Here is a 57,671-nt window from a genome sequence, read left to right as displayed (position 1 = left end):
CGATTACTTTTCCGTAACCTTCACACGTTGGGCAAGCTCCAAAAGGATTATTAAAACTGAAAAAATGAACATTAGGCTCAAGAAATTCTATTCCGTCGAGCTCAAATTTATTTGAAAAGTTTTTTACAGCTCCGGTTTCTGTATTTTTTAAAGCACAATAACCGTGACCTTCATAAAACGCCATCTGAATAGAATCTGCCAAACGCTGAAGGAAACTTTCATCTTCTTCATATGAAAAACGGTCGATCACCAAATTGATTTCCATGCCCTTTTCGGGAGTAAAACCAAAGCTTTCCAAATCTTCTATACCGGCAAGATTCCCGCTAACTTCTAATCTTGTGAAACCAGCCAGTTTTAAAACGTTTAAAGTATCTGTAAAGCTTTCAACATCAAAATTCAACGGCGCTGTCAATAAAAACGGAACATTATTTTCAGAATTCTTAATGTAGTCTATAACATCGGTCACCGAATCTTTTTTCACTTCTTCACCTGAAACCGGAGAATATGTTTTTCCGATTCTTGCAAAAAGAAGCTTCATGTAATCGTAAATCTCAGTAGAAGTTCCTACCGTAGATCGTGGATTTGAAGAAATTACTTTTTGCTGAATAGCGATTGAAGGAGCCAAACCTTTGATGTCATCAACTTTTGGTTTCTCTAATTTTCCTAAAAACTGACGTGCATAAGAACTCAGACTCTCTACATATCTCCTCTGTCCTTCAGCATAAATTGTATCAAAAGCCAAGGAAGATTTTCCGCTTCCTGAAACTCCTGTTATGACAATGAGTTTATTCTTAGGGATTAAAACATCAATGTGTTTCAGGTTGTTAAGGTGTGCGTTTTTAACGAAAACCTGTTTTTTAATATCTATTTCTGTTGTTGAAGCCATAGTAAAATTAAGACTAACAAAAATACAAATTTTTACCGGATTTTATGATAAGAATTCTCGACTAAAACTTTATCAATTTAAATAAGAATAATTTAAATTATCATAAATTAATCTCTACAATTCCACTTGATAAATTAACATCCAAAACATTATATTTCTAACAATATTACTTGTTTTGTAAACGTTTTTCGTGTAAAATTGCATCACCAAAATAAGTAATAAAAAATGAGAACACTTTTCTACCATTTTATTACACATCTAATGAAAAAAAGATAAATAAGTTTCCAAAGCCTAAAAAGATGCATATTACATGTATCTTTTTTTTATGATATCTATCATTTTTTGGTCTTGCGAAAGTCTCCTAATTTTGGAAACTTCAAAATAAACTAAGAAGTGTTATGAATAAGAAGCTCGGAACTGTATTTTTTCTCGCTGCGTTTTGCGTATTAAATGCACAGGTAAAAACATCGGAAATCGACTCTGTTAACATCCAGGGAAAATTTATTGCAACTACCTACAAAAATGCCAATCAGAATATTTCTATCATCACACGAGCTGATATTTTGAGTTCTCCGGCTACAAGCATTGATGAAATTCTGCAGCAAATCCCCGGTATGGATATCAGAAGGAGAGGAGCTAACGGCGTGCAGAGCGATGTAGGTTTCAGAGGAAGTTCATTTGAGCAGGTTTTAATTCTTATCAATGGAATCAGGATGAATGACTCACAAACCGGTCACAATTCTTTAAACGTTCCTGTTGATTTGGATAATGTGGAAAGGATAGAAATTATTAAAGGTCCTTCAGCCAGAAGATTCGGACAAAACGCTTATGCTGGAGCAATCAATATTATCACCAAAAGTCACGTTGGTAAAAGTGTGAAAATCAGCGCCAATGCAGGAGATTATGAAACATACGGTTTCGGATTTAATGCTAATATTGGGAATGAAAAATTTTCAAATTCATTACAGGCAAATTCAAATTCATCACAAGGCTACAGGCATAATACCGATTTTGAAATCAGAAATATTTTCTATCAAAATCAGTTAAAAATAAAAAATGGGGACATCAGATTACAAGCTGGTTTTTCTGAAAAGAAATTTGGTGCCAACGGATTTTATTCTTCGCCACAAGCAACTGAACAATACGAAGAACTTCAGGCTTCTATTTTAAGTGTTGCCCATCAGCAAACTTTCGGAAAATTAAAACTTAATTCTAATGTTTATTGGAGAAGAGGACAGGATATGTATCTGTTTAACAGAGAAAAATCCGAAATCTACAGAAATATGCACATCGGAAATAACGTAGGCGGAGAAGTTAATTCAAGCTACCAATCAAGCTTAGGAACTACAGGTTTAGGGGTAGAATTAAGAAAAGAATTCTTAGCAAGCAATAATCTAGGTGACAGAGAACGTTTTGTAACGCAGGTTTTCTTTGAGCATCATTTTTCGTTTTTTGATAAAAAATTAAACATTAGTCCGGGAGCTTCCTGGGCAAATTACTCTACAGACGGCAACTTCTTTTATCCTGGCTTAGACATTGGTTATACCTTCTATCAGAACAATAAAGTATTTGGAAATATCTCAAAAGTTCACCGAGTTCCTACCTTTACCGACTTGTTTTACACAAGCAAAACAGAGCAGGGAAACCCAAATCTTTTACCTGAAAATGCTGTGTATGCAGAAATTGGATACCAATACCAGAACAAAGGTATTTTAGCAAAATTCAGTGGTTTCTACAGAGATTCCAATGATGCTATTGACTGGATTAAAAATTCTCTGCAAGACCCTGTTTGGTATTCACGAAATATAGGAAATAAAGAAACGAAAGGGATTGAAGTAGAAATCGATCATAAAGTTTTCGATTGGATGAAATATACTTTAGGGTACACCTATATCGATAATCAATTGAAAGATTTAAATGACTTAAACTCCCGTTATGCATTAGATAATCTGAAACATCAGTTTGTAGCAAAACTTCAGACAAAATTCCTTAAACATTTCACCAACGAATTGGTTTACAGATATAATGATAGAGTTAATTTGGGAAGCTATCATTTGTTGGACGAAAAATTAAGCTTTAATAAAAAAGACTTTTCAGTATATGCATTAATCAATAATGTGACCGATACAGAATACACCGAAACTTTTGGAATACCAATGCCTCAAAGGTGGTTTCACATTGGTTTTTCTTACAATATTAATATTAAGTAAACTTAATATTACCCCATTGTTAAATAATATAAATTTGCAAAAATTTTTTGGATGAAACTTATTTTAAGCATAAGCCTACTTTTTAGTTTAAGTATTTTTAAAGCACAGGAACACATTTCTTCTTTTAATGCTTTGACATTGACCTATAAGTTCCATCCAAAATTTTTCCTTTATGCTGAAGGACAGTTGAGAGGCATTGAAGACTACACTTATCCTGATTATTACGAAATAAAAGGAGGTTTAGGATATAATCTTACCAAAAACCATAAACCTTTCATTGGTTTAGGACGATATGCAACTTACAAAGATCATGCAATTAACAAAGAAGAATTCCGTGTTTGGTTGCAGGATGTGATAGATTTCAAAAGTGGAGTTGTAAAATTTGAAAACAGATTTCGTGCAGAAAAATCATGGTTTTACGAGCCGCAAACGGATAAAAATTCTGAAAGAATGCGCTACCGTTATCGTTTGAATGTCTCAGTCCCTCTAAATGCTAAAAAAATTGCTCCAGGGACAGTCTTCGCAAATGTTTACGACGAAGTTTTTGTAGTTACACCAATGAAACCTTCATTTGCAAGAAACCGACTATATGGCGGTTTTGGATATCAGATCGATGAAAATTTCGGTATTCTAGGCGGTTATTTATGGCAGAGAGAATTTGAAGCAAAAGGAAATAAAAACGTTCATTTTATTTATTTAGCTTTAAACATCAATATCGACGATACTGATAATGATAACAAAACGTATCATTTCCCGGGAGCAGATTAATCTAATATTTCTCTGATAAATATCGGTACGCTTTCAAATATTTATTGAAACGGTGAATGTCTTTTGAAGTTAATTCCCGGTTTACCCTTCTCAAATCCATATTATCACGAAGATCATTAAGCTTTACCGCAACAGCAAGAGGTGATCTTTCGGTTCTTTTTACGAAATCATCATAAACTTCTTCGGGATCAAATTTTGTAAGACAGCTTACCGCAAAAAGTATGTATTCAGGAAAACCTTCAGATCTTAAATATTCGAAACTGAATTCTTCGGGATGATCTTCTACCACATCATGTAAAACGCCTACAATTTTCTCATCCATTGTTTTACCGTATTCCATCACACGCATAACGTGAGCAATGTAGGGTGCATGATATTTGTCTTTTTGCCCTTTATGTGCCTTGTCGGCAATTTTTATAGCTTTATTTAAAAGTTCTTCTTTTGTCATTCTCTTTTGAAAATAGAATACAAAAATATAAAACGTCTGAGATAAACTCAACGATTTTAAAGAAAATTTATCAACAAATTTATTTTTATGACCTTTATTTAACCGCTAATTTCGCAGGTTTTGCTACATCCAAAAGATTTGGAATTTTATATAATGTAGTATCTTTTTGAGGGGCTTTTAAACTGGAATAGAGTGTAGGATTTTTCGGCTTTGCTACCGGCATTCTGTACAATTTTGCAATAGAACTGTCAAATTTTGTACTCTCCGATAATGGTGTTACAATGAACGGTTTTTCTATTTTTGGAAACTTTATAGAATCAATTTTCAACGGTATTCTGGAAGAAACCTGTGCTGAAAATGGTATCGAACTTAATATGGTAATTATCAATACTAGTTTCATTGTCCTGAATTTTTATTAGATTAAACAATTAAAATTATAGAGGTTTAAAACTCCACGTATTATTATAAGACAACTGATAACACTTATTTATTACTTCTCAAGGAAAATTAATTCCATATTTACATCTTACGGTTTGTCCTCTAACTTTAGCAGGAATCCAGATTTCTTTTATCGGCAAAATTGCTCTTTTTAATTTTTCATTTTTTTCTTCATCTGTTCCAGAAATTTTCAAATCAGAACATTGCCCGTCTCTTTCTACCACAAACGTCATTGTAAACGGATAAGAATCTGCAAGATCTCCAATTTTTGATCTTATATTATTTTTAAAATCACCTTTTGTATACACGGGTTTCTGTTCTACTGCAGTGAATATTTCAAGGGTACTTATTTTTTTATCTCCAAAAAACCTGTATGTATCACTGTTGCCTTTACCCATTTTATTTTTAGTATAAGTAACAGGAACACTTACATGATACCGAACCGCCCAGTTTGTGGTTCTTGCAGCTATCCATTCGGTTTTCATTTTTTTAAATGCGTTAATTACTTCAGCATTAAATTCTTTCTCGTCACCCTCTGCTTTTATAGAACTTACAGATCCATTTTTTTCAATTATGAAACTAAGTTCAGAAAAGCAAATTTCATTGCTATCAGTAAATTTTTTAATATCTAATTTTTCAAAAAGTATTTTTTTAAACTGAGTAATTTCTCCTTTAAATTGAGGAAATGTTTCGGCTTGCTCGTAGGGTTCTTTGTTGCCATAAATTTTTTCTTCAATTGAAGAATCTTTTCCAGCCGGTGTATGAGACGTAGCTTGACTTTTGGCAAAAACAGAAGAAGCGATTGCAATTATTATTAAAGACGTTTTCATTGTTTTGAACTTTTATCAAATTAAATATTTTAAATTGGCTTAAAACTCCAAATATTATTATAAGATAACTCATAACACTTAATTATTAATTCTTTGGGAAAAGTAATTTCTAGTTGGACATATTCATTGTGATCATCTATCTCATTTGAAATAATTACAACAGAGAAATAGGAATGATTCTTTTCAGATTTCCATTGTTGAATTTTGGTTTCTTCAGCTTCATTGAATTTAAAATTTAAATCATCATTGTCTTTTCTTTTTTTATTAATCCAAAATATATTTAAATCTGAATAACCAGGATAATCTTTTGTCATTTTTTTTATTTCATCTAAAATAAACGGATATTTTTTCTCTATCAATTTAGCATTTGTACAAGCTAAATTTCGAGCCTGTTGTCCTATTTCTGTTCCACACCAACCTAAATTAATTTTAGGTTTAATTATATTAGATTTATCTTCTTTTTCATACTTATTGCTGTATGCATATTCAAGCCTACTCATGATGCTATCATCAAGTCTTCCATTACATTCTAAAGTATCATTCGCATTCGGATGTGTCTGTGAAAATAAAAAACTAAACGAGATAATTGAAATAAACATGTAAATTTTAAATATCATTATTAAGAATTTAATATTATTCTAAAGGTAAGTAAAATAAAAAACGTCTCAAAAAATTGAGACGTTTTGAAATCAAATTTATTTATAAGACTAATAATGTCCTTTTTCAATATAATGAGCCGCTACCTTTTCAGTTAAAGCAACTACATTCGGACTGTTTGTATATTTTGTAAATCTTCTCAATCCTGAAAGCATCATTCTCTGTTCGTCACCTTCAGCAAAAGAAACAATTCCTTCTTTAGCAGCAGCAATGATTTTATCAATCGCTTTGTAAAGGTTTAACTGAGCCATTGCAGCTTCTACAGAATCAGCTGAGAAGTGTTTTTCAGCTCTTAAAATTGCAGATTCTGCCATATAGATCTGGTTAAGAATTTCAGAAGCATTCAATAATAAATGTTGTTGTTTCTCAATATCCATCATGTATTTTTGAAGCGCAGCTCCAGAAACCATTAAGAAAACTTTCTTAAGATTGGCAATAATTGCTTTTTCTTCGCTCATAAATGCAGAATAATCAGGAACTTCGAACGACGGAATTCCCATCAATTCTTTGCTGATCGCCATTGCAGGAGAAAGAAGATCTAATTCGCCTTTCATTGCTTTTTTGATCAACATCCCAACTGCCAAAAGACGGTTGATTTCGTTGGTTCCTTCATAAATCCTACCGATTCTTGCGTCTCTCCATGCAGATTCCATTGGAGTATCTTCTGAGAATCCCATTCCTCCATAGATTTGAATTCCTTCATCGGCAGTTACCTGAGTAAGATCAGATACAAAAACTTTAAGAATAGAAGCTTCAACGGCAAATTCTTCAACACCTTTTAATTCGGCCTGTTGATGATTCATTCCACCGCCAACTAATTCTTCGATTTTATCTTCAACATTTTTTGCTAAACGGTAAGAACCTGCTTCACTTACGAAAACTCCGGTTGACATTTCAGCAATTTTCTTTCTGATTGCTCCGAAAGTTGAGATAGAAACACCAAACTGTTTTCTTTCATTTGAATATTGAATAGAGTGGTTCAAAATTCGTCTTTGTCCGTCAAGGTTTGCTGCAGCTAATTTAATTCTACCAACATTCAATGCATTCAAAGCGATTTTGAAACCGTTGTTTCTTTCACCCAGCATATTTTCTACAGGAATCTTCATATCATTGAAGAAAACCTGACGAGTTGAAGACGAACGAATACCTAATTTATGCTCTTCCTCACCAAAAGTTAAGCTTTCAGGGTTCTCCAATTCTGAACGGTTGATTACAAAACCTGTGATATTTTTATCATCATCAATTTTCGCAAATAAAGTGAAAGTATCTGCAAAACCTGCATTGGAAATCCACATTTTTTGTCCGTTGATGATGTAATGTTTTCCATCTTCAGATAATTTCGCTCTTGTTTTTCCTGAATTTGCATCAGAACCAGCATCCGGCTCTGTCAAACAATAGGCTCCGAATTTTGTCCCGGTAGCTAAATCCGGTAGGTATTTCTTTTTCAACTCCTCACTTCCATAAAGAAGAGTTGGTAGCGTTCCGATTCCGGTATGAGCTCCATAAGCAGTTGCTAATGAACCATTTCCACCTGAAACGTAATCGCAAGCCAACATGGTACTTACGAATCCCATTCCAAGACCGCCGTATTCTTCAGGAACGGTAATTCCTAAAAGTCCCATTTCACCTAATTTACGCATTGTTTCTTCAGTCAATGCATAATCTTTTTTCTCAAAACGATCATGATGCGGGATCACCTCTCTATCGATAAATTCTTTGGCAGAATCACGAAGCATTTTTTGTTCTTCGCTTAGTTCTTCAAGACTGAAAATTTCGTTTGCAGGAATTTCTTTGATTAGGAACTCACCGCCTTTTACTATATTGCTCATTATGTTTATTTTAAATTTTAGATTATTTGAGACTTTTATATAATAGACAAATAGATGATAGATTTTTTGTGCAATGAAAGTTGTATTTAAATTGTCTATTATCTTTTTAGTCTTTGTTTAAAGTATTCTGAAATACCATTGTTGCTTTTTGAAATTCTTCAATTTTAACTTCAAAAAATTCACTCCTTTCGTCAGATAAATATTTTCTGTGATTTGCCAACAATATTTGGGTTTGCAATTCAAATGAAGAACCTAAAGAAATATCTAAAAAATGACTGAAAGACTTATTTGTTCTGCTTGACCCTTCGGCTATATTTGAAGGAATTGATATTGAACATCTGTCTATTTGACTTTTCAAGCCATATTTTTCGTAAGCTGGAAAAGTATCAGTTAGGTCTAAAGTGAATTTTGTTAATTCCATACCCATCTGCCAAATTTTAAGCTTTTTAAAATTATGCCTTTTAAAATCATTCATCGTTTCTTGTGTGTTTATAACCTCTATTATCTATCCGTCTATTATCTTTTAGTCCTTTTTAAAGAAGCTCAAAAATACTCGCTGCTCCTTGTCCCGTTCCAACACACATAGAAACCATTCCGTATTTGTTTCCGCGCTTTCTCATCTCGTCAAGAAGTTGAACAGTTAATTTTGTTCCTGTGCATCCAAGAGGGTGACCCAAAGCGATGGCGCCTCCGTTTACATTCAGAATATCAGGATTTAAGCCTAATTCTTTTTTGATGGCAACAGATTGAGATGCAAAAGCTTCGTTTAATTCGATTAATTCAATATCTTTTAATTCTAAACCTGCTTGTTTCAAAGCTTTTGGTATCGCATAAATCGGTCCCATTCCCATGATTCTTGGCTCAAGTCCAGCTGCTGCATAAGCTACCAATCTTGCTTCTGGTTCAAGACCTAATTCTTTTACCATTTCTTCACTCATTACCATTACGAAAGCGGCTCCGTCACTCATTTGAGAAGAGTTTCCTGCAGTTACACTTCCTCCGTTGGCGAAAACAGGTCTTAATTTAGATAAACCAGCAAGAGAAGTATCCGCTCTTGGACCTTCATCTACTGAAAAATCAAACTTTTTAGTCTGCATTTTTTGGTTTTCATCCAGGAAATTATATTCAACAGGAATCGAAACAATCTGGTTGGCAAATCTTCCTTCCTCATTCGCTTTTAAAGCTTTCATATGAGATTCAAAAGCGAACTGGTCTTGTTCTTCTCTTGTGATATTATATTGTTTTGCAACTTCTTCGGCAGTATAACCCATTCCCCAATAATAATCAGGGTTTGTTTTTGCAATTTCCGTTTCTGGAACTGGTTTATACCCACCCATCGGAATGTAAGACATTGATTCTGTACCTCCTGCAATGATACAATCGGCCATTCCCGCCTGAATTTTTGCAGAAGCAATTGCAATCGCCTCACTTCCTGATGCACAATATCTGTTTACGGTAACTCCGGGAACTTTATCTGTTTGCAATCCCATTAAAGAAATTAAACGCGCTACGTTTAAGCCTTGTTCAGCTTCCGGCATTGCGTTTCCTACGATAAGGTCATCAATTCTGTTTTTGTCTAATTGCGGAAGTTCAGCCATTAATTTTTCAATTACGGTTGCCGCCATTACATCGGGTCTTGTGAATCGTAAACTTCCTTTTGGAGCTTTTCCAACGGCGGTTCTGAAACCCTTTACTATATATGCTTGTTTCATTTTATTGTTAATTAAAATTAGTTTAAAAGTTTTTGCCTCGTAGAGGTAAACTGTTCATAGCTTTTGTTTCTGTTTTGCAAATCGAGGAGCTCCGTAGGAGCGACCTGTTAATCTTCAATCCATTCAAATAAATATTTTGAATCGTATTCAATTTCAAATTTTGACATAAATTCTAAATATTCTTCTCTAAATGTTTTCGTTTTATGATGTACTTCTTGGTTTAAAATATATTTCACAACCGTATCAACACTACTTTTAGAGTAAGAAAATGCACCATAACCTTCCTGCCAATTGAATTTTCCATTCATCCATCCTTTTTCGTTAATGAATTTTGAAGAACCTGCTTTAATATCTCTTACCAAATCAGAAATTGTAACTATCGGACTCATACTTACAAGAATATGAACATGATCCGGCATTGCAAAAACTGCGAATAATTTTTGATTTCTATGGGAAACAATACCTGTGATAAATTTATGTAATTCTTCTCTGTTTTCTTTTGGAATCAGGTTTTGTCTTCCTTTAACAGCGAAAACAATTTGGATATAAATTTGTGTGTATGTGTTTGCCATAAAATTATTATCAGGTCGCCTCTACGAGGCTTCATGTTTTCTAAAATTATTCTGCTATTAACAGTTCGCTCCTACGGAGCTCCCTATTAATTTCTCAACGGTTTTCCTTTCTGTAACATAAACTGAATTCTCTCCAAAGTTTTTCTTTCACCGCAAAGCTGTAAGAATGTTTCTCTTTCAAGATTCAATAGGTACTGTTCAGTTACAACAGTTGGTTCAGAAAGATTTCCACCTACCAAAACGTTGGCTAATTTATCTGCAATTTTCTTGTCATGTTCAGAGATAAAGTTTCCGGTTAACATTTGGTCGGTTCCCACGTAGAACATTCCCAAAGCATCTTTACCCAATACTTTTACGGTTTGCTCGATAGGTTGAGTATAACCTTGTTCAGCCAATAATTTTGCCACTTTTTTAGCTTCTGCAATCTGACGTTTTTTGTCAACCACTACGATATCTTTTCCTTTTTCAAGAATACCCATATCGTAAGCTTCATAAGCAGAAGTTGCCACTTTTCCCATTGCAATATTCATGAAAGCTTCACGAAGTCTATTATTTTTCACATCATCAGTGTGGAATTCTCTTGAAGTTCTCAAAGCAAATTCTTTAGTTCCACCACCACCAGGAATTACACCGACTCCGGTTTCTACCAATCCTATGTAAGTTTCTGCTGCTGCAACTACTCTGTCTGCGTGCATTGTCATTTCGCAACCACCACCAAGCGTCATTCCATGAGGAGCGACAACTACAGGAATAGAAGAGTAACGAACTCTCATCATCGATTTTTGGAAATACGCAATGGCCATATTCAAATCATCCCAATCCTGTTCGATAGCCATCATTAAAATCATTGCTAAATTTGCTCCTACAGAGAAATTTGTTCCTTGATTTCCGATCACTAACCCGTCATATTCTTTTTCAGCTAAATCAATCGCTCTGTTTAATCCATCCAAAACTTCACCTCCAAGAGAGTTCATTTTAGAACGGATTTCAAAGTTGATAATTCCGTCGCCTAAATCTTCAATCGAAGCTCCTGAATTACTCCAAAGCGTTTTATTTTTTCTGATATTATCTAAAATAATGAAAGCATCCTGACCCGGAATTTTGTTGTATTCTCCTGAATTCTTATCAACGAAAATACTTTGTCCTTCATCATTTACTTTATAGAAAGATTCTACATTTTTAACCCAGTCTGAAACTTCATAACCGGCTTCTTTAGCTAATTCAATACCTTTTTGAACACCAACGGCATCCCAGATTTCAAAAGGACCGTTTTCCCAACCGAAACCTGCTCTCATCGCATCGTCGATTTTGTACACTTCATCAGAAATTTCAGGAACTTTATGCGAAACATAAGCGAATAATGCTCCCAAAGATTTTCTGTAAAGCTCTCCGGCTTTATCTTTTCCACCAATTAAAACTTTAAATCTGTCAATTGGTTTATCAATATTTTTAGTTAATTCTAAAGTCGGGAAAGAAGATTTTCCTTGAAGTTCGTATTCTAAAGTATCAAGATTTAATCCGTGAATTTCAGATTTTCCGTCAGCTCCTTTCACTTTTTTGTAGAAACCTTGTTCAGTTTTTGAACCCAACCATTTATTATCAACCATTTTCTGGATGTAATCAGGCAGTGCAAAAACATTATTAAAATCATTAGCTTCAACACCGCTGTTACGAACGCCATTCGCAACCATTACCAAAGTATCTAAACCTACAACATCGGCAGTTCTGAACGTCGCAGATTTTGGTCGGCCAATAACCGGACCGGTTAATTTATCTACATCAGAAACATTTAAACCTAATTTCTGAACATTATGAAGCAAATCCATCATTGAGAAAACTCCAATTCTGTTGGCAATAAACGCAGGGGTATCTTTCGCTAAAACAGTTGTCTTTCCTAAGAATTTTGCGCCATAGCTCATGTAGAAGTCAATAATTTCCGGTGCAGTATCTTTTGTAGGGATAATTTCCAACAATGGAAGATATCTTACCGGATTAAAGAAGTGCGTTCCTGCAAAATAATGTTTGAAATCATCGCTTCTTCCTTCTACCAACATATTAATTGGAATTCCTGAAGTATTTGAAGAAACTAAAGTTCCGGGTTTTCTGAACTGTTCGATTTTTTCGTAAACTGATTTTTTAATGTCTAGTTTTTCAACGACAACTTCAATAATCCAGTCAGTGTCTTTTATTTTAGCTAAATCATCATCAAAATTCCCAACCTTAATTCTATCTGCAAATTTCGGAGAATAGAGTAGAGCCGGACTTGATTTTTTCAGTTTTTCAAAGTTTTCTGAAGCAATTCTGTTACGAACAGCTTTGTCATCTTTGGTCAAACCTTTTTTCTGCTCGGCTTCATTCAATTCAAACGGAATAATATCGAGCAGTGAAACCTGCACGCCAATATTGGCAAAGTGTGCAGCAATACCGCTTCCCATAATTCCTGAACCTAATACCGTCACGTGTTTGATTCTTCTTTTCATTAATATTTATTTTAGTTATTATCGTTTAATTAAATTGGCTTTTAATCACCCTTCAAAAGAAGTTTTTTTTATTTTCTATTATTCAAGTCGGCAGCAATTTTCATGATTTCACTCATTACTTCTTTGAAGGTATCCAACTTATCGGGAGCAATTTTTTCCATTACTTTTTTGTTGAAATTCACCACCACTTCTTTAGACATATTTCTTGAGCTCAATCCTTTATCGGTAAGCTTAATGATAACTTCTCTTTTATCGGTAGTCGTCTTTTCTTTGTAGATGTATCCGTTGTCTTCAAGGAGTTTAATAATCCTTGTGAGGGAAGTTGGCTCAATGGCCATTTTAGGTCCTAAATTGGTACTTCTTGTACCTTCTTTTGGGTCAATTTTTAATAAAGTTAAGGCTTGTACTGCGGTAGAATCGTGTTCCTGTGCAAGCTCAGTATACATTTTAGAAACAGCCAACCAGGTCTGTTTCAGAATGAGGTCTACATTTTCTGTTTTCTCTTTATTGTTATCCATCATATTTTTTGCTTATCGGTTTTATCAAATGTAGCAAATATTATGCATGCATAGTATTAATTAATAGTAAAATTTATTAATTAACTGAATTTCAGTACGTTAAATTGTATGATAAGCATAATACTATGCATGCATAGTATGTGGAATAAATAATTAAATTAGCGTATTAGTAAAGCTTTGAGATTAAATTAACTATTTCTTCAAAGGATTCGCATTTGTGTATTTCATTTTTGTATGAAATCTCCCAAAATGTATTGTTATATTTAAATTGAAATAAAGAAAGGTCTTTTTGAAAGTTTTTTTGCAGTAAAGAATACAGCATCTCTTTTTGAATTTCGGGCGAAATAATAGAAGGAGCCACAAAATTTTCATTCACCTGGAATAGTGATGCATTGGTTAATTCATTATGATTCAGTAAAACATCTTCTACAATTCCAGAAAACAGTTCTTGGTTCTTAACATACCAAATCTTGTCGGCAAATTCTTTTGCCAAACGCCAGTCGTGTGAAGAAAACAAAATCAGTTTATTTTGTTCTTTGGCAAGTTTTCGAAGTGTTTTTAGAATGATGATTTTATTTTTTTCATCCAAATGAGTTGTGGGTTCATCGAGAATAATAATAGGAGAGTTCTGCGTTAATGCACGTCCAATAAATGCTTTTTGCAGATTTCCATCAGATAGATTTTTTAAAGGAGTATTTTTGTATTGCTCTAAATCTAACTCTAAAATAATATTTGAAACTTCTTCCCGGTCTTCTTTTTTAAGCTCAAAATAAAAAGGATAATAAATGTATTTTCCCAAAGAAATTAAATCTTCAACCGTATAATTTTGTGGAATGATTGCTTTAGAAAAGACAATGGCAATATTTTCAGCAATTTCTTTTACCGATAAATACTTTATATTTTTATTATTAATTAAAATTTCTCCGTTTAATAAAGAATTTTGATGGAGAATAGATTTAATTAAAGTAGTTTTTCCTACACCGTTATTTCCAATCAGCAAGCAAACGTCTCCTAAATTCAAAGATGCGTTGGCATTTGAAATTAAGGTTTTATCGTAACCGATATTGGCTTTTTTTATTTGTAGGTGCATTTGTTGGTTTATCGCAAAAGACTCGAAGTTTCTTTTACAAAAATAGTGTTTTAAGGCGCAAAGAATTTGACTTTGTCAAATTTTTGTTAGCTTTATTTATAAAAAGTTTACAATTCTTGTTACTCCATTTTTGAAAACATCAGATTGAAAATTTAATAATAGTCCTAATTTGCAATTTGTCATTTTTAAATACGTTAGAAGTTGAGCTTTATGAATTGAATTAATATACTCAACAGTTTTTATTTCTAAAATTAATTTATTTTCAATAATCATATCTAATCTGAAAGCGTTTTCAATTTTTAATTCTTCATAAATAATTGGAAGTAGTTTTTGTTTTTCAACAGCCAATCCTGCTTTTGTTAATTCATAAAAAAGACATTCTTCATATACATGTTCAAACAGTCCTGCTCCAAGTTTTTTATGGATTTTTAATCCTGTTTCAAAAACAATTTTTGATAATTCATTTTCTGTCATTGTATTGTGCTTTTTATTTTATCGTTTGTGTTTAATGTTGGTATTTCGCAAAGGCGCAATTTTCTTAATTTTTATGCTGTTTCTAAGGCGCAAGAAAATCAAAGATTTTCAACCAGTATTGAAATTATTTTTTTACTTATATTTTACAATCTTAAATTTTATCAAAGATAAAATCCTTGCGCCTTAAAACATTATTTTTATGAAAAACTTTGCGCCTTTGCGAAATACCAACAATTACACTTTATTTTGTTTCAAAAGCATCATTAAAATCACAGGAATACCAAAAACTGAACTGATAACATTCAAAGGAATCTGCGTTTTTTCTGCAACAATAGAGAAAAATAACATCATAACCATTCCCAGAAACATATTCAAAATCCATTGCTGCCAAAGTTTTGCAGGATTATAAATCAATCTGCAAAAGTGAGGAACAATAATCCCGATGAATAAAATAGGCCCTAAAAATGCCGTAACCGAAGCCGAAAGTAGAGAAGAAGCAATGATTATCATCAATTTCAGATGATTCAAATTAACTCCTAAACTCTGAGCATATGAACTTCCCAAAGAATTTCCGATTAAGGGTTTTATTGTTTTAAAACAAATTAATAATCCTATAAAAACTAAAATAGACAGCACGATAATCTGATTTCTCGACACCATATTATTGGCTCCGAAAGACCATAAAATATAATTTTTTAAGCTTTGATTTTCTGCATAAAACTGAAGAAGAGAGACAATAGCTCCAGCCAAAGCCGATACCAAAAATCCGAAAATAATAAGATAAGATTTATCCTGAAATTTATTTGACATCGACAGCAGAACAAGCATCAATACTAAGCTTCCGATAATTGCAGATAAACTTAGAAAGCTGTTTTGAAGAAATTCAGGCAGTAAAATATCATGCGAAAAGAAAATATAAAATGCAACAGATAAGCTTGCAACAGAAGTTATTCCTAAAATATCTGGTCCCGCAAGAGGATTTTGAAAATATTCCTGCATCAGAAAACCTGAAGTTGGAATTGAAATTCCTGCCAAAAGCATTACTAAAACACGGTTTACGCGAATTTCTGCAATCTGGCTATTGGTAGAATCTTGGAAAAAATCCTGAAGATTTAAAGTCAAAAATCCTGTATTCAGATTAATGATCGCTGTCAAAATAACTGCAACCAATAAAAATAAACACAGGATCTTAAATTTTTTAGACATTTCGAATTACTGCTTAACTTTTATTTCAAAAGAGAAGAAATTTTTTCGTTGAGCTGCTCTTCACTGATCATTCCCAATGTTTCGTCAGTTTTGTCGCCTCTTCTCATAAATGTAAACGGAATTGCGTTTCCAGTCCATTGTTTAAAATTACTTGTGAAAAAGTTTCCATCCAAAAGCTGCCCGTCTAAAAGAACAGTATAATTCTGAATGCCTTGCTGCATTGTAAAACGTGGGACTTCAGTATTCCAAATCTCTTTTTGATCTAAACTTACAAAAGTAATTTTTACAGGCTGATCTTTCAGCTCTTCAATTTTCTTTTTAAAATGGGGAATTTCCTTTACACATGGTCCACACCATGTTGCAAAAAAATTGGTAACATATAAAGTATCATTTTTCTTTTGCAAAAAATCAGCAGTTTGCTGTGTAGAAACAGATTTTAAAGAAACATTTGCCGCTTCTGGTTGTGCAGTATCCTGAATATCTGTAGAATCTGTTGTGCTTATATCTTCGTTCGTTTTTTCTGCTTCTTTTTTACAACCGATAAGAACAGTTGCTAAAAGTACAGTTAAAATTATTTTTTTCATATGCAGATAATTTTATTTTTAAAGGTCATATGGAATCGTTGCCATCTTCATTGGTTTTTGTTCAGCGAGCATGGCGATTTCATAAAACATTCTTTTGTTAAAATGAAATATACGAAAGGTATTTTTCATTGGTTTTGTTTGTAAGAAAGTTGGGCGAAGGTCAGTTTCATAATTATTTTTTATTTATTTTTGAAATGAAGTATGGAACAACAAATCTATAAAGGAAAACTGACGAAGTTTCACCGCCTAAAAATAGCTAAAAAGGAAGACCTGACCAAAAATACTTTTTCGCTGGAGCTTGAAATCCCCGAGGATTTAAAAGAAAATTTTAAGTTTGAAGCAGGTCAATTTGTAAGTGTAAAATTTTATGCTGAAGGAAAAGAAGTGATTAATGATTATTCAATGACTTCAGCGCCTTATGAAGAAAAAATAGCTTTAGGAATTAAAATAAATTCTCCAAACGGTGTAACTGCACAGCTTTATAAAAATTATCAAGCTGGCGATGAATTGCTTGTGAGCGAACCTAATGGAAGGTTTACTTTAGTTTCTAAACCAAGCGAATTCAGAACGATTGTTGGTTTTGCTGCAGGAATCGGGATTACCCCTATTTTAAGCCATTTTAAAAATATTCTTCATAATGAACCGCGAACGAGACTATTTCTTTTTCTTGGAAATAAACGTTCTGAAGAACTTGTTTATCGTGATCTTTTAGATAACCTTGCAAGGCAATATCACAACAGACTGCAGATTTTTTATTTTTATTCGCAAGAGAAAACCGCAGATCAGTTTTTCTACGGAAGATTGGATGCTAAAAAATTAAATTTAATTATCAATCAAATCCTGCATCTGGATGATACCGATGAAGAATCTACGATTTGGGACGCCGTTGACGAAGTATTAATTTGCGGAAAAGGGGAGATGATAAAAACTTTGGCGAATGCGTGTTATCATCATGGAATTCCGAAAAAGAACATTCATTTTGAATTATTTGAAGAGTTTAATGATGACATTTATCCTGTAGAAAAAGAATTTCCGTTGATTGAAAATGTAGAGGTAGATTTCCAACTTTTAGGTAAAAATTATCAAACGGTGCTTTCAAATAACCGGGAGAAAATTCTTCAACAGCTTTTGATTCAAAAATTTCCGGTTCCTTATTCTTGCAAATCAGGAATTTGTGGAAGCTGCGAATGTACTGTAGAAGAAGGCGAAGTAGAGCTTTTGGAAAACGAATATCTTACCGAAAAAGAAGAAGCTCAAGGCAAAATATTAGCATGTATGTCAATTGCAAAAACTAAGAAAATAAAGCTTAACTTTGATTTCAATTGAGATTCATCCGAAACATATTCAAATTACTTTTTGTGTCAGTAGAAATTGTTTTTCTTCTGATATGTTTATCTAATGCCTGGGTTTTCGGATTGACCAATGGTAGAACTTATACCAAAATTTCAAAAATTCCGCCTAGAGAAGTTGCTTTGGTTTTAGGAACTTCTCCGAGAATGCGTTCCGGCCTTTCTAATCCGTATTTTACCAAAAGAATGGATGCAACTGCATTGTTGTATCATCACGGAAAAATTAAAAAAATCATCGTAAGCGGAGAAAAAAGTAGGGGATATAACGAACCTGCCGCTATGAAAAATTATCTGATTTATCAAGAAGGTGTGCCCGAAGAAATCATTATAGAAGATCCTGAAGGTTTTAATACGTACAAAAGTATTTTGCGCTGTAAAGATGTTTACAATAAGAAAAATGTAATCATCGTTTCTCAGGGTTTTCATAATCTAAGAGCATTGTTTTTTGCAAGAAACAATAACATGAATGCTTTAGGTTTTGATGCACAAGATGTAACAAAACCAGAGAGTTACTACAGAAACCAATCCCGCGAAATCCTTGCAAGAGTGGCTGCTGTAGTTTATTTTATTTTTGGAATTTCTTCTGATTAGAAAGGATATCCGAAAGCAATATTTAAGGTTGGTTTTAAAGGCTTAATATCATGGAATCTCCATCGGTCACCATCGGGTTTGTTCGGGTCATAAATTTTGTAGGCTAAATCTACTCTCAGTGTAATGTAGGCAACATTTACTCTTAAACCAAAACCACTACCGATACCCATTTCTCTGATGAATTTATTGAATTTAAACTGATCATCAAAACCGTTATTTTCAGTATTCCAAACGTTTCCGATATCGGTAAAAATAGCACCTTCATACATCTCGGTAAATGGAATTCTGTATTCTATATTTGTTGTCAGTTTAATATTCCCCATCAAATAAGTACGCACTTTCTCGTCAATCTGAGAACCTCCCGGTCCTAAACCGCCAAATGCGACCCAAGCTCTGATATCATTAGAACCTCCATTAAAGTATGATCTTACAAATGGCATTGCTGAAGAATTTCCATAAGGAATTCCTACACCAATAAACTGTCGTAATGCTAACGTTTGATTTCCATTAAATTTAAAATATTTTCTTACATCAAAATCAAATTTTACAAACTGTGCATATGGAATTCCGAAAATTGTTCTTTCAGGGCTTCTTAAAATTCCACCGTCATCTTGTCTTTTCTGATTAAAAACACTTGGAATATTCCCTGCCAATTCTACTTTTCCGTTAAAATAAAAAGCATTAGGGTAATCTTTTTTACCAATTTCATTATAAATGAAATTATAAATCATCGATGAAATAAGTACATCCTGGGTTTGTCTGTCTTTGTTGACAATTGTGCCTAGAAAAGAAAGTAAATCATCAGCTTTTTTAGGATCAGGCGCAACGGATGCTGCATATCCTAGATCTGTAATAATCTTTTCTGAAACCTGATCTCTTGATAAAATTCCGGATTCAAAATCCTGCTTAATCTGAGGATTAGAAAGAAAATAGTCATTAAAGACGGTCTGTCTTACAACATCATCATTTACGAAGAAATCGTAATAGCTGTCTTTATTTTTCGTTAAACTGAAAAGAGTATTAAACAACGTTAATCTGTGTGAAACCTGATCATTTACATTGGCAAAATAATTTAAACCTGTATTAAAGTTGGTTCTTCCCAAACCGATATTGTTCTGTACCGAAGCTCCCAAAACAATTGAAGATGTTGGGGTATATCTTTTAGGAATCAGTTTATAATAATTAAATGGAAGTAAAAGCCTAGGAAAACTTAGAGAACCCTGCGCAGAATATTCATACGCTAAAATTCTTGTATCTAAGTTTTTAGGATTCCTGATAGATCCAAAAGTTCCTGCAATACTCGTCGTTAAGTTTTCTGCTCCACGAAACACGTTTCGAGTTGTAAGGTCTACAGAAGGGGAAACTCCTAAATTTAATAACTGAGAATAATTGATATCTGTTCCTATCTTTAGTTCATACTTATCTAAAGGTTTCAGAATATATAGAACATCCACAATACTGTCGTTTGGCGCAGTTGTGCCGCCTTGTCTCAAAGAATCTCTGGCTTTAAGAATACTAAAATTATTCATTGCCAAAAGATTTCTCTTGGTAAGATCTAATTTTTTCTGATCATAAATGGTTTTACTATCAACAATAATTGTTCTCCATAAAGCCGAAGTCTTATAATTTTCATTCATTTTATGAAATCTAATTCTTCTAAGACTATCTTTCACTGTTCTTCTTGGAAAATCTGTGTGATGATTGACAATTGCCACATCAATATTTCCAAAAGTAGCTCTTTTGTAAGGACGGTTTATAGAATCTTTACGGATTTCTAAAACCAATGGAACCTCCTTTCTGCTTAAAAGAGAATCTGCAACAAAACCCACCTCATCATTACCGGCATTGAATCTATAATATCCGTTTTCACGCATCCAATCGTTGATTCGGGTAATTTCTTTTTCTAAAACAGTTTGATCGAGCAATTGCCCTTTTCTTACCAAACTTTCATGCATTTTCTGCTGATAAAGTCCTTTGATGCCTAAATCGGGGATATTATAATAATACTCTTTAATATTTGTAGGACTGTTGTGTAAAATAGAATATTTTACAGATGCTTTTTTAGCTGCTGAATCAAGCTTGTGAGCGTATTTTACTTCTGCATCCCAAAAACCTCGGTACGTCATTCTTTTCTCAATAGATTCTGCACTTTTTTCAGTTCTTGTCTGATCTAAAATCACCGGCGGAGTTCCCCAATTATGATACAACCTGTCCATAAAAAGACCTTTTCCTACACTGCTCTGCATATTGTATTTAATAAAAAGAGAATCACGAAGTTTCTGATTTCTCATCTCACTCGGATACGTCATATATTCATTAAGAATCGTATCGTATTTAGGGTTGGCTGCATTATAGAAAAGAAGACTTAGCGGCATGAAAAGAAGCTGCTTTTTATTAGGCTTTTGCTGTACATAATCTTCCAGTTCGTCATCAAAAAACTGCTTTTTATCTTCAAATTCAAAATTGTTTTGAGTAAGTAGATATTCACCATCCGGAACTTTTTTTGTGGTACTGCATGCATAAAGTAACCCAACAAATGTTGCAAATGATATTATTTTATAATATTTTTGAGGAGAATTCTTAAAATGCTTACAGCTCATACAATTAAAATTTTACAGTCTTTAGATAAAAAGAAGTTCAGGCAAAAATACAACTTGTTTTTGGTTGAAGGGAATAAAACTATTCTTGAACTTCCTAATTCTAACTTTAAAATTAAAGAAATATTTTCTACAGAACCTAACAATTTTCTGTCCAAAGATGTTCAGTTTACACAGATCACTGAAAATGAACTTAAAAAAATAAGTTTTTTACAAAATCCTAAAGATTCTGTAGCGGTTTGTGAATTGCTAGAAAGGTCTGAGTTTATTGACAAAGATTTCCAATTGGTTTTAGACGGAATTCAGGATCCGGGAAATTTAGGAACGATTATTCGTTTGGCAGACTGGTTTGGAATTGAAAAGATTATTTGCAGTGAAGACACGGTAGATTTTTACAATCCGAAAGTTATTCAGGCAACGATGGGCTCTTTTACAAGAGTAAATATTGTCTATTGCAATTTGGTTGAATATCTTTCAAAAACCGAAAATATCAATGTGGGAACCGACATGGAAGGGGAAAATATTTATCATTTCGAAAAACCAAAGAAAATCAATCTGATTTTAGGAAATGAAGGAAATGGAATGCGTGATGAAACAGAAAAATTTCTTCACAAAAAAATAAGTATTCCAAGATTTGGGAAATCACAGTCTACAGAAAGCCTGAATGTTTCTATGGCTGCAGGGATAATTTTGGGACAACTCTTCAGAGTTTGAGAGCTATAATGTTTGGAGGGTTTTAGAGTGGGAGAGTGTGTAAAACACTAAAACGCTCCGACTCTAAAACTCTCAAACTAATTTATATAAGTTGTTCCATACTGGATACACTTTTTGTTTTTTGATAAGCTTCCAGTTTTGTACGGATAAATTTTAAAACCATTGGTGCCACATAAATTAATGCTGCTCCCAAGATTTTCTTTTTCCAGTTTGGACTTTTCATATTTTTCTTTGCATAATTTGCCACAAAAGCAGTAACCGCAAGCTTGATAACGGTGTCCATTGCGTCGCCTTTAAATGCACTTCCTGCAATTCCCATTGCCGTATTTTTACTTAGCAAAAGGTCTTTTACTTCAGATGTGATTTGCTTTGCGATAACATCTTTTCTGATTACAGTTGTTTCTTCACCATCTTCATCGATCTTTTCTTTTAAATATTGATCGCTGAGACCATTGGTAAATGCGCTCAAACTCTCTTTTGTGTTCTTAAAAGTTAAAAGAGCTTCCAAATCGGTAATTTCACTTTTCAAAAGTTTTTTCTTTCTTTTAAGTTCTTCCAGGCTCTCGTAATTTCTTCCCATAGTTTAATGATTTAAAAATTCGATTACTTTATTTGCCACCATATTTACGATTCTTTTTTTAAAGGTAGCAACTAAAACCATCACCACAAAATAAAATGCAGCAACAATTAAGAATCCATATGAATAATTATCTAAAGCTTTACCAATAAGAAAGGCCAAACCAAAATTGAAAAGAATGATAAAAAATCCAAAAGCTACCAATAATATCACTAGATAGGCAATAACACCCGCAGAAATTGAAGATTTTTCTGTGGCTTCAATTTTCAGCAAATCTATTCTCTTAGATGCGTATTCTTTAATCGTTTCAATCATCCTTATATTTTTTTAAAAGTTACAAAAAAAGGAACTCTTTTAACTAAAGTTCCTTTTTTATATTTAATTAAAAATTAAATACAATTATTTAAGATCATTCAATCCAGATTCTACATCTTTTACCATATCGGTAGTTTTAGAAACAATTTGATCTTTGTATTTGTCATATCCGTCTTTTACGGTATGCGCTACATTATTGGCAGTTTCTTTGAAAGTAGAAGAGATATTATCATACTGATCTTTTACTATTTCAGATACTTCACCATATTTATTTTTTGCCTGATCTTTTAGGTCATCGGCTTTGCTTTTGATTTTTTTTCTTGTTTCTTTTCCTTCCTCAGGAGCATAAAGCATTCCTAAAATTACACCTGCTGCAGCACCTGCTAAAAGACCTGCTAAAATACCTGCTGTATTATTTCCTTTTCTAGACATTTTTTGTTTTTTTAATAGTTAATAAATACTAGTTTTCGTTTTAAAAGGTTACAATTAATATACCAATCAAGGTTTATGTCTAATAAAAATTGTTAATTTTTGTAAGATATTGTAATATGCTTTCGATTGTTTGACTTTTTGTCAGATTTGTATTGTCAATCACGATGGCATCTTCCGCCTGTCGCAATGGTGAAATTTCTCTTTCACTGTCAATACGGTCTCTTTCTATAAGATTTTCTTTCACCTGATTTTCTTCGGCTTCAATTCCTAACGATAAAAGCTCATTATATCTGCGTGCTGTACGTTCGTCAATACTTGCGGTAAGAAAAAATTTAAAATCGGCATCGGGTAAAACTACGGTTCCAATATCTCTTCCATCCATGATTACGCCTCCATTTTTTGCTATTACCCTTTGTGCATCCAGCAGAAAATCTCTTACTTCTTTCTGCTTTGCAACTAGGCTTACATTTTCAGAGACTTCATTGCTTCGAATTTCTTTGGCAATATTGATATGATTAAGGAAAAGAACCAATTCTTCATCTTCTTTTTTAAATTCTAATTCAATTAAATGAAATGATTTGAAAAGCTCTGACAAATTGATATTATCATTTTCATCAATACAATTTTGCAGAGCAAACCAAGTAATACCTCGATATAAAGCACCGGTATCTAGGTGCACGATACCCAATTTTTTGGCAATAATTTTTGAGATTGAACTTTTTCCGGTAGAAGAAAATCCATCAATAGCGATTACTGGTTTTTTCATAGGACAAATTTCAAGAAATTTTCTGAAAAAATCAAGTATGAATGAATGATAAAGTTGAATATTTAAAGTTTTGCAATAAATTTACTCTCCTCGATGACCGCTTAAGTCTACAGAAATCCCGATCTGATTGACGTTGGAAGAATTATGATATCTCACATGAGCATAATCTAAACGGAATTTTGAAATCTTGAGACCAAAGCCCGCAGATAATCCGGTAAAGTTTCTTTGATCGACTACCGCAAGTTCGTTTCCTCTTCTCACGTTATATCCTAATCTTATATTGAAGCCTTTTTCAGGAAAAAGCTCGGCACCTAGAGAAAAGTGATCGGCAAGTTTTCTTCCGAAACCAATTTCCTGTCCGTTAACATTATAATCGGAAGAAATGTCAAATTTCTGTAAGTCGTGTGCTGTAATAGTAATGGCAAGAGGAATTGCTTTCAATATCCTGGTATATCCTAAATCTATTCTAAACGGAAGATTCTCTCTTTCGCCATTGAATGATTTAAACTGATATCCAAAATTTCTAAGAACTACTGAAGCTACCTCTTTATTTTGCTTGTTGTGATAAGTAGCGGCTAAAGTTCCGGATAAGGCAGAAGAAGTATAAGTGTCGATTTTCGAAGTGATAAAATTTAATCCTCCCCCTATCGTCCAGTCTTCTTCAAACTGATACGCATACCCTGCACCTACAGCAACATCAGAAGCCGAAAACTCTCCCATTTCAAAACCGCTTTCATCGGTTCTTGGGATATTTCCGTAGCCTAAATATCTCGCATTTACGGTCACCATATGCCCATTGTCTAAATCTTTAGCAAAAGCAATTGTCCCGAATTTTGAATCTGCCAAATAGGTAGAAGCATTTATCGAAAGCTGTTTATCTGAATCTTTATTCAACAAAGCCGGATTGGCAATGGCAAAAGATACATCGTAATCTCTAATGGTAATTGCATCGCCACCTAAAGCAGCCTGTCTTGCAGAGACGGGAATATTTAAGAAAGAATAAACATTTGTTCCATTTTGTGCAAATGAAACAATTCCCGAAAGAAATAGTGAAAAAATTAGTACTTTCTTCAAATCAGTATTTAATTAATGCAAAAATAATCCTTTTTACTACTTATCAAAATATTTATGTCATTATTTATGTATAATATTTTTCTTTTTTTCAATATTTATAATGATTATATTTGCCAAGTTAATTTTCAGGAAAATTAATTCTTAAAAACTATTATTAAAATTTACAATGAAATATAAAAGAATCCTTCTGAAACTGAGCGGTGAGGCATTAATGGGAAACAGACAATACGGTATCGATACCGACAGACTGATGGAATATGCTCAGGAAATCAAGAAAGTGGTTGACAGAGGCTGCGAAATTGCGATTGTAATTGGAGGAGGAAACATTTTCCGTGGTGTAGCAGGAGCTGCAAAAGGAATGGATAGAGTACAAGGCGATTATATGGGAATGCTTGCAACCGTTATCAACGGAATGGCATTACAAGGCGCTTTGGAAGATGCCGGAATTAAAACCAGACTACAATCTGCTATCGAAATGGATAAAGTTGCAGAACCTTTCATTAAAAGAAGAGCAGTAAGACATCTTGAAAAAGGTAGAGTAGTGATCTTCGGAGCTGGAACAGGAAACCCTTATTTTACCACCGACACCGCTGCAACATTAAGAGCTATCGAAATAGGAGCTGATGTTATTCTAAAAGGAACCAGAGTTGACGGTATCTACGACAGCGATCCTGAGAAAAACGAAAATGCTGTAAAGTATAATTCTTTAACTTTCGAAGAAGTTTTTGAAAAAGACCTTAAAGTAATGGATATGACAGCCTTTACATTAAGCCACGAAAATAAATTACCAATCATCGTGTTTGATATGAACAAAGACGGTAATTTATTGAAAATTGTAGATGGAGAAAATGTAGGAACATTAGTTAATTTATAATAAGGTAGCAGATAATAGATTTTAGGGATTAGGTTTTTAGCATTATGATTACTTATTACCCATTACTTATTACTCATCTTTAATCAATGTGTAACTATTCAAATTTTATATATATAATGGAAGAATTAGATCTTATCGTAGAATCTGTAAAACATGATATGGAAGCGGCTATAAAGCACTTGGATCATGCATTTCAAAGAATCAGAGCGGGACGTGCGTCTACAAATATGGTTCAGGATGTGATGGTAGAATATTATGGTGCTCCAACTCCTCTTAACCAGGTTGCTAACGTATCAGTACCCGATGCGATGACCATCTCTATTCAACCTTGGGACAGAACTGCAATTGGTGCTATTGAAAAAGCTATTATTAATTCTAACTTAGGATTTGCACCTTCTAATAACGGAGAAAACATCATCCTTAATGTCCCCCCCTTAACCGAGGACAGAAGAAAAGAATTGGCTAAACAAGCTAAAGGTGAAACTGAAGATACTAAAATCGTTGTAAGAAACGCAAGACAAAATGGTATCAAAGAACTGAAGAAACTGGAAGGAGTTTCTGAAGATTTAGTTAAAAATGTGGAAGCTACAATCCAAGAACTTACAGACAAACATGTAAAACTTTGTGACGACCATTTAAAAGCAAAAGAAGCTGAAATTATGAAAGTATAATTTTCAGGCTTTGAAAATATTAAAAAAGAGGATTCAATAATGAATCCTCTTTTTTGTTTTATAGAATACAGCTTGTTTTTCCTTTTTTATCTCTGTTTTTCAGAAGTACTTCAAATGTTTTCTGCAATTCTGAATACGAACAGTTTTTGCTTTGAACATTTTGAATATCGTCAGGCTTTGGGTTATTTTTAGAGCTGGATTTAATGGTAAATTTCTTTTCTAAACATTCAATTGCTTTACCGTTAACGATATACATTCGCTGTTGGTTTATTTCATCTTTGGTTTCCGGTTTTTCGGGAGTTCCACCGTCAAAATTCCAAACCGTATCGTCTTTAAAAATAAAAAATGGCTTTCCGTTTTTCAAATAATAATTTTCTACAGAAGAAAAATGACTGTCTCCATGAAAATGCTTAATACTTTTGAGCTCACCATTTGAACTGTAATAAACCACGTTTCCGGAAACCTCATTACATTCATAATCAAAGCTTGCAGAATCGAGTTTTTTGGCGATTAACTGATTATTAAGTAAAACATATTCTGTTTTAATTTCATCAATCGTTTGTGGTGAATTGTTTTTGCTAAGAGAATCTTTATAGGAAATTTGTTGTGAACTTTCTGATGGAGAATTTGTATTAATCTTTTCATTCTTTTTGTTTTCACACGAACATATAAAGATAAGACTTGGTAGTAGAATAAGTTTTTTCATTAATTAATATTTGGTCTTTTGGAAGGAGCAAAAAATATGCAAATGAATAACTTTAAAAATAATCAGTTTATTCAAATTTTGTTTTAAATCCTACTTTTAATGCTTTACTTTCAGGAGTAGTTAATTTTTTATTATGAATTTCTTCCCAAAGTTTTAAAGCCTCATCCATAGATTCTATTCCTAAATTTTTCACTTTTGCACCCCAAAGCAAAATTGCAAAGTCTTTCTTGTTATATAAAGTGTCGCCAAACCGAAGGAATGGAGCAGATGAATATTTTTCTTCAACCATTTTTGAAAAATCTAAAGCCCCGTTTATACTTTCTTCCTTTATCGCTTTTCTAAGGTCTTCTTTTTGAGCAAAGCAAAATGAAGCACAAAAAATTAAGAATAGCACAAATAAATTTTTCATGATAAATATTATTTTTAAATGGTTTTGCACAAATACTTTTTATTATTTTTTCACCTTTTTCCAGTCTCTATCATATAATTTTTTAAGCTCACTCTTTGTTTCATTATTAAAAATTTCTTTTGCTGATTCATTTAAGTCTACATTCACTTCAAAAGCTACAACTTCATCTTTATCGTCAAATAAACTGTTTTTATCACTGTCTTTTGACGCAGTAAAAATTACTTTATTGGTAGATTTAATATACTTCCAATTGGACAAATGATAATTATCTGGAGAAAGTTGTTTGAAGTTCATTCCTTCTTTGTCTGAAACAAAAAGATAGGAAGGATCTTTATCATTCAACAGATTATCTTTATTGTAATCTAAACTTTTAGCCGTATAAAAAATATAATTTGTTTTATAGGTTGAAACTGTTTTTGTATCATCATAATATTCTTCGTTAAAACTTTCAATTAAGATTTTATCTTTTGTCAATAAGTAATAATTATTGGTATTAGAATTAAAAAACATAATATTCCAAAAGTAATATGAAGGAATATCTTTGTAAGAAGAGCCTCCATCTTCACGTTTGGTTTCACCCATTTTGAGCGGAAACATCAAAACTCCACTGCTGTCAATTTCTGAAAATGTGCTCGTTTGAACATTGAGATTTTGAATAGGAGATTCTGTCTCAATATTATTGGAGTTTGATCTATTTTCAGAACTTCCTGAGCAAGAAACTATTGAAATCAATGATACAATAAAAATAATTCTTTTCATATCCGTTTTTAGAGTTAGTTAAAATAAAAATTTCACTTTTTGAAGATATTAATTTTAAACTTTTGATTGCAAAAAAAAATCCGAAATTTCTTTCGGATTTAATGATTATTGATAACGTTGATGTTCTTTTTGTTTCACGAAGAGCTTCGTGATTGGTTTAAGGAAAGCTTTATACTTTTCAGAATCGAATAACTGAGAGTCTGTTAAAGCTTTATAGGTCATTAGAATTCCAAAAGGGAATAAGATAATATTGGGAAGCCAAGCCGCAAGATACGGGCTCATTTTACCAGACCACGCTACATTTTCAAAACCTACATTGATGACATAGAAAATAATGAATATTACAATCGCTATGATTACCGGAACTCCCATTCCTCCTTTTCGGATAATAGATCCTAAACTGGCACCAATCATAAAAAAGATGATACAGGTAAAAGAGTAGGTAAGAATTCTCTGCTGATAAATAACTACTTTACTGAAATATTTTACACTAGGATCAATCTCTTTTTCTTTAGCATCTAAATTGGTTTTCAGATTATCTAACCTAGAATAAGCATTGGTAAGAATCTGTAGTTTCTTATCTCCTTTTATGGTGTCTAATTTATATTGAGATTTTATCGGAGCTTTGGTTTTATTTTTATCCATATATGTAACTACAGAATTCGTTTGAGAAATAATATCGTTACTGATATTGTCCGCAGTTCTACTGTTGTCTTTTTTAGCTTTATCGATGGTACCTAAAAGCTCTGTATACGTTTGAAAACGGTAGTCGTCTGTAATCTGTTCTTTTTCGATGGCTTTATCAATTAATTCGCTAATGTCAAAATGCGTAATTAAAGTATCAAATTTGGTTGCCTGATCGGGTTGTTTTAATCTTACATTATCTGCTTTTCCGGCATAACTATCTTCAATTACACTTCCGTTATAAAGGATAAGCTTCATATATTTTCTATTCACAGCATTTGCAAATTTTCCCTTTTCGGCAACAATCGTCTGTTGATTTTCGAAATTACCTGCTTTTTTGTGAATAAATATACCCTCCAGATCTCTTCCATCTTCACCTTTAATTTTATCAAATTTTACCATAACACCAGGAATCTGATCAATAAACTGCCCCGGCGTAAAATTCAATGCAGGTTTGGTTTGAGCAATATTAAAAAGCATATTCTTCGCTTTTCTCTGAAAATCGGGAATAATATTATTTGAGAAAAAATAGAGCATGACCGCTAAAACAGCTGTTACTCCTAAAAGCGGTAACATCACACGCGTTAAAGATATTCCGGCGGCTTTCATAGCAGCAAGTTCATACCGTTCTCCCAGTTCACCGAAAGACATTATACTCGCCAAAAGCACCGTTAAAGGTAAAACCATACTTACTACACTTACTCCAAGGTAGAAAAGGAGCTTCATGATTTGTAAAGTCGTTAAACCTTTACCCATAAACTGACCCAGCTGAATCCAGATAATGTTTACAATAAATATAAAAAACAGTACACTGAATATAAATAAAAACGGACCAAAAAAGGTCTTGATGATATATCGGTCTAAGATTTTAAACATTCGCCAAAATTAATGAAAAAGCCACAAAGTTTTCTTTGTGACTTGAAATTTTAATATTTATTTAGAATTATAATTCTGTAACAAGATAATTTTTAAATTTTGTCTTGTCAAAAACAAACATATTCGGGTCTAATTGCTGGTTTTCCTTGTATTCTTTAATCGCAATTACAGAAATATCTTTATTATTACCATGCTGCTCTAGTTTCAGCATTTGCTTTTTTGCATAATCTACATAAAGATAAATATATTTTAATCCGTTTGCTTTTACCGGCGTTAATTTAATTAAATCTGCGCTCACACCATCCACCGTTTTTTTACCGCTGTAAGCAACGTTATAGTCTTTTCTGTAAGAAGTAAGATAATTGATAGGGGAGAACATCGTGCTGTTTGCATTTGGCTTTGCCACGGTCACCTCCATGTCTTCTGTATTGATGTTGTAGATTTTATTTCCGTCAAAAATCTGTTCCGTTTCCATGATTTTCAACTTGTATTTATCACCTGCAGAATAATAAATTCCCGGTTCGGTTTTAGAAACAGTTCCGTTCATTCCGCTTCCAAAAGCAAATTTGAAGTATGAATTCTTTTTAGAATTGTAATTTGCCGTAATATCATCTAGTATTTTCTTTGCTTTGGCATCAATTTTCTGAGCCTGCACAAAACCAATACTTCCTACGACCAATGTTCCTACAACTATTTTTGATATTATTTTTTTCATTTTTAATTTTCTAATTTTTCCTATTCTTTAGACTTTCATACATCCTGAAAGTTAAAATAAAATGTTTTTTTAATTTTAATTTCGCAGATCTTCCAAAAACTGTTCCAAAGGATCAGTATGAAAGCTTAGGCATCTGAAAATAATTAATCTATTTATTATGCTCAATTCTATATCTGTACTTTTCAAAATTTTCAGGTAAGGCATTTGTTACAGTTGCTTTATTCGAAGTTATTGTAGGTTCTACTCTTACTACTTTTGTATTTTCATTTACATTAATCTGATGCGTACTTCTCATATTTACCATATCAATATGAAGAATTTTAAACTCATGATTTCCATTATTAAGATCAATGATTAAATATTCTCTGGATTTGATTTGTCCTAGCGATTTACCGTCGACCCAGATATTTAATCTTGCTGTGTTGTCGGCAGAATGCATTATTCCTGCTCCGTTATAGATTAGAACTTTCCCATAGCCTAAATTCTCTGTGTTTACGGCATCTAGTTTTACTGTATTATAATCACTGGGAATTGATTTCAAGGCGCAGGAAGAGATCATTAATATTGTAGAAATAAGAAAGATTCCTTTCGCTAATTTTAAAATTTTCATCTTTATGTTATTTTAAAGTTGTTATTAATTTCTCAAATCTTCTAAAAATTGCTCCAAAGAATACAGATCACTAATCAAAACTTCTCTGGCTTTAGCACCGTTAAATCCTCCAACAATACCGCTTGCTTCTAGCTGATCCATAATTCTTCCGGCTCTATTGTATCCTAATTTCAGCTGTCTCTGAAGCATTGAAGTAGAACCTTGCTGCGTGGAAACAATAATTCTTGCAGCATCTTCAAATAAAGCATCTTTTTCGTTAGGGTCAAAAGCTCCTACAGTGCTTGTCGCTTCTTCAGAAACATATTCTGGAAGTAAGAAGGCAGAAGCATATCCTTTTTGTTCACCAATAAACTCAGCCAGCCTCTCAACTTCCGGAGTATCTACAAATGCACACTGAAGTCTTAAAATTTCGTTTCCGTTAAAATAAAGCATATCACCTTTACCAATCAACTGATCAGCTCCTGTAGAATCTAAAATAGTTCTTGAATCTACACTTGAAATTACTCTGAATGCCGCTCTCGCAGGGAAGTTGGCTTTAATCATCCCTGTAATTACATTTACAGAAGGTCTTTGTGTAGCAACAATTAAGTGAATTCCTACCGCTCTTGCCAACTGTGCTAATCTTGCAATCGGAAGCTCAACTTCTTTTCCGGCAGTCATAATTAAATCTGCAAACTCATCGACAACTAAAACGATATACGGTAAATATCGGTGTCCGTTTTCAGGGTTTAATTTTCTTTCGGTGAATTTTTTATTGTATTCTTTTAAATTTTTACAGAAAGCATTTTTAAGTAAATCATAACGCTGGTCCATCTCTACGCAAAGAGAATTCAAAGTATTAATTACTTTATTAGTGTCTGTGATAATCGCATCATCAGAATCCGGAAGTTTTGCCAGATAATGTCTTTCAATTTTTGAGTATAAGGAAAGTTCTACCTTTTTAGGATCCACCATGACAAACTTCAGTTCACTTGGATGTTTTTTGTAAAGTAGGGAAGTCAGAATAGCATTAATACCTACCGATTTTCCTTGTCCGGTTGCTCCCGCCATCAAAAGGTGAGGCATTTTAGATAGATCTGCCATAAACACTTCATTAGAAATTGTCTTACCGAAAACAACCGGCAAATCCATATCTGTATTCTGGAATTTCTGAGAAGCAATTACCGATCTCATAGAGACCATTGTAGGATTTTTTCTCGGAACCTCAATACCAATCGTACCTTTTCCAGGCATTGGCGCAATAATTCTGATTCCTAGAGCAGAAAGATTCAAGGCAATGTCATCCTGTAATTTTTTAATGGAAGCAACTCTGATCCCTGCTTCCGGAACAATTTCATACAAAGTAACTGTTGGTCCGATCGTCGCTTTAATTTCAGCAATTCCAACGTTGAAAGTCTTCAAAAGACCAACAATTTTATTTTTGTTTTCTTCTAATTCTTCTTTATTAATAGAAATTTCTTCATTGCCATATTCTTTCAATAAATCGATTGGAGGCATTTGGAATTTCGCTAAATCTAATCGGTGATCATACAAGCCATGTTTGTCTACCAAATCTTGAGATTGTTTATCAGCTTCATCTATAATGTCAATTACAGGAGCAACTTCTACTTTAAATTTAATTTCGTCTGGTTCAGAAGAAGAAGATGTTGAAAAATTTGAAACAGGCGCATCAAAAGCATCTTCAGGTTTTATAGTAGGGATTGTAGATGTTGTAGTAATATTTAAATTTAGAGTGGGAGTAATTTCTTTATCTTCCTCAAAAGAAGTTTGATTAGGCGTTACAATTGTTTCAACTTCTGCAATCGGTTGATTTTCTTTAACTTCCTGGATAGCCACATTCTTTTTAGCCACTTCAGGGCTTTTTTTAGGGCTAGACATTTCGGTAACCGTAATATTTTGTTCTTCATCATGTAATTCTTCTTCCAATTCCTCATCGGCATCAAAATCCTGGTCAGAATTTGGCATCATCGATTTTACTTTCCCAATAGTATTTTCATTAATTACATTAAGTTTAGCTTTTATCGAGCTTGGTCTAAGATTAAATTCAAGAATAAAATAAAGTGCAATACTTACCACTAAAACTACCCAAAGACCAACGGTGCCGATAATCGCAGAAAGAGAATCCATAATCTGATACCCATACACTCCACTTAAAACACCGCCATTACCATTTCCTCTTGTAATTGCACCCAATAATATAGGTAACCAGCAAATGAAAAATAGTGAATGCCCAAAAGTCATCCAAGGTTTAAAGATTTTTTTCTTTAAAATCATCGTTCCTAAGACTACAAATAGAAAAGCTATGATAAATGAAGCAACACCAATACTTTCAAAAATAAAAATATTACCAAGCCAATCGCCAAGCTTACCAAATAGGTTTGATGATTTTATCGTTTTATCTAAAAAAGTTCCAGCCTGGCTTTGGTCTGCTTTCCAATTCATTAAATAAGAAATAAAAGACAGCGTTAATACTCCGGCGAAAACAATAAGTGTGAGTCCGAAAAAAATACGTTGTTTTGATAAGATTTTGCTAGTTTCAGGCATTGCTGCTAGGTTTTTTTGTGATTTCTTTTCCATAATGTCAGTCTGCGCAAATTTAATGTTTTTTTTAGATTTTAAATATTTTTTAGGAGAAATCACGTTTGTTTTTTGATGTCATATTTAATGCCCGAAATCGAGACTTATTTTTATGTTTTATTTAATAAAATCACGCTTATTAAGAACGCTTCAAAATAAGCTAAATCCCTTTTAATGTGACAAAAAACAGCTTTTTTTAGCCCTCTTTCGGTTTATCATCCTTATTTTTGCATGTCAAGTAAAAAATATCATGAAGAAGCTGCAGGATATAATTATCTCCACCAGAACAATGGCTGTTCTATTGCTGGTTTATGCATTTGCAATGGCATATGCAACGTTCCTAGAAAACGATTATGGAACACCAACGGCAAAAGCCTTAATTTATGAAGCAAAATGGTTTGAACTCATTATGCTTCTCCTCATCATTAATTTTGTGGGAAATATCGGACGATACCGCCTCTGGAAAAGAGAAAAATGGCCCGTTTTGGTGTTTCACCTTTCATTTATCTTAATTTTCGTTGGGGGTGCTATTACCAGATACATTAGTTTTGAAGGTCAAATGAGCATCAGAGAGGGTGAGACCTCAAACGAAATCGTTACCGATAAAAATTTCTTTAAAATTCAAATCGAAGACAAGGGAGATGTGCTGAATTATCAGGATGTCCCTTACCTAATGTCTCCATTGCACAAAGATTTTAAAGCAACTTATGATTTCCACGGAAAACAGGTTAAGGTAAAAACTTTGGATTATGTTCAGAGGAAAAAAGACAGTTTAGTTGCTGATAAAAATGGAGCAGAATACCTTCATTTAGTATCTACCGCAGAAACCGGAAGACAGAATATTTATATCAAATCCGGAGAAACAAAATCAATTAACGGAACTTTGGTGACATTCAACAGAGCCATTGAAGGGGCTGTAGAATTTAAGCAAGAAAACGGGCAAATATTGATTAAAACTCCCGTTGACGCAACCTATATGACCATGGCAACCCAGGCAACAGGAAATACGGCGAAAGACCAGTATCAACCTTTGGTTTTGAGAAGTCTTTACAGCATTAACGAACTAAAATTAGTAGTTCCTGAAGGTCTTAAAAAAGGAAAACTAATGGCTTTTGAAGGCGACAAAAAGAAGGATCAGAATGTTCCCGATGCAATGACGATAGAAATTGAAGGCCCAAAAACAAAACAAATTGTAGAACTTTCTGTAGAAAGAGGAAATCCTAATGCTTATAAACAGGTAACCATGGATAATCTAAATATTATGGTTGGTTTTGGTCCTAAAATTTACACCACTCCTTTTGCAATAAAATTAGATGATTTCGTGATGGAAACTTATCCTGGAAGTTCATCTCCAAGCGCATACGAAAGTCACATAAAAATCATCGATGAAGGAAAACAGACACCTTATAAAATTTACATGAATAACGTTCTTAACTATAAAGGTTACCGCTTTTTCCAGGCGAGTTATACTCCAGACAGAATGGGAACTTTATTATCTGTAAATCATGATTTTTGGGGAACTTTAATTTCTTATATAGGTTATGCATTTTTATTCGGAGGTATGTTTGTGATGTTCTTCTGGAAAGGAACCCATTTTTGGAAACTTAATAAAATGCTTAAAGACATCAACAAGAAAAGAGCTGCAACAGTAATCTTATTATTGTTAAGCTTAAGTTTGAGCGCTCAGAAAATTGAAACTCACGGTACAACAGACGGAAGCAGAGAACATGTACACGTAGAAGGTGATGGGCATACTCATGACGTTGCTCCGAAGACAGTTCAGCCACAAGGAAATCAGCAGAATTCTTTAGCTGCTCCTTTAACGAAAATGAGAATGATTTCGCCAGACGAAATGATTGCCAGAAATAAAATCACCAAAGAACATGCTGATAAATTTGGATATCTTTTGGTGCAGAATTTTGAAGGTAGAATTGTTCCGATTAACACTCAGGCTTTAGATGTTTTAAGAAAACTTTACAAAAGAGATAAATTTAAAGGAACAGACGGAAAATACTTAACAGCTGAACAGTGGTTCTTGTCTATCAACACAGATACACCAAGCTGGACGATGGTTCCGTTGATTAAAGTTGATGCAAAAGGTGGTGAGGAGCTTTTGAGAATTACAAAAGCTGATGAAGACGGTTATACTTCTCTAATGAACCTTTTCCCGGCCGATGCCAACGGAAATCTTACTTATATTTTAGATGAAGAGTATAATACTGCATTCCGTAAAAAACCGGCTGCACAATCTGAATACGATAAGCAAGTTATTAAACTAAACGAGAGAGTTCAGATTTTTAATGAATTTTTCAGTGGACAGTTTATGAGAATTGTTCCTGTGAAAAACGATCCGAATCATACTTGGCATTCTTGGTTAGACCAAAAAATGGAGCCGGATATGGAATCTCAAAAAGTAATGGGACCTTACTTCGCAGAAGCACTTCAGGCACAAAAAACAGGAGATTGGAGTAAAGCAGACGCAGAACTGAAAAAACTTTCGGATTATCAGCAAAAATGGGCGAAAGCTGTCGTTCCATCAGAATCAAAAGTTAATCTTGAGGTATTCATGAACAAAGCAGATATCAATTTCAAATTATTGATTTTCTATACCATTATTGGAAGTTTATTATTGATTTTAGGTTTCGTAGCATTATTTAAGCCCAATAAAAAACTTAATAACATCATCAAAGGAATAATCTATGTAGGAATAGTAGGATATATTTGCCATTTCTTAGGATTAATTGCAAGATGGTTTATCTCAGGCCACGCTCCATGGAGTAACGGTTACGAAGCAATTATCTTTATTTCGTGGGTAGGGATTTCTGCAGGATTAATGTTCTATTTCGGGTTTGGTAAACCGAGCTTAAGAAAAAAAGCACTAGAGTCTACAACAAAAAAGATTAAAAAAGAAAATACTTCAAACGCGTTAATTCCAGCTGCAGGATTTATGGTTGCGGTAATCATGATGGGATTTGCTCACGGAGGTTCTGCATTAGACCCACAGATTACGCCATTGGTTCCTGTTCTTAAATCTTACTGGTTAATTGTGCATGTTGCAATTATTGTATCAAGTTATGGCTTCTTTGCATTGTCAATGATTATTGCAGTAATTTCATTAGTATTCTATATTATTGCAGATAAAAACCTATTTAAAACCCACAATGATTCTACCTTGAAAGAATTGGCAATTGTTTCTGAAATGTCTTTAACAATAGGTCTTTTTGCTCTTACTGTAGGAAACTTTTTAGGAGGTATCTGGGCAAATGAATCTTGGGGAAGATACTGGAGCTGGGATCCAAAAGAAACGTGGGCATTTATCTCAATTATGGTATATGCTTTTGTATTACACATGAGATTGGTTCCGGGATTAAGAAGCAGATGGGCAGTACATGTTGCAACGATGTTTGCCTTTTGCTCAATGGTAATGACGTATTTCGGAGTAAACTATTACTTAAGTGGACTTCACTCTTATGCAGCGGGTGACCCAGTTCCGGTTCCGGCTTGGGTGTATATTGGTTTAGCAACAATGTTCTTACTATCATTAGTTTCTTATTTCAGATTTACTGCATTAAAGAAAAAATAGATTTAATCTTATTATATTATTGAAATCCCGAAAGTTATTTTCGGGATTTTTTTTGTTTTTATTGAAATTAAAAAAGTTTAATTATCAATAAAAATATTGATTAGATGAAAAGTATCGTATAATTTCTAGCAAGAAAAAACTAATAACTAATACTTTATAATTCAAAATTTACACATATCTTTATGATATCAAAATAATATCACTTTAAATTACACTTATGGAAAAAGTTTTAAAACCAATGTCAGGTTATTTGGCACTCGTTATCTCTCTTCTTTTATTGGGAGGTTCAGCTTATGCTTTTGTTTATGGTATAAATGATGGAGAAAATCCTAATATCACTTATATCATTATTTCAATTATTGCATTTTTTGTTACCTGTTTTCTATTAAAAGGTTTAATGATTATTCAACCTAACCATTCAAGAGTGCTTAATTTCTTTGGAAAATATGTAGGCTCTGTAAAAGATAACGGGATGTTTTTTATTAATCCTTTGTACTCTTCTCAGAAAATGTCTTTACGTTCGGAGAACTTGCAAGGACAGACGTTGAAGGTAAACGATAAAATGGGTAATCCCATCGAAATTGCGGTGGTAATGGTTTGGAAAGTAGGAGACACCTACAAAGCGGCATTTGATGTTGAAAGATATTCAGATTTTGTAAAAATGCAGAGCGAGGCGGCGGTTCGTCATTTAGCAATGAGCTTTCCTTATGATAATTTAGAAGACGACCACGCACCAATTACTTTAAGAGAAGGCGGTGAAAAGATCAATTCTATTTTGGAACAAGAATTAACCGACCGACTTTCAAAAGCGGGAATTATCATTCAAGAAGCAAGAATTTCTCACTTGGCATACGCATCAGAAATTGCAGGAGCAATGCTTCAAAGACAACAGGCAACAGCGATTGTAGCTGCAAGAACCAAAATTGTAGAAGGCGCAGTCGGAATGGTAGATTTAGCTTTAAAGAAACTTTCAGCAGAAAATATTGTTGAATTGGATGATGAAAGAAAAGCAGCAATGGTCAGCAATTTAATGGTTGTTCTCTGTGGTGAAAAAGCAGCACAGCCAATTTTAAATGCAGGAACATTATATAATTAAGGTTAAGTTTTAGGTTAAAATTGAACAATATCTTCAATATCAATTTTTAGCCTTTGCTGAGTGAAATCGAAGATTCGACGAAGTCAAATGCCTTTGCGAACGAAAATGTCCTCAATAATTTTAAAAAAAATCTTTGCGCTCTTTGCGTTAAAAAAGCAATTTGAAAAACAGAAGAAAATGAAATCAGAAAAAACTCAAAACTCTCCCGAAAACAAAAGCAAAAAATCTTTCGTGATAAGGATAGATGAGTCTACCTATAAACTTCTTGAAAAATGGGCAAATGACGAGTTTAGAAGCGTCAACGGACAGATTGAGTATCTTCTTAATCAGAATTTAATCAACGCTGGGAGAAAGAAAAAAGAGTAAAATTTAGTTTTAAATAAAGTGAAAAGCAGAGAATAATTTCTTTGCTTTTTTTATTGAGTAGCGCCAGTAAAAAAACCATTAATTACACTCCAAAAATTTTTACCTAGAAAATAAATTAAGGTAGAAGTAATAATTCCTTTTACGGTAAAAAAGACAATTCCCCAGACTCCGAATTTCTTCAGCATCTTTTTCCATCTTGTACTTTTCTCTGTATTTTGCTCGTCGATAACTTCTTTATTTTCCATTTCAAAGTGGTAAATGTTGTGGTACAAAGATAAGTATATCTATAATTATTCCAAATAAAAACAGTATTAAATCATAAAAATTTTCCTGATACCATATTTATTTTTATCTTAGGCAAAACGAAAAGTTACATTTTTATGTCAAAAAAAATCAAAGATTTCGGAATTGAAAATTCATTAAAAAATTTAGGAATCAAAGAAGACAATAAAGGAACTTCTACAGGAGGTAAATTTTTTGCATCAGGAAAATCTATAGAAAGTTATTCTCCGGCAGACGGAAGATTAATAGGTAAAGTAAAATTATCGAGCGAGAAAGATTACGACAAAGTATTAGAATCTGCTCAGAAAGCATTTCTGGAATTCAGAACGGTACCAGCTCCCAAAAGAGGAGAAATTGTACGCCAGCTTGGTTTAAAATTAAGAGAATACAAAGACGACCTAGGGAAACTTGTTTCTTACGAAATGGGAAAATCTTTACAGGAAGGGCTTGGTGAGGTACAGGAAATGATTGATATCTGCGATTTTGCAGTTGGTTTATCAAGACAATTACACGGCTACACCATGCATTCTGAAAGACCAGGTCACAGAATGTACGAGCAATATCATCCGATTGGTATTGTAAGTATTATTACTGCATTCAACTTTCCAGTAGCAGTTTGGGCGTGGAATACCGCTTTAGCATGGATTTGTGGAAACGTTACCATTTGGAAACCATCAGAAAAAACACCTCTTTGTGCGATTGCTTGCCAAAATATCATGAATGAAGTTTTAGCAGCAAATGATCTTTCTGAAGGAATTTCTAGCGTAATGGTAGGAGACCACACGATTGGGCAAAAACTAGTTGATGACAAACGTGTTGCGTTGGTTTCATTCACAGGTTCTACAAGAGTTGGAAGAATGGTTTCTTCTAAAGTTGCTGAAAGATTTGGTAAATCGATCTTAGAATTAGGCGGAAACAATGCCATCATCATTTCTAAAGATGCAGATCTTGATATGTCAATTATCGGAGCGGTTTTCGGAGCGGTGGGAACTGCAGGACAAAGATGTACTTCTACAAGAAGATTGATTATTCATGAATCTGTTTACAACGAAGTGAAAAATCGTTTGGCAAAAGCTTACGGGCAATTAAAAATTGGAAATCCTTTGGATGAAAATATGCATGTCGGTCCGCTTATCGACGTTCATGCAGTAAATCAGTACGAGCTAGCCATTGAAAAATGTAAGAAAGAAGGTGGGAAATTCGTTGTTGAAGGTGGTGTTTTAACTGGTAAAGATTACGAATCTGGATGTTACGTAAAACCTTGTATCGCGGAAGTTAAAAATTCTTTTGAGATCGTACAGCATGAGACTTTTGCACCGATTTTATATTTAATTAAATATAAAACTTTAGAGGAAGCAATTGCTATTCAGAATGATGTTCCACAAGGATTATCTTCAGCAATTATGACTCAGAACTTGAGAGAAGCAGAATTATTCCTTTCTCACGCAGGTTCAGATTGTGGAATTGCGAATGTAAATATTGGAACTTCTGGTGCAGAGATCGGTGGAGCTTTCGGTGGCGAAAAAGAAACAGGAGGCGGTAGAGAATCTGGTTCTGATGTCTGGAAATATTATATGAGAAGACAAACCAACACGATTAATTATACCGCAAGTCTTCCATTAGCTCAGGGAATTAAATTTGATCTTTAAAATAATTTAGAATTAAGAGATTCTGTAGATGAATGTACAGAATCTCTTGATCCATTTCACTTAAAATTTTAAAATTAATATGAACAATATATTAGAAATTCAGTCAAATAAAGTAAAAGAAACAGTAGGTAAACACGTTTTAGCAGACGGTTTCGATTTTGTAATGGATATCGAAAACTCTCACGGATCTTGGATTCACGATTCGGTTTCAGGGAAAAATTTCCTGGATATGTTTTCAATGTTCGGCTCGGCTTCTATTGGATATAATCACCCTTATTTGGTTGAAAAATCCGATTGGCTGGGAAAAATGGCAGTCAACAAACCTACACTAGCAGATGTTTATTCTAAAGAATATGCCCATTTTCTGGAAGTTTTCGAAAGAGTGGTTTTACCTGAAGAATTGCAGTATGCATTTTTTATCGAAGGCGGAGCTCTTGGTGTTGAAAATGCAATGAAAGCATGTTTCGACTGGAAAACAAGAAAAAATTTCGAAAAAGGATTAGATATTGAAGCTGGAATCTGCATCCATTTCAGACAGGCATTTCATGGAAGAAGCGGTTATACTTTAAGCTTAACCAATACTTCAGATCCGCGTAAATATCAGTATTTTCCGATGTTTGAATGGCCAAGAATTCTGAATCCTAAATTGAATTTCCCAATCACAGAAGAAAATTTAGAAGAAACCATTAAGAACGAAAATTTAGCATTAATTCAAATCACAGAAGCTATTTTATCAAATCCGGATCAGGTAGCGTGTATTATTATTGAGCCTATACAAGCTGAAGGTGGTGATAATCATTTCAGAGACGAATTTTTTGTGGGTCTAAGAAATATCTGCGACGAGCATGAAATTTTATTAATTTTCGACGAAGTACAAACGGGAATCGGAATTACTGGTAAAATGTGGGCTTTTGAACATTTAAGCGTGAGACCGGATATTATTTCTTTCGGTAAAAAAACTCAGGTTTGTGGAGTTTTGGCGAATAAAGAAAAATTTGACGAGATTCCAAATAACGTTTTCAGAGAAAGCTCAAGAATCAATTCTACTTTTGGAGGTAACTTAATCGATATGCTTCGTTTCCAATTGGTAATGGAAGTTATCGAAAAAGAAAATCTTTTAGAAAATGCCAATATTGTAGGTGAATATCTTTTAGAAGGTCTGCAAACTTTAGCTCAAAAATATCCAGAAAAATTATCTAACGCAAGAGGAAAAGGTTTGATGTGCGCAATAGATTTACCATCCGGCGAGCAAAGAGATCATATCAGAAATGAGTTGTACAACGATGGTTTAATCATTCTTGCATGTGGTGATCAATCCATCAGATTCAGACCACATTTGAATGTTACAAAAGAGGAAATTCAGATTGCTTTAGATAAAATCGAAAATAACATTAATAAAATTTAAAACTTCAAAATTTGGAATTCTAAAAAAAACGTCCTATATTTAGATACTCAAAATGTATATTATATGGAACGTAACACGAGAGTATCAGTTTTTGAAAGCGATAAATCTGCAGAAATTCAGTTAATAAAGTCTAAATTAGACGAGGCACAGATCACTAATGATGTTGAAAATAATTATCTGACTTTTACAACAACGCCTACAGCGACAAGTTTAAAAGTAATGGTAGATTTACAAGATGAGAAGAAAGCATTTGATGTTATTGATGCTTATCTTCAACAAAATCAGAATCAATAAAAAACAATTTCATAATTTTAAATTTTACTACTTCGGAACCGAAAATTAATTCTCATTAATTTTCGGTTTTTTTGGTGTTAAGCTTTTAAACACAATATTCTTAATAAAATTTTAATGTGAAATTTTTGGCATTCAATATGTTATTTCTCAATTTTCAAGTTTGTAATATAAATTTCTTATGACCAATAAAAACGAAATCCATTTTAGAAAAGCAAATACAACCGATATAGATAGTATCTGGAAAATTATTCAACAATCTATCGAGCGTAGAAGGATAGACGGCAGCACACAGTGGCAAAACGGATATCCCAATTTGCAAACTGTAGAAAGCGACGTCTCAAAAGAGTTTGGTTTTGTTCTTACGGTAAATAATGAAGTTGCGGTTTACGTTGCACTGATTTTCAACGACGAACCAGCCTACAGCTCAATTGAAGGAGCCTGGTTAACAACAGGAGAATTTGTTGTTATTCATAGGGTAGCCGTTTCAGAAAATTTTGCCGGACAAGGACTTGCCAAAAAACTTTTCGATTATATTGAAGATTTTACAAAATCTCAGAATGTTTTAAGTATAAAAGTTGATACGAACTATGACAACGTTGCCATGCTGAAGATTTTAGAATCTAAAGGATACACTTATTGCGGTGAAGTTGTTCTTGCAGGTGGTGTAAGAAAAGCCTATGAAAAAGTGTTGATTTAAAAAAACGCAAAAAGTTAAATCGATATTCATTGATTCTTTAAGAATCTGTTTATTTATAAACTCTATCATCTTTGTTCGTTTAGTTCCGAACTAATTTCTACATTTGTTAAAATTTTTCAATAATGAAAAAAAGTTTAGAAGTAGACGAGAAGATCTTTCAGGATGCTGTCAAGTTTTATGGCACTGTTCTCAATGTTCCACCTCTAGCTTCAAAAATTTATTCCTACCTCATTTTCGATTTTGATAAGGTAGGAATTACGTTTGATGAGTTTGTGGAAGTCTTTTCTGCAAGCAAAAGTTCAGTTTCTACAAGTCTCAATTTACTTATTAATTCAGAATTAATCATCGATGTCAATAAAATGGACGAAAGAAAACGTTATTTTTTCGCCAATGATGATTATAAAAAAATAAGGTTTGAAAAAATTGTTCAAAAAATGCAGGACGAATTGATCTTGTTGGATGATCTCAAAAATTTTAGAAAAACAGAGCATAAAGAAGACGACGAAAGAATTGAAGTCTACAAAGCTCTTTTAAATAAAAACATAGCAAATATTCAGGAATCTCTTAATAAACTATAAAATGACAAACAAGCTTATACTATTTTCTGTAGCAGCATTTTCGTTGACTGCCTGCAAAAAAGAAGCTCCGAAACAGGATGGCCCAAAACCTTTTCCTGTAGTTTCGGTAGAGAATAAAAATATAGTAGGGTACGACACTTTCCCTGCAAGTATTGAAGGTAGAGTAAATAATGATGTCAGAGCAAAAATTCAGGGTTATATTACTCAGGTTTTGGTGGATGAAGGTCAGTATGTAACTAAAGGACAGCCATTGTTCCGACTTGAAACCAATATTCTTACAGAAAACGCTGCTGCCTCAAAAGCAGGAATTGGTGCTGCCGAATCTAATATCGCTGCCGCTCAGGCTCAGGTAAATGCGGCTAACGTAGAAGTAAATAAACTGAAACCACTTGTTCAGAAAAACATCATCAGCAATGTTCAGCTACAGACAGCGCAGGCAAATTTAGCGCAGGCCCAAGCTGGATTACAGCAGGCTATTGCAGCAAAAAGACAAGCTGTTGCTAATTACAAAGGGGTAGAAGCAAATATTGATTACTCGGTGATCCGTGCTCCTATTTCGGGAGTGATTGGTAAACTTCCGTTAAAAGTGGGAAGTTTGGTAGGTCCTACAGATCAAGTTGCTTTAACCACAATTTCAGATACTTCAGAGATATTCGCTTACTTTTCAATGAATGAAAAAGGATATTTCGATTTCTTGGAAAAATCTGTAGGAGCAACTGTTCCTGAAAAAATAAAAAACCTTCCGATGGTTGAACTTCAATTAGCAAACGGAAGTATTTATCCCGAAAAAGGAAAAATTGAAGCAATTACAGGCTCTTTAGATCCTACAACAGGAACTATTCAGTTCAGAGTTTCGTTTAAGAATGCTCAAAAACTTTTAAGTAATGGAAATAGCGGAACCATCAGATTCCCTAAACACTATGACAACGTTTTAGTGGTACCGGAAAGTGCAACTTACGAACAACAGGGAATTGTTTACGTATATAAAGTTGAAAAAGATACGGCACGAAATACAGTTGTTGAAGTCATTGAAAGAATTGACAATTTAGCTTTAATAAAATCTGGGGTTAAAAAAGGTGAAGTAATTATTGCTGCTGGAATCGGAAATGTAAAACCGGGTACAGCCGTAAAGCCTAAAAAAATCAGCATGGATAGTCTCGTTCAATCAGTAAAACCGAAATTCTAATGATAAAGAACTTTATTAACAGACCGGTTTTATCAACTGTAATCTCCATTATCATCGTTATTCTCGGTGTTTTGGGACTTACAGCGCTTCCGGTTACACAATATCCCGATATTGCTCCGGCAACGGTGAGTGTAAGAGCCAATTATACGGGAGCCAATGCTGAAACCGTAATGAAGAGTGTGGTGGTTCCTTTGGAGGAACAGATCAATGGAGTTGAAGGGATGGATTATATTACTTCAACAGCAGGAAATGACGGTTCAGCTCAGATTCAGGTATTTTTCAAACAAGGAATAGATGCAGATATTGCTGCGGTAAACGTTCAGAACCGTGTTTCAAGAGCAAGCCCGTTACTTCCAAGTGAAGTTACCCGTGCAGGTGTTGTAACTCAGAAGCAACAGACGAGTGCTTTGATGTACCTTTCTTTTTATTCAGAAAATAAAAATATTGATGATGTATATCTTCAAAACTTTTTGAATATCAACGTAATTCCAAATCTACAAAGGATTAATGGAGTAGGTGAAGCCAACGTTTTTGGTGGTAAAAATTACTCGATGAGAGTATGGCTTGATCCGGCAAAATTGGCAGCTTACGGAATTACACCAACTGAAGTCACCAATGCAATTAACGATCAGAGTAGAGAAGCTGCAGCAGGATCTTTAGGACAAAACAGCGGAAGTTCTTTTGAATATATCATTAAATATGTAGGAAAATTTAGCGAAAAAGAACAATATGATGACATTATCATCAAATCTCTTCCAGATGGACAGAATTTAATGTTAAAAGATGTTGCCAAAGTAGAACTTGGTGGATTATCTTACAGTGGAGTTGGTGAAAACGGAGATTATCCATCAATCAGTATGGGAGTATTTCAAACTCCGGGATCAAATGCTCAGGAGATTATTGAAAACATCAAAAAACAGCTTAAAGATAATGAAAGTTCTTATCCTGAAGGTGTAAAATATACTTTTAACTTTGATACCAACGAATTCCTGGATGCATCTATAGAAAAAGTAATTCATACTTTGATTGAAGCTTTCATCCTTGTATTTATTGTAGTATATATTTTCTTACAGGATTTCAGATCAACATTAATTCCGGCGATTGCGGTTCCGGTATCGATTGTGGGAACATTCTTCTTCCTGAATCTTTTTGGATATTCATTAAACCTATTAACGCTATTCGCATTAGTTTTAGCCATTGGTATTGTGGTAGATGACGCGATTGTCGTCGTCGAGGCGGTGCACGCTAAAATGGAAAACGGAATTTCCAATGCTAAAAAAGCAACAGTTGAAGCAATGGACGAAATTACAGGTGCGATTATTTCAATTACATTGGTAATGGCAGCGGTATTTATTCCTGTTACATTTATTACAGGTCCTACCGGAGTATTTTATCAGCAGTTTGGGATTACTTTAATTATTGCGATCATCATTTCGGCGATTAATGCATTGACTTTAAGTCCGGTTTTATGTTCATTATTCTTAAAACCTCATGAAGATCATCACGAAGAGTATAAAAGTAAAAATTTCATTCAGAAGTTCTTTTATAAATTTAATATCGGTTTCAAAACAGCAACTGAACGTTATGGAAGAGGATTTAATTTTCTAATTAAACATAAATGGGTCACTTTAGTAATTCTTATCGTTACCGGAGGAATTATCTATTGGGCAAACGGAAGCATGAAAAAAGGTTTCGTACCTACAGAAGATAGAGGAATTATCTTTACAGACGTACAGCTTCCACCAGGAGCATCTATGGAAAGAACTTACAATGTGCTGAAAACTTTGCAGAAAGATGCCATGAAAATTCCTGGAATTCAGAATGTAACTATTTCTACAGGTAGAGGTTTATTATCCGGAAACGGTAGTAATAACGGTCTTGCCTTTGTTAAGCTTAAACCTTTCAACGACAGAAAAGGGGATGGATTATCATCTGAGGAGATCACGAAGAGATTATTTGGTCTTGCAGGAAAAGTTCCGGATGCTAAAGTTGTATTCTTCCAACCGCCGAGTGTACCAGGTTTTGGTAGTAGTGCAGGTTTTGAGATGGTGCTTTTAGATAAATCGGGAGGTGATTTTGCTCAGCTTGATGCTAAAACCAATGAGTTTATCGGAAACCTAATGCAAAGACCGGAAATTGAATTTGCTCAGACTTCATTCAATACAAAATATCCACAGTATTTAATGGAAATCAACGTTCCGTTAGCTAAACAAAAAGGTATTTCTGTAAATGATATTTTGTCTACAATGCAGGGATATGTTGGTGGAATTTACAGTGCTGACTTTACCAAATACGGAAAGCAGTTCAGAGTAATGATTCAGGCACTTCCTGAAAACAGAGTAAATGCTGAAAATCTTAATCAATATTATATTAAGACAAGTTCTGGAGAGATGTCACCTATTTCACAATTTGTAACGTTGACTAAATCTTACGGCCCGCAATCGGTTGGTCGTTACAACCTATTTACTTCGGTAAAGATTACCGGAGCAAACAAAGCAGGTTTCAGTTCGGGTGATGCAATTACTGCAGTTCAGGCGGTAGCTAAAGAGACGCTTGATCAAAATTATGATGTTGAGTTTACAGGTCTTACAAGAGAAGAATTAAATTCAGGATCTCAGACGTTATTGATCTTTGCTTTAAGTTTGGTGTTTGTTTATTTCATTCTTTCTGCGCAGTACGAAAGTTATATTCTTCCTTTAGTGGTGGTAATTTCACTTCCTCTTGGGGTAATGGGAGCTTATTTCGGACAGAAAATAATGGGCTTAGAAAATAATATTTACTTCCAGATTGCATTGATTATGTTGGTCGGTTTATTGGCGAAAAATGCGATTTTGATTATCGAATTTGCTGTTCAGAGAAGACATCATGGCGAAACGATTGTAGAGTCTGCCGTAAATGCAGCCAAAGCGAGATTGAGACCGATTTTGATGACCTCATTGGCATTTATCTTCGGTTTATTACCATTGGTTTTAGCAAGCGGAATTGGTGCGGTTGGTAACAGATCAATTGCAACAGGTGCATCGATCGGATTGCTAATCGGTACTATTTTAGGAGTATTTGTGATTCCGGTTTTATATGTAATTTTCCAGACTTTACAGGAAAAAATAAAACCAATTAAGCACGAAGACATCAATTTAGCTGAATAAGAAATCTTTAAGATTTAAATAATGAAAAATTTATCAATAATAATAAAAGGAACTGCTTTTTCAGTGGTCACGTTCGCTGTTTTATCATCTTGTATGGTAAGAAAAGAGTACGAAAGACCTGCAGCTGCAGTTGACGAAAAACTATTCCGTACCGATATGCTGCCTCAAGACAGTACAAGTATTGCGAATGTTTCCTGGAAAGAGATTTTCACAGATCCTATTCTTCAGGGGCACATCACAAAAGCTTTGGAAAACAATCTTGATGTAAGAATTGCAGTACAGAATATCACTTCTGCCGAAGCTTATTTAAAACAGGCAAAAGCAGCATACGAACCCACTTTATCAATCGGTCCGAATTACACTTTTCAGACACAGTCTATCAACACACAGTTTGGTCAGATCATCGGAGAAAGACGTTATGTAAACCAGTTTGATATTACAGCAACCATTGGTTGGGAAGCAGATTTGTGGGGGAAAATGAAGTCTCAGCAAAAAGCGCAGTTGGCAACTTATTTAGGAACTTTAGCCGCTCACAAAGCAGTAAAAAGTGACTTGGTGGCATCAATTGCTTCTGCTTATTTTCAGTTGTTGACTTATGATGATCAGAAAAGAATCATTGAAGAAACAATTAAAGTAAGAGAAAATAATTTAGAAACTACAAAAGCTTTAAAAGAAGCAGGAACATTGACGGAAGTTGCGGTTCAGCAAAGTGAAGCTTTGGTTTATAATGCTAAATCTTTACTGATCGACATTGATACTCAAATTCAGCTTTTGGAAAATACGGTAAGTATGTTGATGGGTGAGCCTTCGCAGACCATTGCAAGATCATCTTTAAGATCACAGTCATTACCAGAAAGTTTGGCTTTAGGATATCCTGCAAGTTTGTTATCAAACCGTCCCGATGTGATGCAGGCAGAATTCAATTTAATGAATGCTTTTGAGTTAACAAATGTGGCTAAAGCTCAGTTTTATCCAACGCTAAAATTAACAGGAAGCGGTGGAGTACAGTCAGTAGACATCGACCATTTGTTTAGTGTAAACTCTCTTTTCGCCAATGTGGTAACTGGTTTAGCGCAACCAATTTTAAACAAGAGACAAATCAAAACCAATTACGATGTAAGTTTAGCAAATAAAGAAACTGCTTATCTGAATTTCAGAAAATCTATTTTGATGGCTGGAAAAGAAGTTTCTGATGCCATAAGAGTATTTTCAGTGCAGGATTCTTTTATAGATCTAAAGAAAAAAGAGCTGGACTCTTACAAAAAATCGGTTGATTATTCTCAGGAATTGGTCAACTATGGTATGGCAAACTACCTTGAAGTTTTAAATGCAAGTGTAAACTCATTGAATGCCGAGCTTAATATTTCAAATGCAGAATACAGTAAAATGAAAGCTGCAGTAGATTTATACCAGGCTTTAGGCGGCGGATGGAAATAATGAAAAGTTAGTTATTATATATTCAAATCTTGTTAAGACGTGTACTGGAAACAGTGCACGTTTTTTATTTAATTAAAATTACAAACAACTGATTTTCTAAATTTTAAATTAGTTTCAATTTTCTATTGTATATATGTAGTTAACTACGTAGTTTTGTACATAAATTAAACTCATGTTAGAAATTAATCTTGTAAACAATACCTATTCAAAAGAAATAATAGACTTGGTTCTTACTATTCAGCAAAAGGAATTTAATGTTCCCATTACAATAGAAGATCAGCCAGACCTTATGCAGATTGAAGATTTTTATTTTGCCAATGGTGGAAGTTTTTGGGGAGCTTTCATAAACGGTGAACTTGTTGGAACCATTGCTTTGGTTAAATTTGATGAAAAAGCGGCTGCAATTCGAAAAATGTTTGTTAAAAAAGAATTCAGAGGTAAAGAACATGGTATCGCTCAGAAACTATTGGAAACCCTGATTGCTTATTGCCAGAAAAACGGAATAGATGAAGTATATTTAGGAACTGTATCGATACTCCAGGCTGCATTGCGTTTTTACGAACGAAATCACTTTGAAATCATTGAAAAAAAATCGCTTCCTTCAAAATTTCCTTTAATGAGTGCCGATAATGTATTTTGTTTTCTAAATCTAAAATCATAATTAATGAATGTCATTAATGAATCCGGAACTTTAGCTTTATCTACAAGATTACAACGCCTTAGCGAGCAATTGCGTAAAGAAGGAGCCTTAGTTTATAAAGAATTTGGTATTAACTTCGAACCCAAATGGTTTCCGGTAATCTTTACATTACATCACAAGAATATACTCAGCGTTGTAGAAATTGCTAATGAAATAGGGTACACGCATCCTTCAACAATCAGCCTTTTGAAAGAACTTGAAAGGCAACAAATGATTATATCGAAAAAAGATAAAACAGATGAACGTAAACGCTTAATTGAATTGGCGCCAAAAGGTATTGAGTTGATAGAAAAAATGAAACCTGCATGGGAAATTATCTCCAAGGTATTGGAAGAGATAGCAGATAACGAGAATCATTTATTGAAAGCAATTAATGAAGCGGAAGAAAAAATTGCCAAACAATCTTTTTTACAAAGAGTTTTACAATTGAAAAACAACCAATAAATAATAGTAATTAATTGATTGTTAAATAATTTTATCTTCATGATTTTAATCATAAATAGTTATTTGTAGAAAATATTAAATTTAATCACGCTAATAACCAAAGATTTTAATTGAATTAAATGCAAAAAGCCTTTCCATTGGAAAGGCTTTTTTATGAAAAATGTAAACCGAATAAATATCGAATAATCAAAAATTCTTGCAATTTTATTTCAGTTACGGAAAACCGTAATTATGATTTTACAAATAAATGTATATTTGTTTATAAACTAATAACAATGAAAACAAAGATTACACGGAGTAGGACTCCATCTGATGAGAGTGTTTTTCTAACCCTTTCAAAATTACCACAAAATGAGCAATGAACTAAAAATAAAAATTATTAAAGACTCTCAGGGGAATGATTTGGATCTGAGTAATATCACGGTTGAAGCTGCAGATGCTTTGAAAGTATTTATTGACTCAATGGTTGATTTTGCAAAGACTTACGAAAATACGTCAGAAATTAAGCTTATGCTTGATAATGGATGTATAGAAACAAGTTTGGTGTACCCGGATGAGTTAGTATCTCAGGATATAGATAATATTCTATCACTTAAAGTAAGTGATCCTAAAAAAGTTGATGCTTTTAAGAAGATACAGGAAAAAATTATTCTGAATGGACTAGAATACGGTGTGTTTATCAAAAAACAAGATGAAGCATACCAAGACATTACTAATATATTTAAAGAGCAAAAATTTCGTAAATCCAAAAAGAAATTTGACAGAAAGTATACGATTGAGTTTATAGAAGGTGAATTGTTTGAAGTTGGTGGGAGATCAAAGGTCAATGTCCATATTGAGAACAAAGAATTAGGAAAGGAATACAAAGTTGAATGCGAACGACCAGAGGCAAAGAAATTGAACGATAGATTGTATAGCAAAACTTTTATATCAGTTCGAAAAATTATTAAAACAGAATCAGATTTTGAATATAGGTATATTGATAGCTATTTGAGAGAAGAGAGTTATCACTTTTATAGGAATCTACATGAGCAACTTACAATTGGGGAGTCTATAGAAAAATACGATTTAATATATAATCATATAGTGGAAATTATTAACAATGAAAACATTCCTAACGAAGAGATCATTAAGATTATACGCCTGTATGATAATCATTTTAGCGAAAAAGGAATTTTGAGAACTATAATAATGTCCCTTAAGCCAATTATTGAAAGAGAGACAGGTTTGTTGCCATATTATGAAAATTTAGTTAAAACATTTAGATTAAGAAGTAATACAGGGAAGATATGATAAAGGATTTAGACTTAGAAAACCAATTAGTAAAATATAATCAGAATGATCGTCCAAATGTATTTGTTTCAATAGCAGTACAACTTGACGAGGATGGAGAGGCTAAACACGCTGTCATTTTCATTAGATATCGTGGAAGTGACTATTTATTTCATTTTCCTGGAGCAATACCTCCTGTTATTGAAAACTATTCTGGACAATTAACACCGAACTTAATATACAAAGTGCTTGATAATTTTGACACTGAAGATGATAGTGATGTCGGGTCATTTTTAAGACACTGTCAAAGAGTTTGTGATCAAAGTAATGTTACGTATGGTTTTATTTTTGATAATTCGACTTATGAAACTGATGGAAGATATCTTAGTATATCAGGATTACCAGAAATTGCAACTTGTGTAGGCTTTTGTGTTAATGTATTAAGTAACTATGTAATCGATATTGATAAATCGTACTTTCAACTTGATGATTGGGATACAAATGGTATAATAGAGAATTACGATGTTTGGGCACAACAACAAACTGCAAAAAATTACCCAGATTTAGACTGGAATTTATATAATACTTATAAAAAACGAATATCCCCGATTGAATATTTATCTTCAGGTTTTTGTTCGGTTTTTCCAATTAGAAAACAAACAATTCAAAATATACAACCACATGTAGAAAGAGAAATAGCAATAAAATTAGCCTAAATAACTATATGCAACAATAAAGCCCAAATATCCGGGCTTTATTGTTTCTTTATTACTCTTAACCATTCACCAAATTAATTCCGAAGATATCCGATAATTATATCTTTGCCGTTTTCATCTTTCCTGTAAATTGGTTCTGTATCTTTTTCTTATCGACAGGGTCGAATAATTCTACAATATAAACCTCTAAAGCTTCAGCTATTTTTTCAAGGCTTAATAAAAATAAGTTGGTTGCATAACTTCTATTATCAACTCGACCAAGCAATTCAGATAGGCTTGCTTTTTTCGATTTGCTTCCGCTCTTTTTCAGATTTGAAACGATTAAGCCTTGTTCTGATAAATAATAAAAGGTTTTTCCCTATCTGGTTCGTAAAAATAACATTGAATAAACCAGTCATCATTTGAGCTGGTTACAAGGAAATCGGATTATTTGCATCCGAAATTGAGATTTTTCATACGTATTAATTTTTGTTACCGATTAATACGCTTCCAAAAATTTGATTTCCTGCAAACCCGCTGTGGGATTGGGTTTGCAGTTGTGGAGAATACGGGGATCGAACCCGTCACCTTTAGACTGCCAGTCTAACGCTCTAGCCAGATGAGCTAATTCCCCTTTTTTTAAGATCGATGCAAATGTAAGTATTTATATAGAATATGCAAATCTTATTAAAAAATAAATATTTTAATTCTTTGAAAAATAAAAAAGAGTTAAAAAAGACAATCTTAAAAATAAATTTCCTTCGAACCACTAAAATTATCTTCTGCAAAATATTAAACTATAAAATTAAATTGATATATTTGCCCAATTCTAAAAATATAGAGATAGCGCCAATTTTAAAAACTATCTTGAAATTTTCAGACTATTTTTAAGAATAAATTGAATAAATAAACATATTTCATAAACTATTGTAACCTATGAAGAAACTATTTTTACTTTTATTGACTATTTTTTCATTAATTGGATGTACTGCAGATGACGAAACTCTTAACGACTATATTGGAACCTGGTCTGGAACTTACGAAGGAACCGAAAAAGGTCTTTGGAAATTCGTAGTTGCTTCCGATGGAAAAGTTACCGGAACAATGTATAATGAAACAAGCAATGAAAACTATAATATTTCAGGATTCTTAGACAGATCTGGACAATTGACTGCAGAATTGGTTTTACCAGCAGACGGACAATTTAACGGAACATTAAACACTGAGAAAAAAGCTAGTGGAAATTGGACGAACGAATCGCCAACTCCTATACGAAGTGGATCTTGGTCTGGAGAGAAAAATAAGAAATAGATAAAACTATTATAAATTAAAATCGGCTGCAAACTTTGTTTGCAGCCGATTTTTTATTTAAACAAATCCCATTTGTACAATCTGAGAAGCTTTCTTTATTGCGACAAAATGAATCACATCATCTTCTTCTGAAAAATGATTTTTAAAAATCAATTCAGTTTTATTATTCTGCAATACTATTTCTTCTTCGAAAGATTCAGTAAGATAGTTTTCAAAATCTATTTTTATACTGACAATTGCAACTTCATCAGCAACAATTTTCTTATCTAAATGTAAACTTCTATCCCATAATCCCAGTGAAATATAAGTATTCTGATTAAAATTAGGAATATTTCCAAACTCAAATTGCTGCAGAATATTTCGTCCTTCAGCAGTTTTTAATCCCGTTTTTACAGATCTTTTTCCTTTTTCATGTTCTACATCCAAATCTTTAATATTGGTCATCACCTTTGCAAACCGTTGATAGAGTAGGGCTTCGTCCGCCAATTCAATATATTTTGAAATGCACAAACGGATTAGTTTTCCAATTTTTGAGCAATGACCAAATTCAAAACTGTTTTGTCTTACTTTTTCATAGGTCGGACTTTTCTTATAGGCAGCTTTATTGAATCCACTTTTCTTACGTACAACATTTTTACCATTCAGATTATAAAAAACCAAATCACCAACTGCTCCGTTGAGCTTAATAAAACTTTCGTAAGTCGCCATAATTTTAAAATAGCTTCAAATATAGCCATAAATTTTAATATTTTTTTTAAAATTATAATATAATTGAAATATAGTTCTAGTATAGTTATAAAATAGTTATTGTATAATTAAGAAAAATAATTTATATTTGTATCGTATTAATAAATTGATTTTCAAATGAATATGGAAATGCGTTTTTCGGAAATTAAATTATATAAAAAATTAGCTGTTTTAGCGATAGCTTCTACAATTATTGTTTCTTGTAGAAGCTCAAAAAACGTTTCTTCGTCAAAAAAAACTCCTTCAAAAACTGTTAGTAAGGCTGAAAATCTGAGAAAATTAGATTCTTCTTTTGACGGGAAGGTTTCAGGTTCTATAAAAAGCCTTTTAAAAGATGCTGAAACTTATTTAGGAACTCCGTATAAATTTGGCGGGAATACTTCTTCAGGTTTTGACTGTTCCGGATTTACCGTAAAAATTTTTCAGGATAACAATTTCAGTTTACCAAGAAGATCTTCAGATCAGGCAGATGCCGGAAAATCGATTGATATCAAAACAGTAAAACCAGGAGATCTTCTGTTTTTTGCCACTTCAGGCGGAAGTCGTGTTTCGCACGTAGGAATAGTTCATACTATTGAAAATGATGGCGAAATAAAATTTATTCATGCATCAACTTCTAAAGGGGTGATTATCTCTTCTTTAAACGAAAAATACTGGAACAAAGCTTATCTACACGCACAAAGAGTTTTATAATTCAACAGGAACTTTGCAATAGAATTGCATTTTACAGAGCTCTACATTTGTCAAAAATTAATAATTATGACAGATTTTATCAGAGTTTTTATTCCTCTATTTTTCATCATTTTCTTTCTGACGGCATTTTTCGGAACAAGTTTTATCGTTTCAAAAAGAATTGGGAAAAATGCGAATGTTTTACCAAAAGACGATTCCGCTTACGGATTGATTGGAAGATATTTTAAATATACCTTGTTCTTTATTTTTATTTACACCGTTTTACTTTTCATTTTTCCTGAAGACATTTCTAATAGTTTTAAAATTAATTTGCCCGAAGACATTATTTTTAAATATATAGGAATTGCCTTGTTAATTTTAAGTTTGATATGGATTCTTATCGCTCAGTTTCAAATGAAAAATTCTTGGCGAATAGGAATTGATGAAAATCTGAAAACAGAATTAATTACAGCCGGACTTTTCAATTATTCAAGAAACCCAATTTTTCTGGGGATTTTAGCAAGTTTAATTGGTCTTTTTTTTACATTACCTACTTTAATTTCACTAAGCTTTTTAATCATTTCTAATATTTTAATTCAAATCCAAATCAGATTGGAAGAGGAATTTTTATTAAAGGAACATGATAAAGTTTATCTTCAATACAAAGCCAAAGTAAGAAGATTTTTATAGAAAGATTTAATGAAATTTTAATCACTTAGATCTATTCTAAATCATCATTTTTGTCCAACTTTTTGTATATTTGGCAGTGAATTTTTTAAACAAATTATAAACATAATTATGTCGTTACAACAAACTATTGAAAATATCTGGGACAACAGAGAACTATTGCAGAATGAAGACAGCCAAAAGGCGATTAGAGAGGTTATTTCTTTAGTTGATAAAGGTGAACTTCGTACCGCAGAACCTACAGAAAACGGATGGCAGGTGAATGAATGGGTAAAAAAAGCTGTGGTAATGTATTTCCCGATCCAGAAGATGGAAACGATTGAAGTAGGTCCGTTTGAATTTCATGATAAAATGCCTTTGAAAAGAAACTATGCAGAAAAAGGGGTTAGAGTTGTACCACATGCAATTGCAAGAGAAGGAGCTTATATCGCATCAGGCGTTATTTTGATGCCTTCTTATGTAAATATTGGAGCTTATGTAGATTCAGGAACAATGGTTGATACTTGGGCAACGGTTGGAAGCTGTGCACAGATCGGTAAAAACGTTCACTTGAGTGGTGGTGTTGGTATCGGTGGTGTTTTAGAACCGCTTCAGGCTGCTCCGGTAATTATCGAAGATGACTGTTTTATCGGTTCTAGATGTATCGTTGTAGAAGGAGTTCACGTTGAAAAAGAAGCTGTTTTGGGTGCAAATGTTGTATTGACGGCTTCTACAAAAATTATTGATGTTACAGGTGAAACTCCAATCGAAATTAAAGGTAGAGTTCCTGCTCGTTCGGTTGTAATTCCTGGAAGTTATACCAAACAATATCCTGCAGGAGAATATCAGGTTCCTTGTGCTTTGATTATCGGTCAGAGAAAAGAATCTACAGATAAAAAAACATCGCTAAACGATGCTTTAAGAGAAAATAACGTAGCTGTTTAAATCTTTGCAAAATGGCAATTCCTAAACAAATTTTTCAAACGTTTAAAACCAATAAGCTTCCTTGGCTTACGAAGTTTCATATCAAAAGAATGCTCAAAAAAAACCCTGAGTACGAATATCATTTTTACGATGATAACAGGATTCAGACTTTCTTTAAAGATGAATTTCCGCCGGAATATTTGAAAGCTTATAACAGACTGACAATAGGAGCTGCCAAAGCAGATTTTTTCAGATATGCCATTCTTTATAAAAAAGGTGGTGTTTACCTAGACGTAGACAGCGGAATCAACAAGCCGATCAAAAAGTTTATTCGTGAAGACGATGTAGCTTTGGTAACGGATGAAATTCCACACACATATTATGTACAATGGGGTCTTGCATATGCTGCAGGACACCCATTTTTACAGAGAACTTTGGAGATGATTTTAGATAATATCAAAAACAATCCATACCCTCATAATGTACACAAAACAACCGGACCAACCGTTTATACAGACGCAGT

57 protein-coding genes and 1 tRNA gene (2 of these 58 cut by a window edge) are annotated in these 57,671 nt (G+C 33.3%); 27 read left to right on the top strand and 31 right to left on the bottom strand.

Annotation, left to right across the window (positions count from 1 at the left end; genetic code table 11):
* Positions 1-886 carry the beginning of an excinuclease ABC subunit UvrA gene (gene uvrA / locus B5X64_RS09775; protein WP_079465037.1) on the bottom strand. Its footprint begins 1,901 nt before the window's first position, so the window shows 886 of its 2,787 coding nt (coding positions 1-886); the start codon lies at positions 884-886; its stop codon lies beyond the left edge, outside the window.
* Between the two features lie 398 nt (positions 887-1,284).
* Here uvrA and B5X64_RS09770 point away from each other — a divergent pair, with 398 nt between their 5' ends.
* Positions 1,285-3,096 (top strand): TonB-dependent receptor plug domain-containing protein, encoded by a 1,812-nt coding sequence (locus B5X64_RS09770; protein ID WP_079465036.1) that lies wholly within the window; start codon positions 1,285-1,287, stop codon positions 3,094-3,096.
* Positions 3,097-3,147: 51 nt separating this feature from the next.
* Positions 3,148-3,864, top strand: coding sequence for a DUF2490 domain-containing protein (locus B5X64_RS09765; RefSeq protein ID WP_079465035.1), 717 nt, complete (start codon positions 3,148-3,150; stop codon positions 3,862-3,864).
* A 1-nt stretch (position 3,865) separates the two neighbouring features.
* Here the strand turns inward: B5X64_RS09765 and B5X64_RS09760 are convergent, their stop codons facing one another.
* The 14 genes from B5X64_RS09760 to B5X64_RS09700 all read right to left on the bottom strand — a co-directional run bounded on the left by B5X64_RS09760 (position 3,866) and on the right by B5X64_RS09700 (position 16,702).
* The gene (locus B5X64_RS09760) at positions 3,866-4,312 is read right to left on the bottom strand and encodes a phosphohydrolase (protein WP_076558268.1); all 447 of its coding nucleotides are present in this window, start codon (positions 4,310-4,312) and stop codon (positions 3,866-3,868) included.
* Positions 4,313-4,406: 94 nt separating this feature from the next.
* Positions 4,407-4,712, bottom strand: a complete 306-nt coding sequence (locus tag B5X64_RS22540) for a hypothetical protein (RefSeq protein ID WP_123920791.1) — start codon at positions 4,710-4,712, stop codon at positions 4,407-4,409.
* 97 nt (positions 4,713-4,809) lie between these two features.
* A complete protein-coding gene (locus B5X64_RS09755) occupies positions 4,810-5,580 on the bottom strand; it encodes an energy transducer TonB (RefSeq protein WP_079465034.1) in 771 nt (256 codons plus the stop codon).
* A gap of 29 nt (positions 5,581-5,609) precedes the next feature.
* The gene (locus tag B5X64_RS09750) at positions 5,610-6,179 is read right to left on the bottom strand and encodes a hypothetical protein (protein WP_139377604.1); all 570 of its coding nucleotides are present in this window, start codon (positions 6,177-6,179) and stop codon (positions 5,610-5,612) included.
* Positions 6,180-6,287: 108 nt separating this feature from the next.
* A complete protein-coding gene (locus tag B5X64_RS09745; RefSeq protein WP_079465032.1) occupies positions 6,288-8,066 on the bottom strand; it encodes an acyl-CoA dehydrogenase family protein in 1,779 nt (592 codons plus the stop codon).
* A gap of 106 nt (positions 8,067-8,172) precedes the next feature.
* Positions 8,173-8,541, bottom strand: a complete 369-nt coding sequence (locus B5X64_RS09740) for a four helix bundle protein (RefSeq protein ID WP_079465031.1) — start codon at positions 8,539-8,541, stop codon at positions 8,173-8,175.
* 58 nt (positions 8,542-8,599) lie between these two features.
* Positions 8,600-9,778, bottom strand: a complete 1,179-nt coding sequence (locus tag B5X64_RS09735; RefSeq protein ID WP_079465030.1) for a thiolase family protein — start codon at positions 9,776-9,778, stop codon at positions 8,600-8,602.
* Between the two features lie 107 nt (positions 9,779-9,885).
* The gene (tnpA, locus tag B5X64_RS09730) at positions 9,886-10,350 is read right to left on the bottom strand and encodes an IS200/IS605 family transposase (RefSeq protein WP_079465029.1); all 465 of its coding nucleotides are present in this window, start codon (positions 10,348-10,350) and stop codon (positions 9,886-9,888) included.
* Positions 10,351-10,436: 86 nt separating this feature from the next.
* Entirely contained in the window at positions 10,437-12,830 is a 2,394-nt protein-coding gene (locus B5X64_RS09725; RefSeq protein WP_079465028.1) for a 3-hydroxyacyl-CoA dehydrogenase/enoyl-CoA hydratase family protein, read from the bottom strand.
* Positions 12,831-12,898: 68 nt separating this feature from the next.
* Entirely contained in the window at positions 12,899-13,348 is a 450-nt protein-coding gene (locus B5X64_RS09720; protein ID WP_079465118.1) for a MarR family winged helix-turn-helix transcriptional regulator, read from the bottom strand.
* A gap of 166 nt (positions 13,349-13,514) precedes the next feature.
* Positions 13,515-14,438, bottom strand: coding sequence for an ABC transporter ATP-binding protein (locus B5X64_RS09715; protein WP_079465027.1), 924 nt, complete (start codon positions 14,436-14,438; stop codon positions 13,515-13,517).
* Between the two features lie 96 nt (positions 14,439-14,534).
* A complete protein-coding gene (locus B5X64_RS09710; protein ID WP_079465026.1) occupies positions 14,535-14,912 on the bottom strand; it encodes a GxxExxY protein in 378 nt (125 codons plus the stop codon).
* A 234-nt stretch (positions 14,913-15,146) separates the two neighbouring features.
* On the bottom strand, positions 15,147-16,118 hold the full coding sequence (locus B5X64_RS09705) for a FecCD family ABC transporter permease (protein WP_079465025.1): 972 nt from the start codon (positions 16,116-16,118) through the stop codon (positions 15,147-15,149).
* Positions 16,119-16,138: 20 nt separating this feature from the next.
* Positions 16,139-16,702: a TlpA family protein disulfide reductase gene (locus B5X64_RS09700; protein ID WP_079465024.1), complete on the bottom strand. Its 564-nt coding sequence runs from the start codon at positions 16,700-16,702 to the stop codon at positions 16,139-16,141.
* Positions 16,703-16,903: 201 nt separating this feature from the next.
* Here B5X64_RS09700 and B5X64_RS09695 point away from each other — a divergent pair, with 201 nt between their 5' ends.
* Together B5X64_RS09695 and B5X64_RS09690 are read left to right on the top strand one after the other, a co-directional pair.
* Positions 16,904-18,028 (top strand): ferredoxin--NADP reductase, encoded by a 1,125-nt coding sequence (locus B5X64_RS09695; RefSeq protein ID WP_079465023.1) that lies wholly within the window; start codon positions 16,904-16,906, stop codon positions 18,026-18,028.
* Entirely contained in the window at positions 18,025-18,642 is a 618-nt protein-coding gene (locus B5X64_RS09690; protein WP_079465022.1) for a SanA/YdcF family protein, read from the top strand. Before B5X64_RS09695 ends, B5X64_RS09690 begins: the two co-directional genes overlap by 4 nt.
* On the opposite strand, the gene tamL is transcribed toward B5X64_RS09690, so the two are convergent.
* Entirely contained in the window at positions 18,639-21,242 is a 2,604-nt protein-coding gene (gene tamL / locus B5X64_RS09685) for a translocation and assembly module lipoprotein TamL (RefSeq protein ID WP_079465021.1), read from the bottom strand. The two genes, B5X64_RS09690 and tamL, sit on opposite strands and share 4 nt — an antisense overlap.
* Between tamL and B5X64_RS09680 the strand changes: the two genes are divergently transcribed.
* Positions 21,228-21,953 (top strand): TrmH family RNA methyltransferase, encoded by a 726-nt coding sequence (locus tag B5X64_RS09680; RefSeq protein WP_079465020.1) that lies wholly within the window; start codon positions 21,228-21,230, stop codon positions 21,951-21,953. The two genes, tamL and B5X64_RS09680, sit on opposite strands and share 15 nt — an antisense overlap.
* An 82-nt stretch (positions 21,954-22,035) precedes the next feature.
* On the opposite strand, the gene B5X64_RS09675 is transcribed toward B5X64_RS09680, so the two are convergent.
* The 5 genes from B5X64_RS09675 to porQ form a co-directional block, all read right to left on the bottom strand.
* Positions 22,036-22,533 (bottom strand): phosphoribosyl-ATP pyrophosphatase, encoded by a 498-nt coding sequence (locus B5X64_RS09675; RefSeq protein ID WP_079465019.1) that lies wholly within the window; start codon positions 22,531-22,533, stop codon positions 22,036-22,038.
* Between the two features lie 3 nt (positions 22,534-22,536).
* Positions 22,537-22,845: a phage holin family protein gene (locus B5X64_RS09670; RefSeq protein ID WP_066675617.1), complete on the bottom strand. Its 309-nt coding sequence runs from the start codon at positions 22,843-22,845 to the stop codon at positions 22,537-22,539.
* An 84-nt stretch (positions 22,846-22,929) separates the two neighbouring features.
* The gene (locus B5X64_RS09665) at positions 22,930-23,277 is read right to left on the bottom strand and encodes a YtxH domain-containing protein (protein WP_079465018.1); all 348 of its coding nucleotides are present in this window, start codon (positions 23,275-23,277) and stop codon (positions 22,930-22,932) included.
* Positions 23,278-23,356: 79 nt separating this feature from the next.
* Positions 23,357-24,043, bottom strand: a complete 687-nt coding sequence (gene cmk / locus B5X64_RS09660; RefSeq protein ID WP_079465017.1) for a (d)CMP kinase — start codon at positions 24,041-24,043, stop codon at positions 23,357-23,359.
* An 81-nt stretch (positions 24,044-24,124) separates the two neighbouring features.
* The gene (gene porQ / locus B5X64_RS09655) at positions 24,125-25,117 is read right to left on the bottom strand and encodes a type IX secretion system protein PorQ (protein ID WP_079465016.1); all 993 of its coding nucleotides are present in this window, start codon (positions 25,115-25,117) and stop codon (positions 24,125-24,127) included.
* Between the two features lie 166 nt (positions 25,118-25,283).
* Between porQ and pyrH the strand changes: the two genes are divergently transcribed.
* Positions 25,284-25,991: a UMP kinase gene (gene pyrH, locus B5X64_RS09650; RefSeq protein ID WP_066675610.1), complete on the top strand. Its 708-nt coding sequence runs from the start codon at positions 25,284-25,286 to the stop codon at positions 25,989-25,991.
* A 116-nt stretch (positions 25,992-26,107) separates the two neighbouring features.
* Entirely contained in the window at positions 26,108-26,662 is a 555-nt protein-coding gene (frr, locus tag B5X64_RS09645; RefSeq protein ID WP_079465015.1) for a ribosome recycling factor, read from the top strand.
* Between the two features lie 58 nt (positions 26,663-26,720).
* Here frr and B5X64_RS09640 read toward each other — a convergent pair whose 3' ends face one another.
* From B5X64_RS09640 to B5X64_RS09610, 7 genes are all read right to left on the bottom strand, one after another.
* Entirely contained in the window at positions 26,721-27,368 is a 648-nt protein-coding gene (locus B5X64_RS09640; protein WP_079465014.1) for a hypothetical protein, read from the bottom strand.
* A gap of 67 nt (positions 27,369-27,435) precedes the next feature.
* Complete coding sequence (locus B5X64_RS09635) at positions 27,436-27,777, bottom strand: hypothetical protein (RefSeq protein WP_079465013.1); 342 nt, start codon at positions 27,775-27,777, stop codon at positions 27,436-27,438.
* Positions 27,778-27,819: 42 nt separating this feature from the next.
* Positions 27,820-28,536, bottom strand: coding sequence for a hypothetical protein (locus B5X64_RS09630; RefSeq protein WP_079465012.1), 717 nt, complete (start codon positions 28,534-28,536; stop codon positions 27,820-27,822).
* Between the two features lie 105 nt (positions 28,537-28,641).
* On the bottom strand, positions 28,642-30,096 hold the full coding sequence (locus tag B5X64_RS09625) for an LptF/LptG family permease (protein WP_079465011.1): 1,455 nt from the start codon (positions 30,094-30,096) through the stop codon (positions 28,642-28,644).
* Between the two features lie 67 nt (positions 30,097-30,163).
* Entirely contained in the window at positions 30,164-30,811 is a 648-nt protein-coding gene (gene lolA1 / locus B5X64_RS09620) for an outer membrane lipoprotein periplasmic chaperone LolA1 (protein WP_079465010.1), read from the bottom strand.
* A gap of 148 nt (positions 30,812-30,959) precedes the next feature.
* Complete coding sequence (locus tag B5X64_RS09615; RefSeq protein WP_079465009.1) at positions 30,960-31,421, bottom strand: hypothetical protein; 462 nt, start codon at positions 31,419-31,421, stop codon at positions 30,960-30,962.
* 24 nt (positions 31,422-31,445) lie between these two features.
* A complete protein-coding gene (locus tag B5X64_RS09610; RefSeq protein WP_079465117.1) occupies positions 31,446-33,998 on the bottom strand; it encodes an FtsK/SpoIIIE family DNA translocase in 2,553 nt (850 codons plus the stop codon).
* A 250-nt stretch (positions 33,999-34,248) separates the two neighbouring features.
* Between B5X64_RS09610 and B5X64_RS09605 the strand changes: the two genes are divergently transcribed.
* From B5X64_RS09605 to B5X64_RS09595, 3 genes are all read left to right on the top strand, one after another.
* Positions 34,249-37,581 (top strand): cytochrome c biogenesis protein CcsA, encoded by a 3,333-nt coding sequence (locus B5X64_RS09605; protein ID WP_079465008.1) that lies wholly within the window; start codon positions 34,249-34,251, stop codon positions 37,579-37,581.
* Between the two features lie 217 nt (positions 37,582-37,798).
* Positions 37,799-38,677 carry an SPFH domain-containing protein gene (locus tag B5X64_RS09600; RefSeq protein ID WP_079465007.1) on the top strand — a complete coding sequence of 293 codons (879 nt, stop codon included), beginning with the start codon at positions 37,799-37,801 and terminating at the stop codon, positions 38,675-38,677.
* Between the two features lie 177 nt (positions 38,678-38,854).
* Positions 38,855-39,043: a type II toxin-antitoxin system antitoxin gene (locus B5X64_RS09595; protein ID WP_066675600.1), complete on the top strand. Its 189-nt coding sequence runs from the start codon at positions 38,855-38,857 to the stop codon at positions 39,041-39,043.
* Positions 39,044-39,093: 50 nt separating this feature from the next.
* Here B5X64_RS09595 and B5X64_RS09590 read toward each other — a convergent pair whose 3' ends face one another.
* The gene (locus tag B5X64_RS09590) at positions 39,094-39,288 is read right to left on the bottom strand and encodes a hypothetical protein (RefSeq protein ID WP_079465006.1); all 195 of its coding nucleotides are present in this window, start codon (positions 39,286-39,288) and stop codon (positions 39,094-39,096) included.
* Positions 39,289-39,423: 135 nt separating this feature from the next.
* Here B5X64_RS09590 and amaB point away from each other — a divergent pair, with 135 nt between their 5' ends.
* From amaB to B5X64_RS09525, 12 genes are all read left to right on the top strand, one after another.
* Complete coding sequence (gene amaB / locus B5X64_RS09585; protein WP_079465005.1) at positions 39,424-40,974, top strand: L-piperidine-6-carboxylate dehydrogenase; 1,551 nt, start codon at positions 39,424-39,426, stop codon at positions 40,972-40,974.
* Positions 40,975-41,053: 79 nt separating this feature from the next.
* On the top strand, positions 41,054-42,379 hold the full coding sequence (gene lat / locus B5X64_RS09580) for an L-lysine 6-transaminase (RefSeq protein ID WP_079465004.1): 1,326 nt from the start codon (positions 41,054-41,056) through the stop codon (positions 42,377-42,379).
* Between the two features lie 63 nt (positions 42,380-42,442).
* On the top strand, positions 42,443-42,673 hold the full coding sequence (locus tag B5X64_RS09575; protein ID WP_079465003.1) for a hypothetical protein: 231 nt from the start codon (positions 42,443-42,445) through the stop codon (positions 42,671-42,673).
* A 178-nt stretch (positions 42,674-42,851) separates the two neighbouring features.
* The gene (locus B5X64_RS09570; protein ID WP_079465002.1) at positions 42,852-43,370 is read left to right on the top strand and encodes a GNAT family N-acetyltransferase; all 519 of its coding nucleotides are present in this window, start codon (positions 42,852-42,854) and stop codon (positions 43,368-43,370) included.
* A 122-nt stretch (positions 43,371-43,492) separates the two neighbouring features.
* Positions 43,493-43,948 carry a transcriptional regulator gene (locus B5X64_RS09565; RefSeq protein ID WP_079465001.1) on the top strand — a complete coding sequence of 152 codons (456 nt, stop codon included), beginning with the start codon at positions 43,493-43,495 and terminating at the stop codon, positions 43,946-43,948.
* 1 nt (position 43,949) lies between these two features.
* Entirely contained in the window at positions 43,950-45,134 is a 1,185-nt protein-coding gene (locus B5X64_RS09560) for an efflux RND transporter periplasmic adaptor subunit (RefSeq protein WP_079465000.1), read from the top strand.
* On the top strand, positions 45,134-48,280 hold the full coding sequence (locus tag B5X64_RS09555) for an efflux RND transporter permease subunit (protein ID WP_079464999.1): 3,147 nt from the start codon (positions 45,134-45,136) through the stop codon (positions 48,278-48,280). Before B5X64_RS09560 ends, B5X64_RS09555 begins: the two co-directional genes overlap by 1 nt.
* A gap of 21 nt (positions 48,281-48,301) precedes the next feature.
* Positions 48,302-49,717 carry an efflux transporter outer membrane subunit gene (locus B5X64_RS09550; protein ID WP_079464998.1) on the top strand — a complete coding sequence of 472 codons (1,416 nt, stop codon included), beginning with the start codon at positions 48,302-48,304 and terminating at the stop codon, positions 49,715-49,717.
* A 172-nt stretch (positions 49,718-49,889) separates the two neighbouring features.
* Complete coding sequence (locus tag B5X64_RS09545) at positions 49,890-50,378, top strand: GNAT family N-acetyltransferase (protein WP_079464997.1); 489 nt, start codon at positions 49,890-49,892, stop codon at positions 50,376-50,378.
* A gap of 3 nt (positions 50,379-50,381) precedes the next feature.
* Positions 50,382-50,861 carry a MarR family winged helix-turn-helix transcriptional regulator gene (locus B5X64_RS09540; RefSeq protein WP_079464996.1) on the top strand — a complete coding sequence of 160 codons (480 nt, stop codon included), beginning with the start codon at positions 50,382-50,384 and terminating at the stop codon, positions 50,859-50,861.
* A 351-nt stretch (positions 50,862-51,212) separates the two neighbouring features.
* On the top strand, positions 51,213-52,154 hold the full coding sequence (locus B5X64_RS09530) for a hypothetical protein (RefSeq protein ID WP_079464994.1): 942 nt from the start codon (positions 51,213-51,215) through the stop codon (positions 52,152-52,154).
* A complete protein-coding gene (locus B5X64_RS09525) occupies positions 52,151-52,849 on the top strand; it encodes a hypothetical protein (protein WP_079464993.1) in 699 nt (232 codons plus the stop codon). The genes B5X64_RS09530 and B5X64_RS09525 overlap by 4 nt, the downstream gene beginning before the upstream one ends.
* Positions 52,850-53,388: 539 nt before the next feature.
* Here B5X64_RS09525 and B5X64_RS09520 read toward each other — a convergent pair.
* Positions 53,389-53,462: transfer RNA gene (locus B5X64_RS09520), tRNA-Ala, on the bottom strand.
* A gap of 302 nt (positions 53,463-53,764) precedes the next feature.
* On the opposite strand from B5X64_RS09520, the gene B5X64_RS09510 reads away from it, so the two are divergent.
* A complete protein-coding gene (locus B5X64_RS09510) occupies positions 53,765-54,139 on the top strand; it encodes a hypothetical protein (RefSeq protein WP_079464991.1) in 375 nt (124 codons plus the stop codon).
* Positions 54,140-54,196: 57 nt separating this feature from the next.
* Here the strand turns inward: B5X64_RS09510 and B5X64_RS09505 are convergent, their stop codons facing one another.
* Positions 54,197-54,847, bottom strand: a complete 651-nt coding sequence (locus B5X64_RS09505) for a hypothetical protein (protein ID WP_079464990.1) — start codon at positions 54,845-54,847, stop codon at positions 54,197-54,199.
* A 168-nt stretch (positions 54,848-55,015) separates the two neighbouring features.
* Here B5X64_RS09505 and B5X64_RS09500 point away from each other — a divergent pair, with 168 nt between their 5' ends.
* From B5X64_RS09500 to B5X64_RS09485, 4 genes are all read left to right on the top strand, one after another.
* Positions 55,016-55,579: a C40 family peptidase gene (locus B5X64_RS09500; RefSeq protein ID WP_420808109.1), complete on the top strand. Its 564-nt coding sequence runs from the start codon at positions 55,016-55,018 to the stop codon at positions 55,577-55,579.
* Between the two features lie 66 nt (positions 55,580-55,645).
* Complete coding sequence (locus B5X64_RS09495) at positions 55,646-56,248, top strand: methyltransferase family protein (RefSeq protein WP_079464989.1); 603 nt, start codon at positions 55,646-55,648, stop codon at positions 56,246-56,248.
* A gap of 108 nt (positions 56,249-56,356) precedes the next feature.
* Positions 56,357-57,169: a 2,3,4,5-tetrahydropyridine-2,6-dicarboxylate N-succinyltransferase gene (locus tag B5X64_RS09490; protein ID WP_079464988.1), complete on the top strand. Its 813-nt coding sequence runs from the start codon at positions 56,357-56,359 to the stop codon at positions 57,167-57,169.
* Between the two features lie 11 nt (positions 57,170-57,180).
* A protein-coding gene (locus tag B5X64_RS09485) for a glycosyltransferase family 32 protein (protein WP_079464987.1) crosses the window boundary here: on the top strand, positions 57,181-57,671 show its 5' portion. The gene runs 184 nt beyond the window's last position; the window shows 491 of its 675 coding nt (coding positions 1-491); the start codon lies at positions 57,181-57,183; the stop codon falls past the right edge of the window.

The sequence above is a fragment of the Chryseobacterium balustinum genome (assembly GCF_900168205.1).
GTDB classification, from domain to species: domain Bacteria; phylum Bacteroidota; class Bacteroidia; order Flavobacteriales; family Weeksellaceae; genus Chryseobacterium; species Chryseobacterium balustinum.
This window is presented reverse-complemented; position numbering and strand designations above follow the sequence as displayed.

Excerpts from the sequence above, each read along its gene's own strand:
- B5X64_RS09770 (WP_079465036.1), top strand. The coding sequence starts at position 1,285 with ATGAATAAGAAGCTCGGAACTGTATTTTTTCTCGCTGCGTTTTGCGTA.
- B5X64_RS09765 (WP_079465035.1), top strand. The coding sequence starts at position 3,148 with ATGAAACTTATTTTAAGCATAAGCCTACTTTTTAGTTTAAGTATTTTT.
- B5X64_RS09760 (WP_076558268.1), bottom strand. The coding sequence starts at position 4,312 with ATGACAAAAGAAGAACTTTTAAATAAAGCTATAAAAATTGCCGACAAG.
- B5X64_RS22540 (WP_123920791.1), bottom strand. The coding sequence starts at position 4,712 with ATGAAACTAGTATTGATAATTACCATATTAAGTTCGATACCATTTTCA.
- B5X64_RS09755 (WP_079465034.1), bottom strand. The coding sequence starts at position 5,580 with ATGAAAACGTCTTTAATAATAATTGCAATCGCTTCTTCTGTTTTTGCC.
- B5X64_RS09750 (WP_139377604.1), bottom strand. The coding sequence starts at position 6,179 with ATGTTTATTTCAATTATCTCGTTTAGTTTTTTATTTTCACAGACACAT.
- B5X64_RS09745 (WP_079465032.1), bottom strand. The coding sequence starts at position 8,066 with ATGAGCAATATAGTAAAAGGCGGTGAGTTCCTAATCAAAGAAATTCCT.
- B5X64_RS09740 (WP_079465031.1), bottom strand. The coding sequence starts at position 8,541 with ATGAATGATTTTAAAAGGCATAATTTTAAAAAGCTTAAAATTTGGCAG.
- B5X64_RS09735 (WP_079465030.1), bottom strand. The coding sequence starts at position 9,778 with ATGAAACAAGCATATATAGTAAAGGGTTTCAGAACCGCCGTTGGAAAA.
- tnpA (WP_079465029.1), bottom strand. The coding sequence starts at position 10,350 with ATGGCAAACACATACACACAAATTTATATCCAAATTGTTTTCGCTGTT.
- B5X64_RS09725 (WP_079465028.1), bottom strand. The coding sequence starts at position 12,830 with ATGAAAAGAAGAATCAAACACGTGACGGTATTAGGTTCAGGAATTATG.
- B5X64_RS09720 (WP_079465118.1), bottom strand. The coding sequence starts at position 13,348 with ATGGATAACAATAAAGAGAAAACAGAAAATGTAGACCTCATTCTGAAA.
- B5X64_RS09715 (WP_079465027.1), bottom strand. The coding sequence starts at position 14,438 with ATGCACCTACAAATAAAAAAAGCCAATATCGGTTACGATAAAACCTTA.
- B5X64_RS09710 (WP_079465026.1), bottom strand. The coding sequence starts at position 14,912 with ATGACAGAAAATGAATTATCAAAAATTGTTTTTGAAACAGGATTAAAA.
- B5X64_RS09705 (WP_079465025.1), bottom strand. The coding sequence starts at position 16,118 with ATGTCTAAAAAATTTAAGATCCTGTGTTTATTTTTATTGGTTGCAGTT.
- B5X64_RS09700 (WP_079465024.1), bottom strand. The coding sequence starts at position 16,702 with ATGAAAAAAATAATTTTAACTGTACTTTTAGCAACTGTTCTTATCGGT.
- B5X64_RS09695 (WP_079465023.1), top strand. The coding sequence starts at position 16,904 with ATGGAACAACAAATCTATAAAGGAAAACTGACGAAGTTTCACCGCCTA.
- B5X64_RS09680 (WP_079465020.1), top strand. The coding sequence starts at position 21,228 with ATGCTTACAGCTCATACAATTAAAATTTTACAGTCTTTAGATAAAAAG.
- tamL (WP_079465021.1), bottom strand. The coding sequence starts at position 21,242 with ATGAGCTGTAAGCATTTTAAGAATTCTCCTCAAAAATATTATAAAATA.
- B5X64_RS09675 (WP_079465019.1), bottom strand. The coding sequence starts at position 22,533 with ATGGGAAGAAATTACGAGAGCCTGGAAGAACTTAAAAGAAAGAAAAAA.
- B5X64_RS09670 (WP_066675617.1), bottom strand. The coding sequence starts at position 22,845 with ATGATTGAAACGATTAAAGAATACGCATCTAAGAGAATAGATTTGCTG.
- B5X64_RS09665 (WP_079465018.1), bottom strand. The coding sequence starts at position 23,277 with ATGTCTAGAAAAGGAAATAATACAGCAGGTATTTTAGCAGGTCTTTTA.
- cmk (WP_079465017.1), bottom strand. The coding sequence starts at position 24,043 with ATGAAAAAACCAGTAATCGCTATTGATGGATTTTCTTCTACCGGAAAA.
- pyrH (WP_066675610.1), top strand. The coding sequence starts at position 25,284 with ATGAAATATAAAAGAATCCTTCTGAAACTGAGCGGTGAGGCATTAATG.
- frr (WP_079465015.1), top strand. The coding sequence starts at position 26,108 with ATGGAAGAATTAGATCTTATCGTAGAATCTGTAAAACATGATATGGAA.
- B5X64_RS09640 (WP_079465014.1), bottom strand. The coding sequence starts at position 27,368 with ATGAAAAAACTTATTCTACTACCAAGTCTTATCTTTATATGTTCGTGT.
- B5X64_RS09635 (WP_079465013.1), bottom strand. The coding sequence starts at position 27,777 with ATGAAAAATTTATTTGTGCTATTCTTAATTTTTTGTGCTTCATTTTGC.
- B5X64_RS09630 (WP_079465012.1), bottom strand. The coding sequence starts at position 28,536 with ATGAAAAGAATTATTTTTATTGTATCATTGATTTCAATAGTTTCTTGC.
- B5X64_RS09625 (WP_079465011.1), bottom strand. The coding sequence starts at position 30,096 with ATGTTTAAAATCTTAGACCGATATATCATCAAGACCTTTTTTGGTCCG.
- lolA1 (WP_079465010.1), bottom strand. The coding sequence starts at position 30,811 with ATGAAAAAAATAATATCAAAAATAGTTGTAGGAACATTGGTCGTAGGA.
- B5X64_RS09615 (WP_079465009.1), bottom strand. The coding sequence starts at position 31,421 with ATGAAAATTTTAAAATTAGCGAAAGGAATCTTTCTTATTTCTACAATA.
- B5X64_RS09610 (WP_079465117.1), bottom strand. The coding sequence starts at position 33,998 with ATGGAAAAGAAATCACAAAAAAACCTAGCAGCAATGCCTGAAACTAGC.
- B5X64_RS09605 (WP_079465008.1), top strand. The coding sequence starts at position 34,249 with ATGAAGAAGCTGCAGGATATAATTATCTCCACCAGAACAATGGCTGTT.
- B5X64_RS09600 (WP_079465007.1), top strand. The coding sequence starts at position 37,799 with ATGGAAAAAGTTTTAAAACCAATGTCAGGTTATTTGGCACTCGTTATC.
- B5X64_RS09595 (WP_066675600.1), top strand. The coding sequence starts at position 38,855 with ATGAAATCAGAAAAAACTCAAAACTCTCCCGAAAACAAAAGCAAAAAA.
- B5X64_RS09590 (WP_079465006.1), bottom strand. The coding sequence starts at position 39,288 with ATGGAAAATAAAGAAGTTATCGACGAGCAAAATACAGAGAAAAGTACA.
- amaB (WP_079465005.1), top strand. The coding sequence starts at position 39,424 with ATGTCAAAAAAAATCAAAGATTTCGGAATTGAAAATTCATTAAAAAAT.
- lat (WP_079465004.1), top strand. The coding sequence starts at position 41,054 with ATGAACAATATATTAGAAATTCAGTCAAATAAAGTAAAAGAAACAGTA.
- B5X64_RS09575 (WP_079465003.1), top strand. The coding sequence starts at position 42,443 with ATGGAACGTAACACGAGAGTATCAGTTTTTGAAAGCGATAAATCTGCA.
- B5X64_RS09570 (WP_079465002.1), top strand. The coding sequence starts at position 42,852 with ATGACCAATAAAAACGAAATCCATTTTAGAAAAGCAAATACAACCGAT.
- B5X64_RS09565 (WP_079465001.1), top strand. The coding sequence starts at position 43,493 with ATGAAAAAAAGTTTAGAAGTAGACGAGAAGATCTTTCAGGATGCTGTC.
- B5X64_RS09560 (WP_079465000.1), top strand. The coding sequence starts at position 43,950 with ATGACAAACAAGCTTATACTATTTTCTGTAGCAGCATTTTCGTTGACT.
- B5X64_RS09555 (WP_079464999.1), top strand. The coding sequence starts at position 45,134 with ATGATAAAGAACTTTATTAACAGACCGGTTTTATCAACTGTAATCTCC.
- B5X64_RS09550 (WP_079464998.1), top strand. The coding sequence starts at position 48,302 with ATGAAAAATTTATCAATAATAATAAAAGGAACTGCTTTTTCAGTGGTC.
- B5X64_RS09545 (WP_079464997.1), top strand. The coding sequence starts at position 49,890 with ATGTTAGAAATTAATCTTGTAAACAATACCTATTCAAAAGAAATAATA.
- B5X64_RS09540 (WP_079464996.1), top strand. The coding sequence starts at position 50,382 with ATGAATGTCATTAATGAATCCGGAACTTTAGCTTTATCTACAAGATTA.
- B5X64_RS09530 (WP_079464994.1), top strand. The coding sequence starts at position 51,213 with ATGAGCAATGAACTAAAAATAAAAATTATTAAAGACTCTCAGGGGAAT.
- B5X64_RS09525 (WP_079464993.1), top strand. The coding sequence starts at position 52,151 with ATGATAAAGGATTTAGACTTAGAAAACCAATTAGTAAAATATAATCAG.
- B5X64_RS09510 (WP_079464991.1), top strand. The coding sequence starts at position 53,765 with ATGAAGAAACTATTTTTACTTTTATTGACTATTTTTTCATTAATTGGA.
- B5X64_RS09505 (WP_079464990.1), bottom strand. The coding sequence starts at position 54,847 with ATGGCGACTTACGAAAGTTTTATTAAGCTCAACGGAGCAGTTGGTGAT.
- B5X64_RS09500 (WP_420808109.1), top strand. The coding sequence starts at position 55,016 with ATGCGTTTTTCGGAAATTAAATTATATAAAAAATTAGCTGTTTTAGCG.
- B5X64_RS09495 (WP_079464989.1), top strand. The coding sequence starts at position 55,646 with ATGACAGATTTTATCAGAGTTTTTATTCCTCTATTTTTCATCATTTTC.
- B5X64_RS09490 (WP_079464988.1), top strand. The coding sequence starts at position 56,357 with ATGTCGTTACAACAAACTATTGAAAATATCTGGGACAACAGAGAACTA.